Raw genomic sequence first — 57,671 nt, 5'->3', positions numbered from 1 at the left:
ACAAATTATCAAATGTACCATCTTTTGTCATCTTGTCGATCGTAGCCATCTTCTTGATAGCTTTACGGATTGTCGGGAAGTTAGTCAACATACCACCCGGCCAACGTTCGATCACGTAAGGCATACCTACAGAAGCAGCCTTATCAGCAACGACTTGTTTAGCTTGTTTCTTAGTAGCAACAAAAAGAACTTTCTTTCCCTGTTTAGCCAGGTTCTTCATTACTTCTGCTGCTTCATCTACTTTAGCAACTGTTTTATATAAATCAATGATATGAATACCATTGCGCTCCATGAAGATATAAGGAGCCATAGCGGGGTTCCACTTTCTTTTTAAGTGTCCGAAGTGAACACCAGCCTCTAATAATTGATCAAAACTTACTCTTGACATTGTTTCTTTTCTTAAATCGTTTACATTCTTTTGTTTACACAACCCACAGGTAGTCTTCCCATATTTCTGCATACAAAAAGAATCCTGCTGGTTTAGATACTAAACGTTCGCTTTCAGTTCTATAGTTTTTGAGCTTTTAAGTTTTTGAGTTATAAACCTAATAAACTTATCAACTAATAAACTTACAAACTCAAAATTAACGTTTACTGAACTGGAATCTTCTACGAGCTTTTGGACGACCCGGTTTCTTACGTTCAACAGAACGAGGATCACGAGTGATGAAGCCTTCTGAACGAAGAGTAACTTTATCTTCCGGATTAATCTTAACCAATGCACGAGCAATACCCAAACGAGCTGCTTCAGACTGGCCTTTAAAGCCACCGCCTACCAAGTTGATCTTGATATCGTATTGTTCAGCAACATTCAATTTTGCTAAAGGCTGCTTTACAACAAACTGAAGAATTGAAGAAGGAAAGTAATTTGCAAGATCGCGGTTGTTGATTGTAATCTTACCTGTTCCTTCGCTAACGTATACGCGAGCAACTGCGGCTTTACGTCTTCCTATTGCATTTACTACTTCCATCGCTATTATTTATATGAGTTAATATCAATTGACTTAGGCTGCTGAGCTTCATGCTTATGTTCTGTACCTGCATAAACATACAGATTACCCAGTAACTTTGCACCCAGACGGTTCTTAGGTAACATACCCTTTACTACTTTTCTATACAGATAACTCGGGCCTTTTGCTAATAAATCAGCCGGAGTGTATTCAATCTGACCACCAGGATAACCGGTGTATCTCAAATAAACACGATCGTTCCATTTCTTTCCTGTCAGAACGACTTTTTCTGCATTGATAATAATTACATTATCACCACAATCAACGTGAGGAGTAAAATTGGGTTTGTACTTGCCACGCAAAAGCTTTGCTACTTTTGCACAAAGACGACCTAATGACTGGCCTTCAGCGTCAACGATGACCCATTCTTTGTTTACAGTTGCTTTGTTTGCAGAAATGGTCTTAAAACTTAAAGTATCCACTGCTTAAATTGTTTAATAAATTAATAAAATCAAAAAACTAATCTTTTCCCTTTGCCTCACCGGACACATGATGATGCAAAGTTCTAAGAACTAAACTTTTAGTACAATTTGATAATAATCGGCTTGCAAAGGTACGTATATTATTTGAATTACAAAACTTTCCATTCTTCTTTTTCTGAAAAAATATAGTGGCTTTTACTCTTCTTCGGTTTCTTATTCATGATTCCAGAGGCTTTCCCGAACAATAATTCCTTCGTTATTGGGTGTGTTCTCATTAATCAGCTCATAAGCGTTTTCTTCAGGTGATTCGACATAAAAGATCTTTGTGTAAGAAAAGTCCGGATGTACCCGTTCCAGCCATTCCACCAACAAATCGGGTAAAGACGTATCGAAAGGCAATTCGTAACGGGTTTCATACCAGCAATTCACCGGACTAAATGAAATTTGTTTAATAACTCCATCCTGTATGAAAAAGTAAACATTGTAACCTCCGTCGTTGATATAGCCACGAACATCCGAACCAGGATACCGCTTCTGTATAAAATCCAACTCTCCTGGCTGTACAGCCTGATACCAATAATTATTAGGTAAATCACGATTATACGTATGAAGCCAGACGCCTTCCTCATCCATCAGGACTTCATACGTCATATTTTCAACATCTTTCCACTGATACTTAAAAAATATCCGGTACAGCGTATGTGATAACTCGGCACGCTCCCAACTGGTTATGGCTTCTATCTTAGCATCAGCATACGGAGAATGAAGGAAACTTTCCTGTACTTTCTCCGGCAGACACGTAAAATCCTTCAGATAAGAGATACACAAATTCCACCCATTGTGCATATAAAACACTTCTGCCTCCTTGCGTTGTTCATCTGAAAACTTGACGTAAAGACCGGATCCATCCCAATCACTCACAGAAATAATCGAAGCGCCTCTATAACGCTGCTCGAAATCTTGTCGCAAACTCACGTCATACTTGTCTAATGGGCCTTCCTGCTCGCAGGCATTCAAGCATAAAAGCATGATCCATAGAAATTCAAATCTTTTCATCATCTACTCTCCTTCTCTTTTTATTTGTTTATCCAACTCCACAAGATTCATCTTTCCAAAGATACACGATGCATTTATTTTTTCCTAATCTAACCTACCATTTAACAGACCAATTCAGCATCAAAAACAAAACCCACGAAAACCGTTTTCAATTCTCGTGAGTTTTGAAAACGATTCTCGTGGGTTTCTATATGAGAAGTCTTACCTTATTATATATAAGACCTTTTACTTCTTGTTTTCTTCAATCCATTTACGGGCATTGACAAAGGCTTCGATCCACGGAGTCACTTCATCGTTCCGGTGTTCCAACGGATAATAAGCGCACTGCCACGGGAACATCGCACGTTCCAAGTGAGGCATCATCGCCAAATGACGACCATCTTGTGAGCAAACGCCAGCAACAGCCCAAGGCGAACCGTTCGGATTAGCTGGATAACCGTCGTAATTATACTTAGCTACAATATGATAGTCTTTTTCTTCGTACGGGAAATCGAACTTACCTTCACCATGAGCTACCCAGATGCCTAACTTGCTACCGCTCAAAGAACCGAACATGACAGAATGGTTCTTCGGAATATCCAGGGTAATAAAGTTGGATTCAAACTTGTGCGAATCATTATGTACCATCTTATGCTTCTTTTCGTGCTCCGGATACAAGAGTTCCAGTTCGGCCATCAGCTGGCATCCGTTACAAATACCCAAACTCAAGGTATCTTTCCGGGCATAGAAACGATCGATAGCGCTCTTTGCCTTTTCGTTAAACAAGATACCGGCAGCCCAACCTTTGGCAGAACCCAATACGTCTGAGTTAGAGAAGCCACCACAGAATACAATCAGGTTGACATCATCCAGCGTCTCACGACCTGTAGCCAAGTCGGTCAAGTGAACATCCTTCACATCGAAGCCGGCCAGATACATTGAGTAAGCCATTTCACGCTCACCGTTTGTTCCCTTATCACGCAAGATAGCAGCTTTGATTCCTGTCGGTTCCCGACGATCAGCAGAAAGGCCATAAGAAGCCAACGTACCGGAGAAGTTCTTGTTGAACTTGAATTCCAGCGGCTGCATCTTATAGTTTTCAAAACGATTGCCGGCACATACATTGCCGCTCTGCTTGATATCCAGCTTATAAGAAGATTCATACCAGACATCCCGCATATAGTCGATACCGAAATGATACTGGATTCCATCCTTCGATACAAGGATATGACGTTCGTTGGTCGGTTTCGCAATTTCAGCAAAGCCTACACCGGCATCCATCATCAGTTTTTCGAAGGCCTTCTTGTCTTTTACCTGGACGATGATACCCGGATTTTCGGCAAACAGAATCTTCACAATGTCTGATTCGTTAATCTTATCCAGGTTGACTTCCAAACCACCTTCTACATTAGCAAAGCACATTTCCAACAAGGTAGTAATCATACCACCGGCAGAAATATCGTGACCAGCCAGAATCAAACCTTTCTCGATTGCCTCCTGAACAGCATTGAAGGCATCGCTGAAATATTCCGGATCCTTCACGGTCGGCACCTCATTACCCAGCTTGTTCAATACCTGCGCCAAGGCAGAACCGCCCAGTTTCAAGGTATCGAAAGAGAAATCGATATAATAAATATGTGAATTCCGTTCGTGAACCAATACCGGAGAAACGATCTTCTTCACATCGCTTACTTCAGCACCGGCAGAAATGATGACAGTTCCCGGAGCAAGTACTTTCTCATCTCCGTACTTCTGGGTCATTGACAACGAGTCTTTACCGGTCGGGATGTTAATACCCAAAGCGCAGGCAAAGTCGGATGCTGCCTGTACAGCTTTATACAAACGGGCATCCTCACCTTCATTGCGGCACGGCCACATCCAATTTGCACTCAAAGAAACACCGGTCAGCTTATCGGCCAGCGGAGCAAAGACAATATTCGTCAGAGCTTCGGCAATCGCCATCACGGATCCGGCTGCCGGATCAACCATAGCTACCTGAGGCGCATGACCTATAGATGTAGCGATACCGGCTTTTCCACGGAAATCCAAAGCGACAGCTCCCAAGTCACTCAACGGCAACTGCAATTCACCTTGGCACTGCTGACGGGCAATCTTACCAGTTACGGAACGGTCCACCTTATTGGTTAACCAGTCTTTACAAGCAACGGCTTCCAGCTGAAGTACGTTTTCCAGATAATGATGCAATTCTGATTCCTTGTAAACAACCGGTTCGTAAGTTTCTACTACGGTATGATCGCGCATGATGGTGCGGGGTGGCTTACCAAACATATATTCCAACTTGATATCAATCGGTTTCACGCCGTCAGCCTGTTCGAAGACAAACTTCATATCGTTGGTAGTTTCACCTACAACATACATCGGAGCACGTTCACGGTCAGCAATCCGTTTCACCCGTTCTACGTCTTTTTCTTCCATCAGCAAGCCCATTCGTTCCTGACTTTCATTACCGATGATTTCCTTTGCCGACAAGGTTGGATCACCAATCGGCAATTTACTCATATCGATATGCCCACCGGTTGCTTCCACCAATTCAGACAGACAGTTCAAATGACCGCCGGCTCCGTGGTCGTGGATGGAAACAATCGGATTATCATCTGATTCAGCAATCGAACGGATTACGTTAGCCGCACGCTTCTGCATCTCAGGATTGGCACGTTGTACGGCATTCAGTTCGATACCGCTCGTATACTGTCCGGTATTTACCGACGAAACAGCGCCACCGCCCATACCGATCCGGTAGTTATCACCACCGATTACAATCACCTTTTCTCCGGGTTTCGGATCACCTTTCAAGGCATCCCGCTTATTGGCAAAGCCAACACCGCCGGCCAACATGATGACTTTATCGTAAGCATACTTCTTATTATTCTCGGCATGCTCGAAAGTCAGGACAGAACCGCAGATCAGCGGCTGACCGAATTTATTACCGAAATCGGATGCACCGTTAGAAGCTTTGATCAAGATCTGTTCCGGAGTCTGATACAACCACGGACGAGGATCAAGTACTTTCTCCCATTCGCGGGCACCTTCCGTACGAGGATAAGCCGTCATATAAACAGCAGTTCCGGCAATCGGTAAAGAAGCCTTACCACCGCCCAGACGGTCGCGGATTTCACCACCCGTACCCGTTGCCGCCCCGTTGAACGGTTCTACGGTTGTCGGGAAGTTATGTGTTTCCGCTTTTAACGAGATCACAGTCTTGATGTCTTTGATCGCGAAGTAATCGGGTTTATCACCGCTCTTCGGAGCAAACTGTTCTACTACCGGACCATCGTTGAAGGCCACATTATCTTTATAAGCCGATACCAGTTTATTCGGGTTCTCGGCTGATGTCTTCTTAATCAAATTGAATAACGAACTTTCCTTTTCTTCGCCATCAATAATAAAGGTTCCGCCAAAGATTTTATGACGGCAGTGTTCTGAGTTTACTTGAGAGAAACCGAAAACTTCACTGTCGGTCAGCTTGCGCTGTAGTTTTTCACTGACTTCCTTCAGGTAAGAAATTTCTTCCTCGCTCAAAGCCAGACCTTCCTGAGCATTATAGGCTTCCAGATCGTCAATATAGATAATCGGATCCGGCTTTTTGCTAATCGTAAAGATTTCCTGGTTCAGTCCATTGTAAATACGTTGCAGCATCGGATCATGATCAGCATCGCCCGACTCTACCGGGAAATACTCTTCTATACGACTAATTCCGGCCAAACCCATGTTCTGGGTTATTTCAACTGCATTCGTACTCCATGGCGTTATCATTTCACGACGCGGACCAACGAACCAACCGTTCATGGTTTCTGCCTCAACAGGTGTTGCTCCACTGAATAGCCACACCAGCTTCTTTGTGTCTTCTGGTGAAAACGCTTGCTTGGCTTCTACGGCCAGCACCGTTTTAGTTGGAGATTGAAAGAATAGAATCATATATGATCAATTTATTAAGTAGTTGTCCTAATCTGAAAGACGGCAAATTCAATAACTGATGAGTTGGCAAGGCTTCAGATACAATCTGTAAACCCCTGTCAACTTATCTTCTCGTCAACTTGTCTTCTTGTCAATTTGTTTTCTCATCAACTTATCAACTGCAAAGATACGTTTTTTCCGGTTAATGAGCAGAGATATTATAAGGAAACACATTCAAATATCTCAACAAATACAAGAAATATTTTCCCCGATTTCTGTATTTACACATTCTCTGTTATCTTTCAGGTCAAAAGCAGTGAAAAGTAATTTATATCCTTATATCCTTGCTTTTTCAACCTAAAAATGTATCTTTATCTATTCGGGCAAACAAGAAATTGTGCTTAAAACCGCCTGTCCAATGAAGAAAGAAAGAGCTCCTATAATAAAGAATTAAGCAATGTCCCTATCTGAAAGCATCTCTACAGTACTGTTGATCAATGAGTTTTTTGTGTAAAAGTTTGTTGTAACCAAGGATTTACTGTACATTAGCCGTTAAGAATCCAAAAACACTTGTACATGAAACGACGATCGTTCATCAAATCATCCATCGGATTAGGTTTAAGTTGGAGCGGCATACAAGCCGACGAAAGAGCAGAACAACCGGAAAACCGCTCTACTGTTCCTGAAAGACATCCACTAAAACCAAATCCGGCTCCAAGTGATAAACCTCATATTTTACTGATCATGACCGACCAGCAACGGGGCGATGCTTTGGGATGTATGGGAAATCCGTATATCATCACGCCACATTTGGACCAGCTGGCCGCTGAAGGAACGCTCTTTGTCTGCGGATACACCAGTACTCCCAGCAGTACTCCGGCCCGCTCTGGTTTACTGACCGGTTTATCGCCCTGGCATCATGGTATGCTTGGCTACGGAGCTGTGGCTCCTCAGTACCGATATGAAATGCCACAGATGCTCCGCGACTTAGGATATTATACCTTTGGTATTGGGAAAATGCACTGGAATCCGCAGAACTCATTGCATGGCTTCCACCAGACACTCATCGACGAAAGCGGACGTGTCGAATCAAAAGACTTTATCAGTGATTACCGGAAATGGTTCCAACTGCAAGCTCCGGGAGAAAATCCGGACAAAACGGGCATTGGCTGGAATGATCACGGAGACCGAGTTTATCAGCTGGATGAAAGGCTTCATCCGACAACCTGGACCGGACAAACGGCCTGTGAACTGATCCGTCATTACGATACGCCTCAACCATTATTTCTGAAAGTATCGTTTGCCCGTCCGCATAGCCCGTATGATCCGCCGCAGCGATATTTGGATTTATATAAAGGGAAGGAAATGCCGAAACCAGTTCATGGAGACTGGTGCCAGCAATATGCCGAACGGAAGAATCCCGAAGATATGCCATCCGATGCTCCGTTTGCCAATTTTGGCGACGAATATGCACAAAACTCACTCCGACATTACTATGCCAACATTACCTTTATCGATGATCAGATCGGGCAAATCATCCAATGCCTAAAAGATAAAGACATGTATGACAACACCCTCATCTGCTTTACTGCCGATCATGGCGATATGATGGGTGACCATTATCATTGGAGAAAAACTTATCCTTATGAAGGTTCTACACACATTCCTTATATCGTCAAGTGGCCCACATCCATGAAAAGGCAAATACCAGATGGCAGCCGGTTGGATTATCCGGTAGAACTACGGGACTTCCTGCCTACTTTCTTGGATATAGCAGGAGGAAAGATTCCCGAAGATATGGACGGACGCTCACTAAAAACCTTGGTACAGACCGATCATCCAGCGTGGAGAAAATACATTGATCTGGAACATGCGACTTGCTATTCAGAAGAGAATTACTGGTGTGGCTTGACTGACGGAAAAATGAAATACGTCTGGAATCTTCATAATGGAAGTGAACAGCTGTTTGATTTGCAAAAAGATCCGCAAGAGCTACATAATTGTGTGGCAGACAAAGCCTATATCAACATCCGGCAGGAAATGAAAACAGCTCTGGCAGAACATCTGAAAGAGAGAGGCGACAGCTTTGTGAAAGACGGTGTTTTACAAACCAGGTCCAATATGCTCTATAGCCCGAACTTCCCAGGAAAGGAGTAGATTGATAAAAAGAAACAGATTAACAAGGCTCATATTGCTTACACCTAAAAGATAGACAGCAGATGCCTTGTTAATTTGTCAATTAAAAAAAGCCTTGTCTACTCTAAAAAAACCACCTATCTTTGCAAGTCCATATTATAAACCGATAAAATAACAGATGTTAGCATTAGCGGCGAAAGGATTTGTAATTGGTATTTTGGTTTCTGCCCCGATGGGCCCAATTGGAATGCTCTGCATCCAACGCACCTTAAGTAAAGGTCGGTGGCATGGTTTTATTACCGGGTTAGGAGCCATGGTATCAGATATAGTATATGCCATACTAACAAGTTTAGGAATGGGAGTGGTAGTCAACTTCGTAGAAGCGAACCAAGCTCCGTTACAATTAGGCGGAAGTCTTGTACTTGCAGTATTTGGTTATTATATATATCAAAGTAATCCGGTCAAGAACTTACGGAAACAGAAAGAACGCAGGCTCTCGTTTACACAAGACTTTATTACAGCGTTTCTGTTAACATTCAGTAATGTACTGATCGTATTGCTCTATATTGGTCTCTTTGCCCGGTTTGGTTTTATTCTGCCGGATCATTCGGTCGGGATGATTGTTGGAGGAGTAGGATGTATCGGGATAGGAGCCGTTTGTTGGTGGCTATTTATAACATACATTGTATCAAAACTGCGGAAATGGTTCAATGTCCGTGGCATATGGCTAATGAACCGGATTGTAGGAAGCATTATCATTGCACTTTCTATTATCGGTGTTGTTTCTGTATTGCTCACTTATTATATCAAAATTCCGCTTATATAAAAATGAACTTAAGATGAAAAGACTTAAAGTACCTTATTTAGCTGGACTTGACTCGCTTGACCTATCTTCCATCGGATTCTTTATGGAAAGCAAAGCGTACCGAGACTATATCAATGAAATCAATTGGAAAGAATACGGATACAAACCAATCGCCGTGTTTGACATTGCCCGTTCAGACAAATATATGTATATCCGATATTTTGTTAAAGGTCACTCTTTAAAAGCCAGCTTCGATATTGATAATTCAAATGTACATCGTGACAGTTGTGTGGAGTTCTTCATGAAACGTGTAAACGATAGTACGTATATGAACTTCGAGTTTAACTGTATCGGAACCTGTGATGCAGCACGAAGACTTTCCCGTACGGAAAAATCCTCTTTAACACCTCAAGAATATGAATCTATCAAACGATATACAACCCTGGAAAGACGTCCGTTTAAGGAAAAGACAGGTATCTACGAATGGGAACTACTGGTTGCCATTCCTCTGACATTGATGGGACTCGATTCAAATGCCATGCCCGAAAAGATTCTCGGTAACTTCTACAAATGTGCTGATGATACTGAATATCCTCATTTCGCCAGTTGGAATCCGATAGACTTGCCTCAGCCGGACTTCCATTGTCCACAATTCTTCGGTGAAATTTACTTCTAACAGCTTCCATATACTCCGCATTTGTCGATCCGAAATGGTGCTGGCAAATGCGGAATTTATTTTCCGTCCATTTTCTTTTTCAGGTATTCCACAACAGCACAAAGGCATTTACTTGAAAAAGGTGGTGAAACATGCCCCTTCATATACATAGAATTTTTATCTTTGCCTCAAGAACAAAAGATAAAATATCTATGAAACGATACTATTACATAATAGCCTTGATGATTTTGTCGATAGTGCCGACGTACGCCCAAGTTGATTTTGGCGTTCGTGCCGGTGGAGCCTATTCTTCCCTCATACAACGAGTACAAGACGAATACATGGCTGGTGGACGTTTTGGCTGGAGTGTAGCCGGACTAATGGATGTACATTTATATAAAGGATTGTCATTCCGGCCGGAAATAGGCTTTGTCAATCAAGGCGGCTCCTATTATTCACATTATAATAATCCGCTGGTAACAGAGACGCACAACAAATATTCATATTATTCCATTCAGGTTCCCTTGAATTTAGCCTATACGTTTCGTCTTACAGATATACGGCTTTCCGTCTTTGCCGGACCAACTTTAGATTTTTCCCTCTTCGGAAAAATGCGTACACACGGAGCTTCTCCTTCTACGAGTATTGACTTTGGTAGCAAGAAAGAGCCTAATCTGAAATCATTTGACTTAGGAGTCAATGTGGGAATGAGCGTTGAATACAGTCGCTTCTTCTTTGCTATCAACTGCGTGACCGGCACATTAGACCGTCGTGCCGTCAAGCGGGATGGCGAATCCAACATTTTCCAGAACAACGTAACGTTTTCTTTAGGATATTTCTTCAGAAAAGACTGATCCATTCAGAATTTCATATATTTCCAATATATATCCTATACAAATAAGTCCTTCCGATACAAACCGAAAGGACTTATTTATTTTATATCCCATTACTTTATTTATTTCTGGAATAACATTGGAGCAAACTCCGACAAATAGATACGCCAGTTACGCCAAATATGTCCACCTTCACTTTCCCGATAAATGTACGGATACTTATGCTGATCAAGCATTGCCCGGTAGTCCTGATTAGCTTTATACAAGAAGTCTGTCTTACCGATAGCTATCCAATATAACTTCGGAGCCTTGGCAAACTGCTTAGCTAACTTTTCTTCCATATTCTTATAAATAGGAGAATCTACTTTGTCGTTCGGGATAATGGCTGCCGAGAACAAACCTACATAATCAAACATATTCGGATATTCTTTGGAAATATGTAAAGAATGATAACCTCCCATTGACAAACCGGCAATAGCACGAGAAGATTTCTTCTTTTCTACCCGATAATTACTCTCAACAAACTTGATAATATCCGGGAAAGTAGCTTCCATCGTTCCTTCCATAGTACGAGGTAATTGCATGTTTGGTTTGACTAAACCTAAGCTGGACTCGCCCGGAGCTGCTTCCTGATCAACATTGCCATTCGGCATAACAACAATCATTGGTTTTGCTTTTCCTTCAGCAATCAGGTTATCCATGATCTGTACCGTTCTTCCCAAAGTAATCCAGGCTTCTTCATCACCGCCCATTCCATGTAACAGATAAAGTACCGGATAACGCTTTCCGCTCGTCTCATATCCAGCCGGCGTATAGATGGTAATGCGGCGATCGTAACCTAACAACGGACTGTTGTACCAACGCTGTGTAACACTGCCGTGAGGTACTTTATTAACACTGTACAAATCACCACATCCACCTTTAATGATAAAGATATTGAACAATGAAGCTACGTCTCGGCTGACATAAACATTATTCGGATCAATTACATTCTTCAAGCCATCTACAATAAACGTATAATTGTAAAGTTCTGAAGATAATGGCTCAGGAGTCGTATATTCCCAAACGCCCTTTTCTCCTTCTTTCAAATCCGCAACGCCCGGAACATCCATCTTCCCATATTGTGATTCTACTTTCTGCGGAGGAAGGAAATCACCCGTCACCTGAACTTTAACAGCTTTAGGTGCAAAAAAACGGAAAGTTACGCGATTGTCCGGATGAATCTCCGGAGAAACAATGTTTTGTCCGCCCCATAACGATTGCTGAGCGAAAGCAACCCATGAAATCAGGGCCAAAAGAATTGATAAACTTGTCTTTTTCATTGTGTATATGTTTAAGTTATGATATAATTACATAAGCCCAATAATGTGTATCACCCGTAATAGGACATAAAGATACATATCCACTTCGGATTTTCCCATTCTCAGTTACCAAAGGATACCTGGCCTGCATTTCCCGGTCTCTCATCTGTATCTCTCCAGACAAACGGGCATAGTCAACAACAAACTGCCCGGTTGCATTAACGTCCAAAAAGCGTTCAGACAACTGTACAGCTACCATTCCCATGGTTTGCCGCATGTTAATTTCCACACACGGATGAATATTCCATGAAGAATATCCTGACTGCCTGTATAGCAACATATCGACTCCGATACAGCCAGTGTAAAGATAACCGTATATCTCGGATAATGCAATTTCCAACGCATTTTTTACCTGAACAAAATCAGTCGTAGAAATATGACTTAAAATAAAAGACTCCCGAAAAGACTCCGAACCTAAGATATTGCCGGAATAAGCTCCCCGTTCTGCCGTACCAAATACAGATAAGCCACGATAACTCACTCGTCCTTTCCCATCAGAAACAAACTCCATAGCCCAATCTTGTTGTCTATCAAGGGCCGGTTCGATACTGATTTCTTCCTGTTTACGAATAGCTCCATCAATCCACAGCAGGTCTTTCTGAAGTAATTCAGAACTGCACAACCAGAGCAATCCACGTCCTGATGAAGAGAAAGGAGTCTTCAAGACAAATGGAGGCTGATGCGTCTGCATATAGGTTTTAATTTCATCCACAGTCCGACAGAAAACCGGGGTAACCGGTAAAACCATTTCTGGCAACAGTTCTTTAAGCCGCTCCAAGACCTTTCGGGCAGTCTGCCGCCCAGTTAGCTGTTTATAGACATCATTCCAGACCGGAATCCGAACATTACCTTTTTCACTTTTCTGCAACCTTTTATAATAATGTAGGCTTTGTAGCGAAAGTCCCCATGGCGCCGCATCATAATTACCCAAAGACGATTCATGCAAAAAACGTTCCGTTGATATAACAGAAGGCAACTGCGGGAAAACACGCCTCAGGACAGACAGATAAGCTTCAGCCATAGCATATTCTTCCACCCAGACTAAGTCTTTGGAATCCGCATACCATAGAGGAAGACAGGCTAAATCCCGAAACATAGTCTGTACTTGACGGGGCGGTGTATAATTAACTTTTCCCGAAAGGACAGCCGTTTCATGTCCTGGGTTGAAGTAATGGATACGAGGAATACACATATTTATAATAAACTCAAAAAGGCACAAAGCTCAAAGCGTATCTGACGCTTTCCTAACTTTGTGCCTTTATCGGATTTTATGATCAACTGATTTTATTCCAGATTTTCGTCGATAGCTTCAATTTTCTTCACGGTCAATTCCATTTCAGCTTTCAACTTCTCGATCTTGCGTTCCATTTCTTTTACCAGACCACTACCGCCCTTGGAAGAAATACTTAAGAAACCGATGTTGTTTTCATACGTCTGTAAATCATTCTTCATCCGTTCATAAGTACGCATCAGACGATCTCTTTCAGAATAGAGTTTACCTTTCCCTTTACCTGCCATTTCACTGACATTATTTCGATAAGATTTCATCCGACGATCACGTTGATCTACTTTCAGACGATCAAACTGTGCGTCGACAGCTTCATGGAAAGCTTTGTACACCTTATCTTTTTCCTTAAACGGAACATGACCAATCTCATTCCATTCAGCAATCCATTCTTTCAATGTACTGATCGCTTCTTCCGTTTCAAGAGATTCGTCCATCGTCTTAACCTTTTCGATCAACGCTTTCTTCGCTTCCAGATTAGCCTGTTCTTCGCTCTTTTGTGAAGAAACATTCTTATTCTTGTTGTCGAAGAAATAATCGCAGGCAGTAATAAAGCGTTTCCAGATTGAATCTGAATGACGACGTGTTACCTGACCGATTGTCTTCCATTCTTTCTGCAAAGCAATCAGTTTTTCAGTCGTACCTTTCCAATCCGTGCTATCTTTCAAAGCTTCGGCCTTTTCACATAAAGCACGTTTCTTCTCCAGATTCTTTTCCATTTCAGCCTTTATAGCCTTGTAGAATTCCGTCTTCTTCGTGAAGAACACATCGCAAGCTGCGCGGAAACGCTCAAATATCTTTGTATTGTGTTTCTTCGGAGTAAAACCGATCGTACGCCACTTCTGCTGTAAAGCCAAGACTTCATTATTCTTCTCATCCCAGTCTTTGAATGTTTTCAGAACTGCATAATCAATACCTTCGATCTGTTCGCAGATAGCAGTCTTCGCTTCTAAATTTTCCTGTTCCTTTGCTTTCAGGTTTTCAAAATGCTGCTGGTGACGTTTATTAATCACCGTAGAAGCAGCCTTAAAGCGACTCCAAAGCTCTTCACGCAAATCTTTGGCAACCGGACCGATTTCCCGCCACTGCTGATGCAGTTTCTGTAATTGATGAAAAGCCGAAATAATATCTTTTTCGTCCTGAAGTTTCTCAACAGCCTCACAAAGAGCTGTTTTTAACTCCAGATTCTTCTTGAAGTCATAATCGCGGAACTGATTGTTAATCTTGATCAGATCATAAAAAGCTTCAGAGTAAGTCTGATATTCTTTCCAAAGTTCATTTGCGTGTTCTTCAGGAACCAGCTTAATTTCTTTCCATTTCTGCTGGATATCCTTAAATTCATTATATAACTTGTTAAAATCATCCTGGCTTTCACAAAGCATCTTCAACTGTTCGATCAGTTGTAACTTGACCGCATAATTCTCAGCTTTTATTTTTTCTTCTTCTGCCAGATATGCAGCCTTCTTCTCTTTATATGAGCTAAGAAGTTCTTTCAGGTAATTTTCCTTTGTATCTTCGGGTGATGAAAAATCCTTTTCATCACCGCCTTGTTCGATAAACGCCTTCTTCAATTCGTCTACTTCATTTCGACGGATCTTATAATAAGCCTGTTTAAGCGATTCTACTTCACCTCTGACTGTCTCAACTGGAGCATCAACCAAGGTTTGTAGTCGATTCAGGATTTCATCTTTTGTTAATTTACCTGCAGCATTTTCTTCTGCATTATCAGATTCAACAGCGGCAGCTTCGGCTGTTACTTCCGGTACTTCTGCCGGTGTGTTCGTTTCATTTAATTTAGCAGCTTCTTCACCTGCCAAATTAGTTTCAAGCTCGTCCTTCATACTTTCCTGTATTTAAGTAGGGGTAACTACAATTCCATATCAAATACAAATTAAACTAAATAATTTTTTATATCCATAGATTTCACTAATTATTTACTTAAAAATTACTAATCGTCTTCTCAGGCATTTCATGCGGCTTCAATAAAAGGTTCGATAAATTTCGGGAATTTTGTGGATTCAGATGATAGATTCTCATGAATTTTGAGTAAGTTTGTCCGTCTATTGATAAAGACAACCAATATTAAATTAAACGTAAGATATTATGGCAACACCTCCATTCAAGTATCAACCGATGTTCCCGCTGGGACCGGATACTACAGAGTATTATTTGCTTACAAAAGATTATGTATCAGTTTCAGAATTTGAAGGTAAACCTATTCTGAAAATTGCTAAAGAAGGTTTGACCGCTATGGCCAATGCTGCTTTCCGTGATGTTTCATTCATGCTTCGCCGTTCACACAATGAACAGGTGGCAAAGATTCTGAATGACCCGGAAGCAAGCGAAAACGATAAATATGTTGCACTGACATTCCTGCGGAATGCTGAAGTAGCTGCCAAAGGAGTTTTACCTTTCTGCCAAGATACGGGTACAGCTATTATCCATGGTGAAAAAGGACAACAGGTCTGGACTGGTTATTGTGATGAAGAAGCTCTTTCTGAAGGTGTATATAAGACTTACACAGAAGAGAATCTGCGCTATTCACAGAACGCTCCGTTAAGTATGTATGAAGAAGTGAATACCAAATGTAACTTACCGGCTCAAATCGACTTGGAAGCTACTGAAGGTATGGAATACAAATTCTTATGTGTAACAAAAGGTGGTGGTTCAGCCAACAAGACTTATCTATATCAGGAAACTAAGGCCATCCTGAATCCGGAAACGCTGGTTCCGTTCTTGGTTAACAAGATGAAGACTTTGGGTACTGCTGCTTGTCCTCCGTATCACATCGCATTCGTTATTGGTGGTACTTCTGCAGAAAAGAACTTGTTGACGGTTAAATTGGCTTCTACTCGTTATTACGATGCATTGCCAACTACAGGAAATGAACATGGCCGTGCTTTCCGCGATGTAGAATTGGAAAAGAAAGTCCTGGAAGAAGCACACAAGATCGGTTTGGGTGCTCAGTTCGGTGGTAAATATTATGCACACGATGTTCGTATCATTCGTTTGCCTCGTCACGGAGCTTCTTGTCCGGTAGGTTTGGGTGTTTCTTGTTCTGCCGACCGTAACATCAAATGTAAGATCAATAAAGATGGTATCTGGATTGAGAAACTGGATTCTAATCCAGGAGAATTGATTCCGGAAGCTTTGCGTCAGGCTGGCGAAGGTAATGCAGTGAAGATCGACCTGAACCGTCCGATGAACGAGATTTTAGCTGAGTTGGACAAATATCCGGTAGCTACTCGTCTTTCTTTGAACGGTACAATCATCGTAGGTCGTGATATCGCTCACGCAAAACTGAAAGAACGTCTGGATCGTGGTGAAGAATTACCTCAATACATCAAAGATCATCCGATTTATTATGCTGGTCCGGCAAAAACTCCGACTGGTATGGCTTGTGGTTCAATGGGCCCGACAACAGCAGGACGTATGGACCCGTATGTTGACTTGTTCCAAAGCCACGGTGGTTCAATGATCATGTTGGCAAAAGGTAATCGTAGCCAGCAAGTAACCGACGCTTGCCAGAAACACGGCGGTTTCTATCTGGGATCTATCGGTGGACCGGCTGCTATCCTGGCTCAGAACAATATCAAGAGTATCGAATGTGTAGAATATCCGGAATTGGGTATGGAAGCAATCTGGAAGATTGAAGTAGAAGACTTCCCTGCATTTATCTTGGTTGATAACAAGGGAAATGACTTCTTCAAACAAATCCAGTCTCGTTGTTCGGATTGCAAGATGAAATAATTGATCTTTCCCATACTTTTTGAGGCTGCGCCGTAATGAAATTTACAGTGCAGCCTTTTTGTTTAATCTTAACATCTTTTACAAAGCTCAATATTATCTTGAAACAAAAAATTGATTACTTGCAACTCATAAACATATATAGTCCTTAGTCACATGAATCACAAAAAAACAGATGCTTACTTATTGCTTTCGCTTATGGCGTTCATCATTTGTCCCATTTTAGGGATATTCTCGCTGTACCATGCGATAAAAGCGAAAAATCGGGAAAATACAAACGATGAGTTATATGAATATGAATTAGCGAAATCCTACAAATGGGCAAAAATAACGATTGCCGCATTTCTTCTCATCGGTCTCTCCTTATTCGTGTTATGTCTTTTCCTGTATGAAACAAGGGCATAAGTAAAGATGAGCTTATTTTGAAACAATGAAAATCTCCCGCCGACGTTTAAGTGCTTTCCGAAACTTCGGAAAACCCCGCGCCGGCGGAAAAGCTCTTTCCGAAACTTCGGAAACCTCCGCGCCGACGGAAAAACGCTTTCCGAAACTTCGGGAAGCCCTGCGGCGGCGGAAAAGCACTTTCCGAAACTCCGGGAAGCCCTGCCATGCCGAGGAAATACAAAAAAAGCTGCCACAATAAACTTGCGACAGCTTTACTTCTTTCTATAAAATAAACAAGATTATCCCAAAAACGAAATCAGGACACCGGCAGCCACAGCCGAACCGATAACCCCCGAAATGTTACTTGCCATGCAATATTGAAGCACATGGTTCTTCGGATCGTATTTCAACGCAATCTCATTGGCCACACGCGCTGCCATCGGCACAGCACTTAATCCCGTAGCTCCAATCAGCGGATTGATCTTCTTCTTCGTAAACAGATTAAATATCTTGACGAAGAAAATACCTCCGGCAATAGAAAGGGCAAATGCCAGGAAACCACCAATCACGATACCAATCGTCGTCAGATTCAAGAATGCTTCGGAAGTCATGGTTGCTCCGACAGACAATCCCAAGAAGATCGTGGCAGCATTCATAATACTGTTGGATGCAGCATCAAACAAACGAGAGGTATTGGTTCCGATTTCTTTCACCAAATTACCAAACATCAGCATACCGATCAAAGGAACGGCACTCGGCACGAACAAGGCAACCACAGTAGTCACAACAATCGGGAAAACAATCTTCAGTACCCGCAGATTCTTGATTTCAGTAGTAGAAGGATACTTCTTCTCCTGCTCCTTCATGTTGATACTTAATTCTTTCTTCGTACACAACAGTTTAACCACCAAAGGAATGATCACCGGTACCAGCGCCATATACGAATAAGCAGCAATAGCAATCGGTCCTAACAAATGAGGAGCCAGCTTAATCGTCGTAAAGATAGCCGTCGGACCGTCGGCTCCACCGATAATTCCCAACGAAGCCGCTTCTTTCGGCGTGAATCCCATCAGAATAGCAACCAGCAAAACTGTGAAGATACCCAGCTGAGCTGCCGCTCCGAAGATAGAAAGCCGCAGATTGCGCAACATCGGACCAAAGTCGGTCAATGCTCCAACACCCATAAAGATAATAGGAGGTAAGAAGCCAGTCTTGATCAACATATAATAAATGAAGTTCATCAATCCCAGTTCATGCGCAATGTCATGCAAAGGCATCTCCCAAATATTCTTCATCACACCATGTACTTCTACCATCCCGTTTTCATCTGCCTGAATAACGCCCATCTCGCCTCCAGGGAAATTGGCCAGCAAGACACCGAAAGCAATCGGGACCAGCAGCAACGGTTCATATTGCTTCTTGATACCCAGATAAAGCAAGATGAATGCAATGGCATACATGATCAGGAACTGCGGTTCAGCAATGATATTGCTGAACGCAGTCATTTCATATAAGTTGTGAAATATTTCGTTCATTATTGAATGGTCATTAATACATCATCTTCTGAAACGGCATCACCCACATTCACGCAAATCGCTGTTACCGTACCATCGAATTCCGAACGAACAGCATTGTAGGTCTTCATCGCTTCAACATAACATAAGATATCTCCCTTCTTCACCGTGTCACCTACTTTTACCGGAGCATCAGAAGCACCCTTTACCAAGAAGAATTTACCTTCCAATGGAGATAAGACTTCTTTTCCACTTCCAGCAGAAGCAGGTGCAGGAGCAGGTGCCGCAGCAGGTTGTGGAGCCGGAGCTGCATGAGCAGAAACCGGTGCCGCAGCAGCTGATTCACCAAAAGCGACCGTTACGCGATAAGCCTGACCGTTAACATCTACCGTCATCACCTGAGGATCTTTTGGCAGAGCAATTTCAGTCTTCGGCGCAGCAGCCTTTTCTTTTTCAGCTTTCCGTCTGGCTACATCAACTTTAAACTCTACTTTTGCCTTTCCTGAACGGTAGGCCTCATACTGCGACGGATGCATAGCGTATTCAAACAATTCTTCTTCATCCTCGCCTACTTCCCAATGCTTCTCATTCATCAGCTTGCGATATTTGTCCAAAGCATCCGGATAATTGTCTTGCGGATTACCCTCAAAGAACTTACGTCCTTCGGTCTGTGCCTTTTCCACTAATTCAGGGGCCAGTTCACCCGGCAAACGTCCGGCTTTACCCAAAAGCATATCCCAGATATCATCTGCTATCATGCTCCAACGTTCTTTTCCTTTTTCCATCTGCATCACATTCATCAACGCCAGATTCTTCACATACTGGCTGAATGGAGTTACTAATGGAGGATATCCGACGCGTGGCCATACATACGCTACTTCATCAAAGAGCTTAAGCAAAAGCTTCTCCTGGGTCATCGGTTTCTTGCCTCTCTTCGCACGGCCTTTGTTAATAGATTCCAGATTCTTTTCCAAGTCAGACATCAAACTGCCCATCATACCACCCGGAAGTCCCGGACCAATCAACAACGAATTCATCAAACGGTTTCTCGGGCTAATATATAAACCTAAGAAATCATCCATAAACTCTTGAATCAACGAGCGTACTTTCATATACGCCTTCATATTAATTTCCGGCACAATAAATCCGGCGTCTTTCAACATAGCCTGTACAGCCAGCAGATCGGCATGCCCTGTCCCCCACGACAGCGGTTCCATACCTACATCAATATAGTCGCAACCTGCCTCGCAAACTGATAGAATAGAGGCCATATTTAATCCTGGTCCAGCATGGCTATGATATTGAACAGGTATATCCGGATATTTAGCCTTGATATTCGCAACAATCTGTCCTAACGAATGAGGGCGACCGATTCCCGCCATATCCTTAACACAAATTTCATCAGCACCCTTTTCAATCAGTTCATAAGCCAGATTTGTGTAATACTCTACGGTATGAATCGGAGAATGTGTAATGCACAGACAGCACTGGGAAATCATACCAGCCGCCTTTGCATATTGAATAGAAGGTTCTATATTCCGAATATCATTCAAACCACAGAACGTACGAGCGATATCGGTTCCCTGAGCTTTCTTAACCTTATAAAATAACCGACGAACATCGGCTGGTACCGGACTCATCCGTAAACCGTTTAATGCACGGTCAAGCATGTGTGTCTGTATTCCTGCTTCATGGAAAGGCTTTGTCCATTCCCGCACGGCCCGGTTTGGGTTCTCTCCAAAAAGAAGATTAACCTGTTCAAAACCACCACCATTAGTTTCAACACGCGCAAAACATCCCATTTCAATGATCGCAGGAGCGACTTTAGTCAGCTGGTCAACACGCGGAACATATTTTCCGGCAGACTGCCACATATCGCGGAAGACCAGACTAAATTTGATTTCTTTTTTCATGATATGCAATACTTTATAATTTTTCAATTTTAACTACTTTACCCAAACCTCGTGTTGCGGCACTAACTGCCGAAACAATCACAGCGGTTTCCTGTGCTGATAAAGTACCCATCGGTGCTGCGACAGCAGCAGACGTTTTAGTTACCTTCTTCACCGTTTCTTCTTCCGGAGCATATTTATTTACGACCATAATTAATCCTTTGCCCAGATAAATTACGATCAGAAGAATAACAAAAACCGTTGCCATACCGACAACCATCAATAAAAGTCCAATTTCTATGTTTTCCATATTTTGAAGATAATAGTAGATTTAATGAGAATATCCTTACATTGTCCGTTCAGAAAAACTCTGCCAAAATTAATAAATAGGCTGTAAAATGTAAGTTTTCAAATTTTAAAAATTTGAAAAAAGAAAAGAATATATACTTTATTGCATTATTTAGTTTCAATTTATAATAAATACTCTCCTATAAATTAAGTTTTATCATATTCTAACAAATAAAAAATTGAAGCTCAGGCAAATTATTCTCCAAAAGACTGGAACACCCATACATATACAAAAAGCTCATGCAACAAACCACAAACAGAACTCGAGAGAATCATTATCAGAACTAACGAGAATCAAAATCGATTCCTACTTATTTTGTTTCCAAATAAGGCAGGTTTTATGCCAAGCACATGGTTTCCCAAAGAACCGCCCAAGCTAATATTTAAAACACAAGACAAAATCGGTGAAAATATAGTTCAATTGAAATATAATATTTGTTTGTTAGGTTGTTTTCTTTATTTTTGCAACGAATATAATAAGAACAAAGAATATGGGCTTTTTTAAATCATTATTTTCTTCACAGCCAAAAGACGCGTCAGCCGAAGAGGGACGAAAAAATGAAGAGAAGAATTTTGATATTTTGAAATATGATGGAGTTCGTGCACAGAAAATCCATAAACTACCCTATGCCATCCGCTGTTTTGAAGAAGCATTAAACATCCAAGAAGATTTTGAAACACGGTCATTTCTGACAGCAGCCTATATAGCATCAGGTAAACTGGAAGAAGCATTAGGCGTTTTAGACAAGATGCGTGAACTAAAGCCCGATGATGTTGATACACTATTAACGCGTATTCAAATTCTTTTTATGCTGGATAAAGATCCGGAAGTAATTACCGATTGCCAGACAATCATTTCTCTTCAACCAGAAAATGCGACAGCATTCTACTTAATGGCTAAAGCGAAACATGTAACCAACGATTTATTAGGTGCTATTGCCGACCTGACACGTGCTGTTACTTTGCGTGATGACTTTGCCAGTGCCTATCAACTTCGAGCAGAAATCCTACTAAAGATGCAACAAGGAACAGAAGCCCTGGAAGATATTCAAAAAGTAATTGAACTTAATCCGGAAGAAGATACTGCCTACTTGCTGCGAGGCCGCATTTATGCCATGATCGGGAATATCGAACAAGCTGATGCGGATTTTCACCAGGTACTAAATCTAAATCCGTTTAATGAAGATGCAACTTTACTGATCGGTCAGTTGTTAATTGCTCAAAACAAGCTGGATGAAGCTATCGCCTTTTTTGATGAAGCCATCGAAAATGCACCTGACCAAGGAAAATTCTATTCAGAACGGGGACGGGCAAAAAATATGAAAGGAGATAAAGCAGGAGCCTTTGAAGACCTGAAGAAATCAATCGAGCTTAATCCTGAAGGAGAAGAAGCGAAACTGGTAGAAGGCTCACATTCCAATTTTGACAACTTATATAAAGGGGGATTGTATTAACGGTAGCTACCAACGGTAAGCTGGTATCAAAGACTGTATTTTGATTATCCGGATGGTGAATAAACAATAAAATACAGCTATCTGTTTGTTTATTCAAAAAAAGAGCCTATCTTTGCAGCCCGAATAAGTATGCGAATAATAATAAATAAAATAATATAGAGAAATGAAAAGAACATTCCAACCGTCCAACAGAAAAAGAAAGAACAAGCACGGTTTCCGTCAAAGAATGACTACCGCCAATGGTCGTCGTGTATTAGCAGCTCGTCGTGCAAAAGGTAGAGCTAAATTAACTGTATCAGACGAATACAACGGATAATCTATTCTGTTTGTAAGCTATAAGGAAAGTAAAGGTTTTTTTAATCAAAAGCCTTTACTTTCTTTGTTTTTATACCTACCTTTGAACTTTGTATCAGAAGGAAAAGCTAAATATGAATAGTCGTTTAATAAAGATATTAAAAAATCCCATTGTGATCAGCCTGTTACTGGCCATATTGATCCTTTGGGGATTGATTTACGGGACCTTAGTGTGGCTAGACATCTACACGCGCCATAATGAGGCGGTTGTTATTCCTGATGTAAAAGGGATGACCATGGAAGAAGCCGCTCCTTTTCTGGCTGAAAAAGGAATACGTTATAACATTATAGATTCTGTTTTCTCTAAAGATGTTGATCCGGGAGCTATTGTTGAAATCGTACCGACGCCGGGCTCGAAAGTAAAGGAAGGCAGAATCGTATTTGTCACCATTAATGCCAAGACCTCCCAAATGGCACGTATACCAGAAGTACAAGATCTTTCTTTCCGCCAGGCTTATGCCCTACTGACATCCATTGGTTTTAAATCAATAGAAGTAAAATATGTAGCAGGAGACTATAAGGACCTGGCTATTGGCGTAGAATGGAATGAGAAAATATTGGAAGAAGGTCAGCATGTTCCCTTAAATGCACATCTGACGTTAGTCGTAAGTGGTGGATTTGAAGAAACAGACTCTCTGGCATTAGACAGCCTGAATATGGCTCCTGTCGAATCGTTGGATAGCGAAGAAGAAAATTGGTTTTAATCATGGCAGACTTTATTGACGAAATAGATGAAGAGCAGGTTGATGACATGTTGCTTGACGATGATGAATCGGCAGCCATCATAACATCTCCGGAGGTTTCGCCCGGTTTGTATGAACACTTTAAGGTTACGGCCGATAAAGGCCAGTCACTTCTCCGTGTTGATAAGTTTTTAGTAGCCCGTTTGGAAGGAACAACTCGTAACCGTATCCAACTGGCAGCCGACGCTGGTTGCATTTGGGTAAACGGCCAACCTGTAAAAAGTAATTACCGGGTAAAACCGTTTGACGTTGTACAGATCGTTATGGATCGTCCTCGTCGCGAAACGGAAATTATCCCTCAAGATATACCGCTTAATATTGTATATGAAGATAGTGACTTGCTGGTTGTAAACAAACCGGCAGGTATGGTTGTACATCCGGGTCACGGCAATTATTCGGGAACTCTCTTGAATGCTATTGCCTACTATCTACGAGACGAACAACATTTTGATCCTTCCGATCCCCGCTTAGGTTTAGTTCATCGAATCGACAAAGATACATCCGGACTACTTGTCATTGCCAAGACTCCAGAAGCCAAAAGTAACTTAGGGTTACAATTTTATCACCATACAACAAAACGTTGTTACCGGGCTGTTGTGTGGGGACAATTTCAGGAAGATGAAGGCACAATAGTAGGGAATATCGGGCGAAGTCCAAAAGACAGACTGCAAATGACGGTTTTTCCAGACGGAGACCAGGGGAAGCATGCCGTTACCCATTATCGGGTGTTAGAACGATTAGGATATGTAACACTGGTAGAATGTCGGTTAGAAACCGGGCGTACACATCAGATTCGTGTCCACATGAAATACATAGGTCATACACTCTTCAATGACGAACGCTATGGAGGGCACGAGATATTAAAAGGAACAACATTTTCTAAATATAAACAATTTGTGCAGAATTGTTTCACCATTTGTCCCCGTCAGGCTTTACATGCCAAGACGTTAGGTTTTGTACATCCAACAACGGGCAAAGAACTCTTTTTTGATTCAGAAATTCCGGCCGACATGCAGGAGCTGATAGATAAATGGCGCATATATGCAACAACTAAAGAATTGGAATTATGAAAAAGAATATTGCGATTGTAGCAGGAGGAGACTCTTCTGAGTTTGTGGTTTCTTTGAAAAGTGCTGAAGGAATCTATTCTTTTATTGATAAAGACAAATATAATTTATATATTGCCATCGTAAAGAAAGACGAATGGTCAGTCCGTTTATCGAATGGCGAACATACACCTATCGATAAGAACGATTTCAGTTTTTCTGAAAACGGCAAAAAGATACGCTTTGATTTTGCTTATATTACCATTCATGGGACTCCTGGTGAAGATGGACGTTTGCAAGGTTATTTTGATTTGATTGGTTTACCCTATTCTTCTTGTGGAATGCTGGTAAGCGCATTGACATTTAACAAGTATGTATGTAACCATTACCTGAATGATTTCGGAGTAAGGATAGCAAAATCGATTCGCCTGATGCATGGCGAAAGCATCACTCCAGAGGAAGTAGTTGCTCGCTTAGGGCTTCCGGTCTTTGTTAAGCCTAACGATGGTGGCAGTAGCTTTGGAGTAACCAAAGTAAAAGAGGCAGCTGCATTACCAGCCGCTATTGATAAAGCTTTTGCTGAAGGGAAAGAAGTTGTTATTGAAAGTTTCATTGCCGGGACTGAAGTGACCTGTGGATGCTATAAGGTAAAAGGGAAAGAGGTTATTTTCCCTATAACGGAAGTGGTAACATCCAATGAATTCTTTGACTTCGACGCCAAATACAACGGGCAGGTACAAGAAATAACGCCAGCACGTATTTCGGCTGAATGGACACAGAAAGTACAGCAGGAAACTTCCCGTATATATGATTTGCTGGGTGCGAAAGGATTAATACGTGTAGATTATATTATACCTGCAGATGGAGAACCTTATCTGCTTGAAATCAACACAACGCCCGGTATGACAGCTACGAGCTTCATTCCACAGCAAGTAAAAGCAGCCGGACTGAATATTACCGACGTGATGAATGACATAATTGAAAACGAGATAAACTAAAGGGATATGGATACAGGAACAGTTTCTCCGAATTTTGAGGATATCCGTCCTCTAAACCAGGATGAAGTACAAGCGGCAATAGAAGATCTGCTGGCTTCAGAAGAATTCAGGCACGCGCTTCAGTATGTCAAACCGAACCTGGATTGGGATCAGTTGTGTGCTGCTATGCGGGCATGTAAGACAAAGGAAGAATTCAAATCGACATTGGCTTATGATGCCGTCATGACGGTAGCAAAAAAGACGACCTTTTCATTGACCATTTCAGGTCGCAGCCGTTTACCCGAAGGGAAACCTGCTTGCACATTCATCTCCAATCACCGCGATATCGTATTGGATGCGTCTTTCTTAAACGTCATGCTTTATGATGTGGGATATGGTATGACACAAGTTGCTATTGGTGACAACCTGCTGATTCGTCCTTGGATCAAAACATTTGTCCGCCTTAACAACAGCTTTATCGTCAAACGGGGAGTTTCAGTCCGCCAGATGTTGGAAGTAAGCGGTACACTTTCGGCATACATTAATCATACTATCAAAGACACAAAAGAATCCATTTGGATTGCACAACGCGAAGGGCGTGCAAAAGATTCAAATGACCGCACTCAGCCGAGTGTCCTTAAGATGCTTTGTATGGCTGGTGAAAAAGATGTTATTGGAAACCTCAAATCATTAAACATTGTTCCTGTAGCTATTTCTTATGAATTTGATCCCTGTGATTACCTGAAAGCACAAGAATTCCAGCTGAAACGAGATAATCCGGAATATCACAAGACGCAACGTGATGACTTATTAAGCATGGAAACCGGAATTTTAGGACAGAAAGGCCGTGTACATTTCACGATCAGTAAACTGATCAACGATCAGCTTGATCAATTAGATCCGGCTATGGACCGAAATGAACTATTTGCTGCTGTCGCATCTATTATCGACAAAGAAATATACCGTCATTACCGTTTCTATCCGAACAATTACATTGCTTACGATTTACTTAACGGTACGCGCCGTTTCTCTGATCATTATGGATTAAAAGACAAGAAAGCTTTTGAAGAATATCTGCAGAAGCAGCTCGACAAGATTGTCATTCCTAACAAAGACGAGAATTTTCTCCGAAAGAAAATCCTTGAAATGTATGCTAATCCATTGAAGAATTTCCTGGGCTTAAATGCCTGATCACTCATAGTAAAACAATAGAAAAGAGAAGATTTCGTCTGTATGGATAAAATCTTCTCTTTTTTTATGACTTTATTCTTGAAATCATTCAACGCGTAATCTCCTTAGAAGGGATAACCGATTGCCAAATGTAAACCAAGACCATCTTTAAACTTGGGTATATTATAATATCCTTTCTTTCCTGTATCATAAGGAACATGCAGTCCAATGCCACAATCAACACGGACAACAATAAAATCAAGGTCATAACGAAAACCAAATCCTGTTCCCAAGGCCAAGTCTTTCAAGAAACTGCCCCATTTTAATTGTGCGCCCGGACGGTTCGGATCTTCATGAATTAACCAGATATTGCCGGCATCTAAAAATGTAGCTCCATGTAAATCTCCAAAGATGGGGAAACGGTATTCTAAGTTTGCTTCAAATTTAAGATCTCCAGTCTGATCAATATATCCATATTTATTATTAGTATCCGGAATAAAACGTCCCGGGCCAATGCTACGAATCGTAAAAGCACGTATACTATTGGCTCCACCAATATAAAACTGCTCACTATATGGTGTAGAATGATTCTCAGCATTTCCATAACCATAAATAGCTCCGACCAACAGACGCCCGACTAAATGATGATTCTTCTTCAACAGATAATCATAACGGACTTCCGTAGTTGCTTTCACAAACTGGGAAAAGACATTCCCTAAGAAATTCTTATTCTGCTCCTTAAAACTTTTTCCAGCCAAGGCATAAAAACCGCTTAAGATATTACCAGACTGAGTAACAGACGACTGCCACCAGAGATGATGTTTCTTCTCTTCCAATGGAGAATCATCGTATGTATACGTATAACTCATTGCTGGAATAAACTGATCTTTCAAACTCAGATAAAGAGCTTTATTTGCATCCGTAATCGAATCAAACGTAGCCGTTGTATGTTGTAGCTTGTTATATGTAAGCTTAAAAGGGGTTACCGAATGATGACTCGTTGCTGAGCTCTGAAAGTCAAGCGTTGCACTTCCTCCAAATGAAAGCATCTTGAAGAACTTAGCCCGGTTCATCTGATCAGCATAAATACGAAATGTTGTACTCGACGGATACTTTAAGTTACGTTTCAAATAACCGGGAAAGACCAATTGCGGCAAAGTTAATGTACTGCTTAATCCCATTTCATAACTGTTCATCAATGATGAAGCCCCATCCACACGGTTACCAGTTTGCCATTCATACGATCCTTTTAACTGAACGCCCCAGGATTCGCCTCCTCCAAATACATTCCGCTTTGTCATACTGAAGATAGCACCCGGACCCGTCTGATCATTACTCTTGGTAGTTACATTAAACTCCAGTTCTCCATCCAAAGGAAGATCATAGGCGGTATTGATACGAAGGTCGAGCGTTTTACAACGACGGCTGGTATCTTGTGGCGCATATTGCATTTCAGCATACTTAAAGATGCCTAACCTGGAAAGTGCAGTCTGCGTTTCCATCTGCTTACTGTTCGAATAACGCTCTCCTGGTTTAAACATCAATTTCCGATAAAGAACAGCCGGACGGACTCTGAGCTTTCCTTCATACAAAATAGTCAGGTCATTATATTGCAACGTATCTGTTGGTGGCTCATTATTATATCCATTCAAAGCAACCGTTATGTTTCCTATAGTCCATGGACGCAAAGCTTCCCTTGGCATAGTAGCCGAAGAAACGACCTTCAAGGAAACCTTACCGGGCGTTCTCACCGTGTCTGCCTGATAAGTAATGTATTCAGGCCGGAAATAATAATAACCATTATCACGCAGCAAAGTACTAATACGCTGGCGCTCGGCTTCCAATACCGTCACATTGAAATTATCCCCTTTCTTCAGTAATGTCCGGGTAGCATTCGCCAAGACTATTGTATCTGTCCGATGCCGGCGTTGTGCATACTGAATACTATCATACGTATAAGGAGCTTTCATACTAACCTGATATTCTATCTTTGCCTGTTTCGGATCTTTCGGATTTGGTACCAGCGTATAAGATGTTTTCCCATTGAAATAGCCATATTCTTTAAGCAGATTATCTGCCACCCTAATCCTGACATCCGGATTGACGTTGGTAATATATACCGGTTTTGCAGCTAACTTACGGAAAAGCCATTGCCCGATTTTCCCCTTCTTATTGACCAAAGCATTATACATCCACAAGCCAAAAGGGAAAGGAATCCGCACGGAAGAACTTCCCAACAGCGCATTATTTGGCGGATAACTCAAGGCAGCCTCTATTTCCTCGAGTGTGACATCTCCTTCGGGCGTTGAATCCCGATCCAATATTTCAATCTTTTGGATACCGGTATAAAGAACCTCATCCTCCGGCAGATGCTTCGTTACCGAGCAGGATGCCAGCGACAGAAACATCAGAAAGACATATAGAATCCATATCTTACTTTTCATTCTCATTGATTTCCTTTTTATCGTTATCCTCATCCTGAGGTTTCGTCTTATTCCTTTTGAATATAAACAACTCACGCATATACTGCATCTTCTTATGCAGTACAATACCGGCACCGGTTTCCGTTAATTCTCCCTCAAGCAGACTTTCGTAATCTTTATTATGGAAAAGCTTGATATAACGAGTTCCACTCGGATCAAGCCGATATTCAATGGATACATTATCGATAAACGGCTGTGCCTGTCCCTGATTAATATCTTCACCGGTAGAAATTCGACCACCCAAGACAATACGAATCCGGTCGTTATAGAAACGTTTGGCAAAGCGGAAAGAATAATCAGTCCGTTTGGTTCCATCGCCGTTGGTATCATAACTTTCCATACCAAAGTTAATATCTAATGACTTGGCAGCACTTCCGACAATATTATTGATTTCGCTCTGCAAGAAGCTATTCAATGCTGCACCCATGTTCAGATTTGCTTTCCCTGTAGTTGAACTACCCGCCAAATACATACCTGTTACCAACATACTAACAGCCTGTTTAGCCTTCTCTTCTTCACCCATCCGTGCTAACTGTTCCTGTATGGCAGCATCTTCAGGAGCATCCAGGATAAACTTTAATCCTAAATTCTCTAATCGTTGTGTCAATTGGATTCCTACATCAAAGTTTACCATCCGAGAACTACCATCATCTAAAGCTGCTGAAGTCCGAATCCTCTCCGTTGCTGTTATATTCATACTAGGATCCATCGGATCACCACTCCATTGAATATAACTTCCGTTCTGTACATTAAACTCTTTCAGCGGAATGACAGGTAGCGAGTACTTGATCGTTCCACTACTTAATGTGTAACGCCCATTCAGGATCATATCACCCATCGGTGTATACTGGAAAGAAAGATCGCCTCCTCCTTCCAGATTCACATGACTGGATTGATCGGGAGTCAAATCAGCATTAATCTGTACTGCCTGATCAATATGGATTGTCATCAACATATCCATTCCACCCAAAGGCAATGCCGAAACCCGCGGTCTCTTTCCTAAAATAGTATCTTCTTCAAACGAAGTGAACGTTACCAAACCCGATAACCGGTCTTGTACCGTCAATGGAGAATCTTTCAATACATACGTCACATTTGTTCCACCCAACAAATGCAAATCACCTCGCATGATCAAAGAGTTCAGCGGTCCTTTTATCGTTGAATTCAAGTTGACATACATTTTACCGTACACCAGACTTTCTTTATTCCGCTTTGTATTGAGCAACTGCATATTTTGGGCAGTCATTGTCATATCGGCAATCATATTCGAAGGATCGGAGAAATTAACAGTTCCATCTATGACAAACGGATTCTGTCCGGTCGCCAGAATCTGATACTTATTAAAATGGATACGATTATCACCCACAACGATCTGACGCGGATCAAACTTCAATGTCGTATTGGCTGCCGTCACAAACATAGTTGCCGAATCCAGTTGCAGGAAACCTTGCATATCAGGGGCTTGACTCGTTCCGGAAATATTCATTTTCCCCTGCAGTTTCCCATTCATAGAAGCCATGTCATCCGGAATAAAAGGATTCAGCATCACCAATGGCAAATCCATTATCTGCATAGAACCATCTATACTGTCGTTAACACCACTCTGATAATAAACGAATGAATTCATAAACTCTTCAGCATCCCGGAAAGCGTGAATATCTACCTGATGTTCATTTTCAGATACAGGCAAATATACAGCACTCAACATCAGATCTCCAACCCGCTTCCTCTCATAATGGAGCGAATCAATGCTTATTCCCCCCGTCATCGTATAAGAACTATCAGAAGGCATGTACTGAAAATCAGCATTCAGTATTCCTTCCAATTCTGGCATATAAGCCGAAAAGCCCTTCGATATCTCATGCAAATCAACTTGTCCCAAGGCCGCATGAATCTCATTCAACCCACTGTCTACCGGATGTGTGTCAATTTGCAAGAAAGCGTTCTGCTTTCCTTTCAGCAAGAAGTTAGCCGAAATATCTTTTTCATTACGGATTAAAATATAATTGTCTTCGTTTAAAGTAAATGGATTGAAGGCCAAAATAGGTTCATTGGGGAAGAAATGCAACTGGATACCGCCTTCTTCTTCCTTTTGGATACTGCCGCCCCACAGAATGCCGGTTTTACCTTTTTCATCATCGAACTTCAATAAAGCATCAGCATATCCGGTCAAAAGTTTCCCACTCAAAGTTGCAGAAAAAGGAAGTTGCTTCTTAAACTTATTCTTAACCACACCAGCTTCATAAAAGATACCTACCGTATCCTGCCATAAACGCATCCTGATTGTATCAAGAAGGAAGGTATCCCTTAATAACTTATATACACCGCCATCCACTTGTATTCCCTTTTCCGGAGAAGTATTCACATTCAACTCCAGTTGCTGGAAGTTCAGGGAATACATATTCATGAAGTTATAGATCGGATTATCTTTCTGCGCCGTTACCTTCAACTGTAATTCAGGCAACATAGGTCGTAACAGAGCCAAGCGGACAATGGAATCCTGAGCCATCTGCCTGTCAACTTCTTTCGAAATTAAATTGAAATTTTCACTCAGGCCGTTCAATCCTTTATTTCCCTGCAAGCGGATGGCCAAATCGCCGGCATGGAAAGAAACAAACGTTGAATCCGTTTCTGTACGAGCTTTCAGGATAAGAGTTTTCGGCTTTGCCTTCGTCTTTTCCGTTTCGATTTCCCAGTTTCCCAATGTCAGATCAGCCTGGTGATGATCTTTCAAATCAGACTCGGCCTCAGCGAAAAGCTGAAAAGAGGTAGAGAAAGGTTTATCCATCAGATGGAAACCATACAAATCCAGATGCTGCATATCAGCGATCAACATAGCATTAACCAGATTCTTCTTCAACGTAGCATTCAGCGTTACATCCATTTTGGCCAGCGGATATTCACTGTTTAATTCCACGATAGCAAAATTGTCCTTCAAAGAGCCTTTCAGGGTAATATCCGAAATAGAAGAACTTCCGTAACGGAGATCGCCTATCTTACCATTCAGATTTACCCATGTCAGTGAATCAAATACTTCTGTCCCTTCTCCCTCCGCCTGAATAAATGCCGTCATCCAATAAAGTGAATCTTTAGGCATGAAGTGAATAGGTTCCAGACTGTCGATTTCAAATGCAGCCTTATAGTGATTGGTTCGGGTATCCAACAGAGATTTCAGCTGGATTTTCCCCTGTCCTTCGCGGAAAACCAAGTCACCTGTATATTGCTGGTCTTTCCACATTACGTCTCCCGTCAACATCATCCGCTTCGGGATCCGGAAGTTGGCACGACTTTCCGGAGGCAGAAAATCCAACAAGAAATCAAGATTATGTGTAAAGACTTTCAACCCCACTTCGCCCGAACGCTTCTTTTCACTCTGCAAGGCCTTTCCTTTTCCCTGAAGCCGCATAGAAAAGGCTCCGGGAAGCTGGGCATCCAGTTTCTTCAGTTCCAATGCCGCCAAGTTTCCTGATGCTTCTGCCTGAATACGCAAGCTGGTATCCGGATAAGCCTTCACCACTTCTTCAGGTAATTCTCCAGCCAATGTAATAATATCCTTCTTTCCCAGATGAGCCCAGAATGAAACATCCATCTGATCTTTTGGGGTCTTATCAAATGCGGCATACGGGATCGTTCCTTTTAATTCAGCCGCCGAATGCAAGGTTTCCAATGTCAACCCAGGAATTTCCAAGGAAGCATTATTTCCTTTGATCTCTCCTTCGAAACGCTTAATTTCTAATCCGGACCGTTCTTTAGCTACCAGTTTATTGATATCTGCCCGTACGGCCTGCCCGGCATATAAGAGTGAGCTTAAATCAATCTCAATATCGGACAATCCAATATGAGATGGATCCAGTCCTTTTAAGGGAGCAGCATCGCCTGTATCATAATTGATTGCTGAACTGACAAAGGTAAACTTATCGGCCAGGTAACTGGCATTCTTCAAGTCGACCTCTCCGTCTCTTAAACTGGCTTGGGTAATAAAGCCCGACATTCGCAAAGAGTCACCCGGCATCTGTAATGCCAAGGCTACACGTGTCAGATCAATTTTCTGCAACCGTAATAACCAGTTAACCGGTTCGGACGTCGTCGTATCAGGAGGCGTACTTGGTTCTGTGATAAAGACGGTCACAGTTGCATCCGACAATGCCAAATTGTTCAGTGTCGCCTTTTCAGTAGCAAGACTTATACGGTCGGCTCTCGCCAGAAAGTCTCCGATGAATCCTTTCACTTCGATACCGTCTATCAACTTCCCCGTATTGACGCGGAGATTCTTTAATCCGACTGACTCAACTAATAACTCCTTACTTAACAAAGGGATTGGACGAATACTTATATTCAAATCTTCCAACATGAAAAGCGTATCGGCTGGAACAGTGTCTTGAATTACTTCTATCCCGTGGATATTCAGCTTGATCGGAAACGAAAGTCGGATGCGTTCTATGCCAATATGCATTCCGGTGCTTTTGCTGGCGTAATAAGTGGCCTGTTTCACAGCAAAGTTCTGAAAAGCCGGAATGTATAATAATATCGAAAGTATGACGGCCAATATAATTGGTATCAAACAGAAGATACAGATTCTTTTTATCCAAACATTCATTGATTATGGATTACTTTTTAGTTATCGCGTCAGTATGTCTATAAGCCGTTGAGTTTTTGTCGTGCGTTAACTTAAAAACTAAAGTTCTTATAAACTCATTTACTTTATGCAAATATATAAATAAACAAGTCGAGGGACGAATAAGTTTTCTTTATTTTGCAACCGCAATCAGAAAAAGAAAAAGAATATGGAAATACAAAATAAAGCTTATTACTGGTTCTTATTCTTCCAGGACAAATTATTACTGAAAAAGGAAGGTTCGACGTATGAAATTCCTTGTCAGGAAGGACCTCCTTTTGGTATAGACAATTCCTTTGAAGTTGTTCTGGATTCATCTTTACCGGCAAGGGCAGCATCACTGCCTCAAGAAATAACAGAAGATGAACAATGGATCATGATTGGCTTACGCGCCAGCTGGAATTATTTGTCACGCGACTGGTATAAACGGGCCGGAAAAGCACATCAGTTAGTTCACTGGGACCGCAACAGCCGCTTTTGTCCGGCTTGTGGAAAACCTTTGGCCTGGCATACGGTCATCTCTAAATACTGCGATTCCTGCCACCAGGAGTTTTATCCGGTTATCTCACCGGCTATCATTGTACTGATCAGACGCGGAGAAGAAGTCCTGCTGGTACATGCCCGAAATTTCCGGGGAAGCTTTCACGGACTGGTGGCCGGTTTCCTGGAAGTAGGTGAAACGCTGGAGCAATGTGTCAGACGGGAAGTAATGGAAGAAACCGGGCTCACCATCAAGAACATCACTTATTTTGGCAGCCAGCCCTGGCCTTATCCGAGCGGTATTATGATTGGTTTCTTTGCCGATTATGAAAGCGGAACCGTTAAGTTGCAGGATGATGAATTAAGTGCCGGCTCTTTCTTCCGTAAAGAACACTTGCCCGAACTTCCGGCCAAATTAAGTATCGCCCGCCGCATGATTGACTGGTGGCTTGCCGGCGAACCGGCGGAAAAGCCGGCATTCTAATGCAACCCGGATACCGGACCGATTAAGGCCTTTTTCTTGGGTTTCACAGCCTGGCTGTCGGACTTCAAGATCAGTTCAGGATGTTCTTCCCTGAACTTCTTTTGTTTCTGATAAATCTGCAAGGCCGGGATATCGTTATAAATCTTATACGTATTCCGGCTCGCATTCTTCTTAAACTGCCGGTACTTCGGACTTAACAGATAAGAAAGGAAATCATTGAAATCATGTCCGCTGGGTTTGACTGCCGTCTGTTTGACTTGTCCGGGTATCGTATATACCAACGGATTGACTTTCAAATCAGGTTCTTTTACTTCTATCGGCTCACGCATGGCAGCCTGTGGCGGCATGTCTTTCCAGTTCTTCTTCTCTTCCACCAGCACGCTTTTATCCAGTTTGATATATTCAGAAAAATCTTTGGTAAAAGGGACTTTCGACGGTGAGCTCTTCATCTTTCCTACCGGATTCAGATTAATGAACGTCCCATTCTGAATAGAACGCTGAAATTCCGGATTCAGCTTCAACGTATCCTTACCCGACAAGATATTTGCCAGGCGAATAGAATCTTCCTTACTCCAAGTCTGCGCATTAACGGTATGCATATATTGTATACATACCACTACACCAATCAACCAACACCTCCTCATAATCGACTATCAACAATGCACAAATGTAGAGATATAACCTTTCCGCCTCAGTCTTTTTCTATTAAATAGTTTTACCGGATTGTGAAATTAACAAAACAGATCGCCACAAAAGAGACAATAAGAATTGAATTTACCCCAAAGAGGATAAACAATCTTTGAAAGAATCTATTGGAAGTAAAATACTAAAACCTTATCTTTGTATCCATTCATAAACCTTGTAAACAACAATAACTATGAAAGCGAAGTATCCATTTAAAGAGACTCCTATCTTATACGGCAAATCTGCTGAACGCTTTGACCGTCTAATGAAGGAAGTTGATAACATGAGCAAAGAAGAACGTCGGAAAAATTGGGAAGAAGTATGCAAAAAGCATGAAGAGTTCGTCAGAAAGTATGACTGTCATTTATAATATTGCATATGAAAATAATCCCATTAACCTCCGACTATGAAATGAAGTCATTCAATTGCGGAGATGCCGAATTGGATGGCTTTTTGTTACATGATGCGAAAGCATTTGATGAAAAGCGATTGGCTAAAACTTTTTTGTTGGACGACAACGATGTATTGGTTGGCTATTTTAGTTTGTTTAACGACAAAATTGCCAAACAAGATGTTTCAAAAGCTGTTTGGCGTAAAATCAAAAAGCTTTTTCCCCACTCTAAACATTTTGGCAGTTATCCAGCCGTGAAAATTGGCCGGTTCGCAATATCCATTCATTATCAAAGTCAAGGCATAGGAAATGATCTCATGTCGGAATTGAAATACCGATTAAGGCAAGAATGTGGATATTCTACTTTCCGATTCTTGACAGTCGATGCCTATCTCGAAGCTATCCCGTTTTATGAACGTAATGGTTTCAAACGATTAGATCCGGAAGAAATGACGGGGAATACCCGTGCTATGTTTTTCGATATGTTGCAACTCGACTTTTAAAGAATTACAATTTCCTTGTCTATGAATATTCCCTTACCTTTGCCTTATCATAGATAGCTGAAAGATGGAACAGAAAAATATGGAAAGAGTCTTGCAGGTAACGGCCGATGGCAGTCATACTTTGTTTATTCCGGAGATGAACGAACATTATCACTCCGTCAACGGAGCCTGGCAGGAATCACAATATATCTTTATCGGAGCGGGACTTCATGCGGTGGATAAGCCGGTTATTCATTTGCTGGAGATTGGCTTCGGAACCGGATTAAATGCCTTGCTGACATGGAAGGAACTGGAAGAAGTCCTGACCGACAAGCAGGTGGTTTATCACAGTATTGAATTGTATCCGCTGTCGGAAACCCTGGTTTCTTCCCTTAATTATGGAGAACTTGTCTGGCCCGAACAGAAAGACCGCTTCCATGAACTTCATCAGGCGCCTTGGAACCAGGAAGTAGCACTGTCCGACCGATTCATCTTACATAAAATAGAAGGCGACAGCAACCGCTGTGCCTTCCCTACCAACATCGACCTGATTTATATGGATGCTTTTGCGCCGGAAAAGCAACCGGAAATGTGGAGCCAGCCTTTTTACGAAAAGCTTTATGCCCATGCTGCCGACGGAGCCGTATTGGTTACCTACTGCGCCAAAGGCGACGTCCGCCGCGGCATGCAGGCTGCCGGCTTCCAGATGGAGCGTTTGCCGGGTCCTCCGGGGAAACGCCATATCTTACGTGGGCGGAAATAAAATGGATATCATTTTGTCAGTTTTGTCAAAATGTCAAAAGTGGTCGTCTATTTCTGCGTTCTACGAATGCATGTACGGAAATGATTTCGTACAGACGATTCTCGGCGAGTTAAAGATTGACGTTTTGGCATATTAAAAACCTTATTCACTTTAAGGATGAATTTCAAGAAAGAGATTTATGCCTGCCTTTGGGGGACGTGTTTATTTTTTCGTCTATTCTAATAGAGATTTGTCAACGAAAAACAGTACGGATTTGAGCTTATTTTTTTGAAGAATAGAGGATGAAAAAGGCATGCTAAAGGCATTTTCCGAAATTTATGCCGGGAAAAAACAAAAACACGCCGGCTTTTTCGGAAAAGATAGTAGGAATCGTTTCCGTTTCTGCCTACCTTTTTCTTCAAAAACAACGACTTTCAAGCCCATTTTTCCGCTAATTATCGCCTTTTCTTCGTATTTTTAGGCAGGAAATGGCTTCTCTAACGGGAAAAAACTGTCCCTGTTCTTAAAAAGCCTCGTTACGGGAAATCCGTTTTTCCTGACAATAAGTTTCAAATCAAGCTTATAAACAACCTAAATAACAGATAGCTATTATGTGGAAAAAAGTAATGATGTGGACCTTTGCTCTGTGCATCAGTTGGAATGCAAACGGGCAAAAATCCGGGCAAGCCGGGTTGGAAGTCTCTCAAACAGCCAATCAGACGTATGCCGTTGCCTTTACACTGAGCGGAGAAACCGTGCTGCAATCTCCCGCCGAAGGTTTATGGTCGGTTGCAACAGATTGGCAAAACGACTGGATGAGTGCCTGGGTTCACGGCTCGCCTACGCAAAAAGAAAACGTAAACGGTTGGACAATCCTAACCGGGAAACTGCCGATCGGACAGGGAGAAATGCTTGTCCGGGATGCTTACCGACTGGAAGAAAACGGACTGATTCACGGGATTCGCCGGTATCAGTGGGCGGGAAAAGACACCCTTCACAAGGCTTCCTTATCCGTTCGTTTCCAATGGCGGGATGGAGGATTAAAACCTTTCATGCCGGGCATCTTATACTATGGTAATCCGGCCGGAGCCAAAGTAAACGACAAGATTATACCGGTTTATACCAGTCAGCCGGGAGAATTTGCCATTTTTGAGGACCATCGCTATCCGATGCCGTTTTGTATGCTCGAACAAGCCGAGAAACTTAAAGCAGCCGCTCTGCACACCGTGCCCAGTCCGGTACGAGGCGCCCGTCTGGCCGACCAATGGTGGTCAATGGGAGTTGAGACGTATGCCGACCGAACCGAGTTTGTACTTTACTCCGGTCCTATCGGATATAACCGGCAACATAGCGTAGCTAAAGCCCTTCAGCGCCAACCTATGAAATACACAGATACGTATCTGGACATGGAACCCGGGCGTATCGTAGAGAAAGAATTTTACATCCAGGTATATCCTATCGGGCAAGAAGGAAGCGGATTTGAACAACCGCTTTACACGGCGCTGGAAATGTATCAGCCTTTCGATGCCGACGTCTTTACTCCTTTCGACGAGATTATCCGGGCCAAGTATCATTTCGCCCAGACCCGTTGGCTGGATGAAGGCGATGTAAAAGGATTCGGTATGTACGAAAAGAGTTATCGGAAAGATATCGTCATGGGCTGGTGCGGACAAGCCGGCTCGTTGGGATATGCACTTCAATGCCTGGAAAAAGAATTAAATGATCCAAAGATTAGCGACTATGTACAACAGTCGCTCGATTTTCTTTCTACCTTCCCGGTAAAGGAAGATGGTATGTTTCCGGTAGGTTATTTCCTTGACAAGAAAGAATACCACGGCGGTGACCCAGTATCGTGCGGACAAGCCATGTATAATATAGCCGAAGCCATCGGAACAGCCCGCAAAAGCGGGAAATATAATACCAGCAAATGGGAGACATTCCTGAAAAAGGCTTGCGACGGACAAGCGAGCCGTATCCTGAAAACCGACTGGCGTCCTTATTCAACGGCAGAAGGATTCCTGATTGCTCCGCTAATCCTGTCTTATCAATTATTCGGAAATGAAACATATAAAGAGGCTGCCGTTAAAGCCGCTTCTGTTTTTGCAGAACGGCATCTCACCATGCGCGAACCCTACTGGGGAGGAACACTCGACGCTACTTGTGAAGACAAAGAAGGAGCCTGGGCGGCTTTCCAGGGATTTGCTTCCCTTTATGAAATATTACAGGAGGAAAAGTATTTAGCTTGGGCGAAACATGCCATGGATGTATGCCTGAGTTATACCGTCGTTTGGGATATTCCGTTACCACCGGGACGAATGGCCGATCATCATTTCCGTACCACCGGTTGGACAGTTGTGTCTCCTCAGAACCAACACATCGACGTTTTCGGAGTAATGTTCACGCCCGATATTTACAAGATGGGCGTCTGGTTGCAGAATGAATCCTTGAAGAAACTGGCAAAAGTCATGTATCGTAGTTGCTTCCAACTGACAAATCCTTACGGAAGTCAGGGAGAACAGTTACAACAGACCAACTTTGCCCAGCATGGAGATATGTCGGATGTCCGTAAACTGCGTGGAGGCTATTCGGAAAGCTGGACCGTATTCTGGATCACAGCCCATTTCCTGAATGCCGGAGCCCGTTTCACGGAGATGCACGTCTGCCCGTAAACTCTATCAACTAAAACGGGGCTGATACCTATCCGACGGCATTATGTCCGACGGCGTATCAGCCCCGCTTTAGTACTTATACCTACCGAAACTTATAATAAAGCCTCGATCTTCTGAACGAATTTGTCTTTGCTGGTTGCACCAACAATCTTATCGACCATCTGACCATTCTTGAAGAACAAAATAGTCGGGATGTTCCGAATGCCGAACTGGCCAACTACATCGTCATTATTATCAACATCCATCTTACCGATAGTTACACGTCCTTCGTATTCCTGTGCCAGCTCATCGATAATAGGAGACACCATGCGGCAAGGTCCACACCATTCTGCCCAGAAATCAAGTACCATAGGCTTACCTGCATTCAGGTATTCCTCAAAATTGCTGTCTGTAATCTGTAAAGCCATATTATAAAATGATTTAAATTCAGTTTCTTTTGTCAAAGCGAGGGCAAAAATACGAATTTTTATTTGCCCGCACCAACTTTAGCCGTTAATTTTAAAGTCGATGGTTTCACTCTCGGTCAGGTAATCAATCAGCTCTTTGGTAATCTTCAACTTCACCTTCTGAGAGAACAGATTCAGCGCAATATTATTGCTTCCGTCTACCACCCGAAAATATAACAAACTATTTCCCGGATTGTTCTTGATCAGGGTTGACAACTCATTAATCATCGGTTCATCCAAATCATGGATAGGAACCGTAATACGAATATTCTCAATCAACTTATCTTTCTCGTTCGGTAATAACTTAATCGACGAGATCCGGAAATCAAAGATCTTGTCGTTATACTTACGGGCTTCCATCTTTCCACTGATCAACAAATACATGCCCGGTTTTCCATACTTACTGTATTCGATATAATCCTGACCAAACAAGGCAATTTCCCCACTTCCGGTAAAATCTTCCACCTTCAGAATACCGAATGGATTACCGGTCTTGGTAGTTCCTTCACGGAAACCGGTAACAATACCGCCGGCCAATATTTCTCGGCCAACCAGACTTTCCTTATCGTTCAGCTCGGCCATGCCTGTATTGCAGACATATTGCAGGATGATACGATATTCATCCAGCGGATGAGCCGACAGATAAATGCCGACAAGCTCCTTTTCCTTGTTCAGGCGTTCCAGATCACTCCATCGCTCGGCCTTCGGGATTTCGGGTTTGGCGATGGCGACAAAGTTATCATCTCCAAACAAGGAGTTAGCCGCCGTTGCCTTGTCCGTCTGGTATTTATTACCATAGCGGACCAGGATATCGAGGAACGTCTCGCCTTTCCCATTATCTACAAAGAACGATTCCCGCTGTACATGGAAGTTATCGAAAGCGCCGGCCAAAGCTAACGATTCGATATTCTTCTTGTTGCAGGATGAGAGATTAACACGTTCTACGAAATCGAACAAGTCTTTATACGGACCATTTTTCTTCCGTTCTTCTATAATATTCTGAACAGCCGATTCACCAACACCTTTGATTGCGCCCATACCAAAACGGATGTTCTTTTGCTTATCTACGCTAAACTTCAGAATAGATTCATTGACATCCGGGCCTAATACTTGTATTCCCATCGCCTTACATTCGTCCATAAACTTAGTAATATCGGCAATGTTCGATAAGCTTCGGCTCAATACGGCAGCCATATATTCCGACGGATAGTTGGCTTTCAGATAAGCTGTCTGATAAGCCACCCACGAATAACACGTAGCGTGACTCTTATTGAAAGCATAGGAAGCAAACTTTTCCCAATCGGCCCAAATCTTGTTCAATGTCGCCTCTTCATACCCATTGGCTTTTCCACCCGACAAGAATTTGGTCTTCAAGGCATTCATCTTCTCAATCAGTTTCTTTCCCATTGCCTTTCGGAGGGCATCACTTTCACCACGGGTAAAGTTAGCAAGCAGACGGGAGAGCAACATGACCTGCTCCTGATAGACCGTAATACCATACGTATCCTTCAAATAACGCTCCATGACCGGAATATCGTACTTGATTTCTTCCTTTCCCTGCTTACGGGCGATAAAAGAAGGGATATAATCCATAGGTCCCGGACGATACAAAGCATTCATGGCAATCAAGTCTTCAAACTTAGAGGGTTGCAGTTCCTTCAGGTATTTCTGCATACCAGCCGATTCAAACTGGAATGTTCCGGTCGTTCGTCCTTCGCAATACAGTTTATAAGTAGCCGGATCTTCCAGACTGATGTGGTCGATATCCAAGTCATGCCCCGTCGTTAACCGGACATTCTCGATGGCATCTTTGATGATAGAAAGTGTCTTCAGTCCCAAGAAGTCCATCTTGATCAGACCAGTTTCCTCAATCACCGAACCTTCATACTGCGTTACCAGCATTTCTTCGCCCGTATCTTTGTCTTTCGCCGTACTGACCGGTACAACATCCGATATATCATACCGCCCGATGATCACACCACAAGCATGAACGCCGGTATTACGAACATTACCTTCCAGCATCTGGGCATATTTTAAGGTATCCCGAACCAACGGATCCGGACCATTGGCAGCTTCTTTCAACTCCGGTACATATTCAATGGCATCCTTGAGCTTGAATTTCTTCATATCCGGGATTTTATCGGGCACCAGTTTAGCCAACCGGTTGGATTCGGCCAACGGAACTTTCTCAACTCTCGCCACATCCTTGATAGCCGACTTCGTAGCCATCGTACCATACGTAATAATATGTGCCACACGTTCCGCACCATATTTCTCCGTTACCCAGCGAAGTACTTCGCCACGTCCGTCATCATCGAAGTCGGTATCAATATCAGGCAAAGAGATACGGTCCGGATTCAGGAAACGCTCGAACAGCAAATCGTATTTAATCGGGTCGATCTTGGTAATTCCCAAACAATAAGCTACAGCAGAACCCGCAGCAGAACCACGGCCCGGTCCTACCGAAACGCCCAATTCTTCCCGGGCAGCCCGGATGAAATCCTGTACAATCAAGAAGTAACCCGGGAAACCCATCGTCTTCATGATATGCAACTCGAAGTTCAAACGTTCCTTGACTTCGTCCGACAATGGATCACCATAGCGAGGCTTTGCTCCTTCATACGTCAGCTTGGCCAGATAATCTGCTTCCAGCTTGATACGGTATAACTTGTCGTATCCGCCCAATTTCTTGATCTTTGCTTCCGCGTCTTCCTGGCTCAAGACAACATTTCCGTTTTCATCCCTTGTGAACTCGTCGAACAGATCTTTCTCTGTCAGTTTCTTACGATACTCTTCCTCCGTACCGAATTCTTCAGGAATGTTGAAGGTCGGCATAATCGGTCCGCTGTCAATACTATAGAATTCAACCTTATCCGCTATTTCCAGCGTATTACGTAAAGCATCCGGAATATCGCTGAAGATCTGATTCATCTCGGCAGTTGTCTTCATCCATTCCTGCTTTGTATAACGCATACGGTTCGGATCATCCAGGTCCTTTCCCGTACTCAAGCAGATCAGACGATCGTGCGCATCAGCATCTTCTTCGTTCACAAAATGCACATCATTCGTAGCTATGACCTTTATTCCATGTTTATGGGCAAGTTCAACCAAGACTTTATTGACTTCCACCTGATGTTTATATACCGTCTGGTCGGCATCTGCCCGATGCGTCTCATGACGTTGCATCTCCAAATAATAATCGTCTCCAAACATCTGCTTGAACCACAGCACGGCATCTTCGGCAGCATGGATATTTCCGTGCATGATCTTCTGCGGAATCTCTCCACCCAGACAAGCAGAACAGACAATCAACCCTTCTCGATGCTGTTCCAACAATTCCTTGTCAATACGCGGACGTCCGTAGAAACCCTCCGTCCATGATTGGGAAACAATCTTGATCAGATTCTTATATCCCGTCATATTCTTGGCAAGAACAATCAAGTGCCATCCGCTTCGGTCTTCCTTTTCCGTCTTCTGGAGACGATGATTCCGGGCGCAATAACATTCACATCCGATAATCGGCTTGAACAGATCACCCTTTGCCTTTTCCAACAAGCCCGGGATTTCTGCCAACCGGGCGTTTTCCTCATCGGTCCGTTCCTCTTTGGCACTCAGCGTCTTCAGTTCCTTTTGTAAGTCTTTGATTGTACCTTGTACCTTACCATTCTTCTTATTTACCTTGTTGAAGAATTCTTTTATGCCGAACATATTACCATGATCGGTAACGGCAATAGCACGCATGCCATCATCATACGCCTTATTAATCAGCGCATCAATCGAGGCTTGTCCGTCGAGCAACGAATATTGGGTATGAACATGTAAATGAATAAAGGGTTCCATGCTGTGATTTGTGTTTTGATAAGACACCGTAAAATTACGGTTTATTTAGTCGCCCACAAGTATGCATCTGATTAAACTTTCCAAAATTCTCTTTAACTTCCAAGTGAACCTTCTACATCTACAATCAAAATAAACGAGAATCGAAAACAATTCTCACGAGTTTCATTTCCGATTCATATTCCTTTTTTATCCTAAAATAACCGGTTGTATTCAAGCCGGCTTTGTATCTTTGCAGCATGAAACAGACATTAATTGAAAATAAGGGATTGCCCACTTCCCTACTCTGGGCATTGGCAATCATCGCTGGTATTACTGTGGCCAACCTTTACTATAACCAGCCGTTGCTATATAACATCAGTCAAGATTTACAGGTATCAGAGTTCAGGACCAACTTGATAGCCATGGTGACGCAAATTGGATACGCGATGGGCCTGTTGTTTATTATTCCTTTAGGAGACCTTTATCCACGCAGGAAAATCATTATCGTCAATTTTAGCATCCTGATTATTTCCCTGCTGAGTATTGCTCTTTCTCCCAATCTGGAATTGATCTTGCTGGCTTCGTTCTTTACCGGGCTTTGTTCCATTATGCCGCAGATATTCATCCCGATTGCTGCCCAATTCTCGACACCCGATACGAAAGGGAAGAATGTAGGTATCATTGTATCTGGCTTATTGACGGGTATTTTAGGATCACGCGTGGTAAGCGGTATTGTGGGAGAAATCATGGGATGGCGTTTCATGTTCTTTGCAGCCGCCGTGCTGATGATCATTTCCTGTCTGTTTCTGCTCCGTATCATGCCAGATATACAGAGTAATTTCCAGGGAAAATACAAAGACCTGATGAAATCTCTTCTCCAACTGATTAAAGATTATCCCGTACTTCGTGTATCAGCCCTGCGTGCCGGACTAGCGTTCGGTTCTTTCCTGGCTCTTTGGAGTTGCTTAGCCTTCCGAATGGAACAGGCGCCTTTTTATGCAGGCAGTCACGTTACCGGATTGTTAGGATTATGCGGAGTAGCCGGAGCCATGACAGCTTCGTTCGTCGGACGTTATGTCAGGAAAGTCGGCGTCAAGCGGTTTAACTACATTGGCTGTGGTCTTATTCTTCTTGCCTGGACGAGCCTGTGTTTCTTAGGAAACACGTATGCCGGCATCATCAGCGGAATTCTGTTGTTTGATATCGGGATGCAATGTATCCAGCTCAGTAACCAGACAACAATTTTCTCGTTGAATCCGAAAGCATCGAACCGCATCAATACAATCTTTATGACTACCTATTTCGCCGGTGGTTCGTTAGGAACATTCCTTGCCGGAAGCTTTTGGTCGTTATATGGTTGGAATGGAGTTGTCGGGGCTGGTGTGCTGCTTATCGGATGTTCGCTGGTAATAAATCTCTTCTTCAAGAAAGAGATCGCTTGATACGCTTACCCTCAAAAGTTCATCTGGAGTAATTCTGGTATTTCCCTATATACAAAAAAACCGTATCATCTACGGTGATGACACGGATACCAATAATTCTTTCCAGAAAACGTATTACCGATTATTCTTTATCAGATTCATGAATTCTTCACGCGTTTTTGCCTGCTGGAAGAATCCTGTAAAATCGGAAGTGGTCGTTAACGAATTCTGTTTTTCCACACCACGCATTTGCATACACATGTGCTGGGCTTCAATGACAACCATTACCCCCAATGGATCTAATGTTTGCTGAATGCAATCTTTAATCTGCATTGTCAAACGTTCCTGTATTTGCAAACGGCGGGCAAAAATATCAACTACCCGTGGAATTTTACTCAAGCCTGTGATATATTTCTTAGGGATATAAGCAACATGCGCTTTACCAAAAAACGGAAGCATATGATGTTCGCACAACGAAAAGAAATCAATATCCTTTACAATTACCATCTGCTTGTAATCTTCTTCCTCAAACATGGCCGAACGAAGTACTGCCGCCGGATCTTCATGATACCCTTTTGTCAAGTATTGCATAGCCTTTGCTACGCGCATCGGTGTTTTGATAAGACCTTCCCGGTTCACATCTTCACCCAACAAACCGAGTATTTCCTGATAATGGGTTGCCAAAGCATCCCGATTCTGCAACATCTGCTCTTCGCTTAATTTCTCCATCTTCAATTCAAAGGAATTTTAACTTCTTCTTTTACAATATACATTTCTTTCGCATAATCCGGAAAAGCGGCCATCAGCCTACGCATCATCTGATAGGCTTCTTCATGAGACCTAAAATCGCCTACACGCAATTTCCAGAATGGAGCATTATAGGTCACATAGGTTGGCACATCCGGGAAAAGTTCCTTAATCTCCTTTTCCTTCCGGAAAGCCTCATCTTTCGACTTACGCTGGTTATTACCTGAAAATACCTGAGCTCTATAACCTTGAATTTTCAAGTAGGCTGTTTCGCCTTCCTGCTCTACGTTTGTTCCATACATATGAGCTCCGACCAATGCCCGGATAGCATCCGACTGATGTACGGTTACTACTCCTTTGCCAGGCTCTTGCTTCGCCATCTCATCGAAGATAGTTACAACATGAACTCCAGTATCGGCCGTCTGTCCCCAACTAGACACAGAAAGCAAGCTACACAAACAAAATAGAATCAGGATTTGTCTCATAAGGTAATAAATGAAATTATTCACGTATAGCGAACTTAATTATAATAGTCAAAGTAGCTATCTTGATTATTCATAATAGCTACCTTGACTTATTTACTTCTGGTAAACGATGATTCAATTATTTATCAAAAGCTTCAATGATCGGCATGAATTTCTCTACAGACAGAGATGCACCACCAATCAGACCACCATCAACATCCGGTTTAGCAAACAGTTCTTTTGCATTACCGCCATTACAGCTACCACCATACAGAATTGTGCAATTATCTGCAATTTCATTACCATATTTAGCAGCCAAAGTAGCACGAATATGTGCATGAATTTCTTCAGCCTGATCAGCTGTAGCTGTTTTACCTGTACCGATAGCCCAAACCGGTTCGTAAGCTAAGATAATCTTGCTGAAATCTTCAGCAGACAGATTAAACAAAGAACCTTCAATCTGAGCATCTACTACTTCGAAATGCTTACCAGCTTCTCTTTCAGCCAAAACTTCACCAATACAGAAGATCGGAGTCAGACCATTAGCTAAAGCCAATTCTACTTTTGTCTTCAAGATTTCCGGAGTTTCATGATAGTAAGCACGACGTTCAGAGTGACCCAAGATGACATACTTAGCGCCAGTTGAAGCTACCATAGCAGCAGAAACTTCTCCTGTGAAAGCACCTTTTTCCTTATCTGCACAGTTTTCTGCTGCAACACCGATCTTATTCGTATCAATAGCAGCAACAACACTTGCCAAATGAGTAAACGGAGTACCGATAATTACATCGCAATTTGTTGTTTTATTCTTCAATGCTTCGTTCAAACCTTTAGCCAATTCCAGGCCTTCAGCAAGAGTGGTGTTCATTTTCCAGTTTCCTGCAACAATGTTCTTTCTCATATTTTCTCTATTTTAAATTGTGATACAAAAATTCTTCTTATAAGTTTTCACTAACTGGCTGTTTCTTCCGGTTACGCCGATAGTCATACAGCCAAACCAGCAACAAAGGTACGACAAAAGTCAATAGGTTGGTTACTAACCGAGCCTCTTTCTCGTCTTTCATCGGTTTTAACAAGGCTGATTCAACAAACTTATCCAAGTCTTCTTCCTTAGGAAAGTCATTATAATGCCATTTCCCCATGATAGTACCTCCTTTTAAAACGATCAGACCCGGATTAGAGCGAATCATCGTCTTCAACGTAACATCATCTACAAACAGGAATGGATACTCAGCTCCCGTATAATCAATCCATTTTGTTACAGCTGACTCATCAGAACCTGTAAGACAATAAAACCGCATTCCTTTTTCAGTAGCATAATCATACAGATTATTGATTTCATCGATGCGCTCTTCATTGGCTTGTTCCAACCTGGGAGATACCAAAAGGAATACGCCCGTTGTATCAGCCAACAGCTGTTCTGTACGGTCTTCTCCATCAAATGTTGTCACGATAAAATCACTGATCGGTGGAACATAACCAGCCTTGATCAATTTTGACTCCGTATCCACGAAAGTCCAGGTTGAATCATCAGCAGGCACATTGTCTAACGTAAATCTTTTTTGAACGCCGTCTTTTTCATAAATAAAACTATATTCATACTCATCTTGCGGAGCGCCTTCAGGAATTGACATCGCTACCGGAATATTGACACCTATTTTATACGGGCGAAAGTCTATAATCGGCAAATGCCAATAATTTCGAAGAGAAAATCCGACGCAATAAACATAGGCAAAAGTAGCAACAAACCAATAAACCTTAAAAGTATAACCGGCCAGTGTCCGTTGATTGTAGACAAAGGCTATTACCGCAGCTGCCAACAAAACAATATTTTTATAGAAAGTCTCCCAATTCGTTAGAATCAGAGCTTCACCAAAACAACCGCAATCTGCAACAGGATTATACAACGCCAGATATAGTGTTAGTGGCGTCATGAAAAGCATCATCAGTAATGTTAAGAAAGACGCATACCGACGATAAACCCCTAAAAACATACATATGCCCAATGTAAATTCTACAGCAGCCAGATTTATGGCAAAAGGCACAGCAAACGATTGCAGAGAATCCCAACCGAACGAGGACAAATATTCTCCCACCTTAATGGCAAAACCCATAGGATCTACAGCCTTCGTCAATCCTGAAAAGATAAACACGAGGCCCAACAATAACCGGCAAGTTTCTGCCAGCATCTTTATCCATATATCTTTCTGCCTCATATGCGATGACCTTTGTCTACTTATTATTCCCCATATTCGAGTTTAATTAAGCCAAACAAGGCATAATTAACCATATCCATATAGTTCGCATCTATTCCTTCGGAAACCAATGTTTCTCCGTGATGGCTTTCAATCTGCTTAGTCCGATAAATCTTCATCAGAATCAGATCTGTGTAAGAACTGATTCGCATACTGCGCCACGCCTCATCATAATCATGGTTCTTGGCATACATCAGTTCTTTCGTCTGAGTCATATATTTATCATACAAGGACAAGGCTTCTTCATTGGTAATATCAGTCGTATCAGCATAACCCAACGCCAACTGGATAAGCCCGATAATACCATAATTGACAATGGCAATAAACTCCGGACGGATACCTTCATCAATCATCCGCGTCCCTTTAGTTTCCAAACTGCGAATGCGATTGGCCTTGATAAATATCTGATCTGTAACTGACATCGGGCGCATGATCCGCCACGAAGGGCCATAATCTTTTAGCTTCTTAGCATATAGCTCCCGACAAATAGAGATAACTTTCTCAAATTGTTCTTTCGTATCTGGCATATTCTCTGGAATTAGCAATGCAAAGATAGCTTTTTAAATGGAATATTGAAAATAAAAAGCTGCCCGTAATTCACATCACAAGCAGCTCAAACACAGAAAAAAAATTTATGTGATCTAATAATTAGAATCTATTTAAGAACACCGTAACGTACGTCCTAAACGAAGGATAGTAGTACGAGTAATACCATTCAGCTCACACAATTTGGATACAGTTGTTCCGTATTTTTGAGCAATTGCTCCTAACGTATCACCTGATTGTATCTTATGATATATTGGCTGATTTCCTGCAGCATCATTCTGCTCGGCAGCTACCGCTGCCAAAGGTTCATTCTGAGCTTCCACCGTAACTGACGGCTTCGCAGTTTTCTTTTTCTTAACTACATAACTAGCTCCGGCATTGCAACGAATTGATTGTCCGACACGAAGAACTGTCGTCGGTTTAATTCCATTCAAACGGCATAATTCGCTGACTGACGTTCCATAAATGCGGGCAATCTTACCTAACGTATCACCCGATTTTACCCGGTGATAAACCAACTGATCACCTGAAGAAGTATAAATATTGCTTTTCCGCCCGTTGATCTTTACATTCCGGAAAACAAACGTATCATGAACGGGAACTCCGTTTTCAAAGTCTACAATTTCAGCAGGATTAATAGCCTGACCCAGGAAGCGTGTTTCAAAATGAAGGTGAGAACCGGTAGAACGTCCGGTGTTTCCGCCTAATCCAATCGGATCTCCGGCATGTACAATATCGTTAACGTGTACTAATTGTTTAGATAAATGGCCATAAATGGTCTCAAGTCCGTTTGGGTGTCTAATAACGAGATAGTAGCCATAACCACGGCGTTCATAATTACGAATTCTGACTTTTCCGTCGAAGGCAGCTCGGATTGTATCTCCTTTTTGTACTTTCAAATCAATTCCGCGGTGCATCCGACGACGGCGAGGACCATATTTCGAAGTAACACGAGCAATTGTATCAATCGGATAAACAAACGAGCTACAATTAATAGCACAAGAATCCGGGAAATTCGGCTTTTCAGCTTCGCCCCGGAACGGATCAACCCATTTGGTATTCCAGTTTGATCCGTAAAGATCTTCCGCAGGGAACATTAATGATTCTCGAGCCACTTCAGCATTGAAAGATGCTTCGGCCAACTTCTCCATCGCGATGTCTTTCTTAAAGCCTACACGCTCTGCCATCAATTCAGAAACGTGTTGTTCCATCACCATATTCGCCTGACCAACGACAATGTCTTTTGCTGCCTTTTTCTCCGGCTCTTCCGCTTTCATCACTGGAAGCATCATAAAGCCCAAACAAACGGATAATATTGATTTTACTGTCATTTTCTTAGAAGAATTCAAAACTTATAGACCATTTTTTGAAGTGTTAAACACTGTCAATCAGCATTCAACAACTCAAAGTTCGCGATTTTGAATTATACCTCAAAGGAAATTAAGGAAAAATTTCTTCAAACTTCCATAAGATTCATAAATCTACCCGATAATTAAAAGGAAAACAAACACTTACGCCTAATATGTTCTACAACACATTAGCTAATCAGACGCCAACTAATACTGCGGGAGAAGAGAATTCTTAGTCTTTCGTTCAATATCTGATAGGGTTCGCTCAATAAATCCGGATCTTCGTTCAAAATCTCCATAGCACAATCACGAGCATATTGAAGGATTTGTCCATCCGAAGCCAGATTGGCGATTCTCAATTCCAGCCCTTCGCCACTTTGCCTCGTTCCTTCCAGATCACCCTGTCCACGTAAACGCAAATCTGCCTCAGCAATTTCAAAACCATTATTGCTGTTGACCATAATTTCAAGCCGCTTACGGGTTTCATTGCTTAATTTATAAGAAGAAACCAATATACAATACGACTGTTCAGCGCCACGGCCTACACGTCCACGCAACTGATGTAACTGCGACAGCCCAAAGCGTTCAGCACTTTCGATTACCATTACAGAAGCATTCGGTACATTCACACCCACTTCGATTACAGTAGTTGCTAGCAAGATCTGTGCTTTCCCCGAAATGAACTTCTGCATTTCTTCTTCCTTTTCGGCGGCTTTCATTTTTCCATGCACCATACACACCGTATATTCCTGAAAAACCTCCTTAAAGACTTCAAAACCTTCTTCCAAGCTTTTATAATCCAGCTTTTCATTCCCTTCAATCAAGGGATAAACCACATAAACCTGGCGACCTTTCTGAATTTCCCTACGCAAAAACTCAAAGAGCTCAGCCTTTTTGTTATCATAACGGTGTAAGGTTCGTATAGGTTTTCGCCCCGGTGGCAGTTCGTCGATAACAGAGACATCCAAATCACCATACAAAGTCATGGCTAAAGTTCGTGGAATTGGCGTTGCCGTCATAACCAACACATGAGGAACAGCTTTCGTATTCTTCATCCAAAGCCGTGAACGCTGCTCTACACCAAAGCGATGTTGTTCGTCAATAATTGCCAGTCCCAGCGATGAGAATACAACTGTGTCTTCTATCAAGGCATGCGTCCCGATGACAATCTGGATTTCACCACTGGCAATGGCGGGTAAAATCCGTTCACGCTCTTTCTTCTTTGTCGAACCAGTCAATAGAGCCACTTTTACATCCATATCTTTCAAGAAGGCTTTGATCGTCGCATAATGCTGGGTTGCCAAGATTTCTGTAGGAGCCATCATACATGCCTGACAGTGATTGTCGAGAGCCAGCAGCATCGACAACAAGCCCACCAGCGTTTTTCCACTACCCACATCTCCCTGCAACAAACGATTCATCTGCCGGCCACTTCCCATATCGGCACGAATTTCCCGCACCACCCGTTTCTGGGCATTCGTCAATTCAAAAGGAAGATATTCCTTATAAAATGTATTGAAATAATCACCTACAGACGAAAAGAGAATACCCTGAAGTGCTTTCTTTCGCATTTGAGATGTTTTAAGCATGTGAAGCTGGATATAAAACAGCTCTTCAAACTTCAAGCGTAACTGAGCCGCTCTCAATAAAGAAACAGTAGCCGGGAAATGAATATTCCTCATCGCATCCGATAAAGGAACCAGCCCGGTCTTCTTTAATAATTTCTGAGGTAAAGTTTCTGCCAATTGCCAGTTCAATCCCGATAACAAAGTGTACTGCAAATTTTGAATCGCACGCGAGTTAAGGAATGATTTCTTCATCTTTTCCGTCGTATTATAAAACGGAGTAAGTCCCGAAGCAACCTGTCCGGCTTGTTCTACCGGATCCACATCCGGATGCACTAGATTAAATGAATGACCAAACTCAGACGGTTTTCCAAAGATTATGTATTCCGTATCGACTTTGACCTTTTCAAGTACGTAATTGATTCCTTTAAACCAAACCAGATCTAATACACCCGATCCGTCCGTAAATTTCCCAACAAGACGTCTTGTTTTCCCTTCTCCTAACTGTTCATAACGCGTAATCTTCCCTTTCAGCTGGATATAAGGCATATTGGGAGTAATCTCATCTACCCGGTAAAACCGACTTCGGTCAACATATTTATAAGGGAAATAATGCAGCAAATCATCGTATGAGACAATGTTGGCTTCTTTCTGAAGTATCTCTGCTTTCTTAGGGCCGACACCAGGCAAATAAGTTATCGCACGTTTATCCAGATCCAGTATCATAGGTTATTTTTTGGTTTATCGACAAAGATAAGAACTGTTTGCGAAAATAAAAAAGCCATCCCGGAAAAACCAGGATGGCCTATATTATAAATTCAACTGTATGTCGAATTAAGCTTCCGTATTCTCAGCCAAACCGTGTTTCTTAATCTTACGTTTCTGTAATTCATAAGCAATCGGAGTCGCCACGAACAAGGTAGAATATGTACCGATCACGATACCTAACAAGATAGCGAAGGTAAAGCTTCGGATTGTACTACCACCCAGAATGAAGATACAGATTACAACAACCAATGTCGTCAATGATGTATTGAACGTACGACACAATGTTGAGTTCAAGGCATCGTTGATTACCTGGTAACGGTCACGCTTTGGATAGATACTGATCGTCTCACGGATACGGTCGAATACAACCACGGTATCGTTGATAGAATAACCGATGATCGTCAGGATAGCCGCAATAAACGTCTGGTCAACTTCCATTGAGAACGGCAACAGCTTCCACAACAAGGTGTAGAATGAAATAATACACAAGGTTGTTGTAGCAACAGAAGCGAAGGCTCCAACAGAGAATGATACATCACGGAAACGCAACAGGATATAGGCAGCCATACAGATCATTGAGAAGATAACCGCCAAGATCGCACTGTTCTTAATATCATCTGCCATGGACGGACCTACTTTCTGTGAACTCTGGATATAATCAGAAACGAACTGATCGACTGTTGTACCGTCTTTCAATAACGGCTTCAGGCCTTCATATAATTTCGATTCAATCTCACGGTCAATATTCGGATCCTGAACATCGATCTTGTAGTTAGTTGAGATACGTACCTGATCTGGAGTACCAATTGTAATTACACTGACAGCTCCATCCAATTGAGCATCCAACATAGAGCGGATGTCATCGGTCTTCACATTCTGATCAAAACGAACAATATAGTTGCGACCACCTGTGAAGTCGATACCCTTGTTCAAACCTACTGTCATCATTGAAATGACACCCAATATAACAATAGCCAACGGGATCAAATATCCAACCTTGCGAGCTCCCAAGAAGTTTACTTTCGGATTCTTCAACAAATCTTTCGTCATGTTGGTAACGAAAGTTACGTTGTTCAGTTTATCTTTTGCCAACAAGGCTTCATAAACAATACGTGTCAAGAACACGGCTGTTAAGAAAGAAGCACACAAACCGATAATCATTGTCGTAGCGAATCCACGGATAGGACCTGTACCGAAGTAGAACAAAACGATACCCGTAATGATAGAAGTCAAGTTAGAGTCGAAGATAGCAGAGAAGGCATTGCTGTAACCATCAGAGATTGCCTTGGCCAATGTCTTTCCTGCACGAAGCTCTTCTTTCGTACGTTCATAAATCAACACGTTCGCATCGACAGCCATACCTAAAGTCAACACCATACCGGCAATACCCGGCAATGTCAATACAGCTTGGAAGGATGCTAAAATACCCATCGTAAAGAAGATGTTAACTACCAATGCGCCATCGGCAATTAAACCTGGGATGACACCGTAGAAAGCACACATATAAAGCATCAACAATACCAAAGCCAATACGAATGAAATCACACCGGCATTGATAGCTTCCTGACCCAGTGACGGACCAACCACATCTTCCTGAACAATATGTACAGAAGCCGCCATCTTACCAGACTTCAACACGTTTGCCAAGTCTTTAGCTTCTTCCGGAGTAAAGTTACCTGTAATACGAGATTGACCTCCGGGAATTTCGCCTTCGACATTCGGAGCAGAATAGACGACTCCATCCAATACAATGGCAATAGAACGACCTGTATTCTCTTTAGTCAAACGAGCCCAGGCTTTTGCGCCTTCAGCGTTCATTTTCATACTAACTTCTTGACCAGAAACACCCGGCTGCTGTACGAAGTCGGAACTTGCATCCGTAATTACATCACCACCCAAAGCTGGAGTTCCGTCACGATTCGTTACCTTCAAGGCATATAATTCAAAGAACATGCCTTTTTCATCCATAGCCTTAACACCCCATTTCAGTGCTAAGTTACGGGGCAGCGCATCTTTCACCTGCTTCATGCTCAGATACTCATTGATCTTCGCCATATCTTTTGCCTGTGCATAACCAACTACTGCACTCGGAGCCAGCTGACCATTATACTGATTCAGCTGAAGCAAGGCAAACAACGGATGCTGTTTTGCAAATTCTTCAGCAGACTGGTCTTTTTCTACTTCCGGAGAATCCTGAATCTTGGCCAACAGAGAATCGGTTTCGCTTGTAACAGAATCAGCCTTTACAGCAGGAGCTTCTTCGGCAGAAGCAACGGCAGTTGAATCAGCTGCATCGCTGGCAGCCAGAACAGAAGCCAATACATTATCAGCGGCAACCAACTGCTGATAGATTTCAGGCAATTTATAAGTTTCCCAAAACTCCAGATTTGCACTACCCTGTAACAATTTACGTACACGTTCAGGTTCCTTTACACCCGGAAGCTCAACCAAGATACGGCCAGCTGTTTCCAGACGCTGGATGTTCGGAGATACAACACCGAAACGGTCTATACGAGTACGCAATACGTTAAATGAGTTATCAATGGCACTCTGCAACTCATCACGTAAAACGGCAATTACCTGATCATCCGAACTCTGCGGCGTAATTTTATCTTTCAACTCGAACGTACTGAAGATGGTAGCCAAACGAGCATTGCTGTCTAATGCCTTGTATTCGTCGGCAAACAGACTGATGAAATCTTTCTGGCTGGAAGCTTGCTTGGCATAAGCCAGATCCAATGCTTTGTTGAAGTTTTCATCCGGATTGTTGTTTGACAATGAACGAATCACATCAGGCACACTTAACTCCAGAATGACGTTCATACCGCCCTTCAAGTCAAGACCTAAGCTAATTTCCATCTCTCGGCATTCCTTAAGCGTATAGCCTAACCATACCTTCTCAGTAGATAATGAGTCTAAATAAAGACTTTCTTTTACAGGGTCACCTCCTGCATACTCAGCCGCCTTTTTATTATATCTATTTGTCACAAACGAGAAGGACAAATAGAACAAACAAACAAGCGTCAGCAGCACAGCAAAGACCTTTACAAATCCTTTGTTTTGCATTTTGTACTTATTATTTTTGTTATTACATTATTATATCCAATTTTTCACAGGGTGCAAATATAGAGTTTTTTTTCCTGATTAAGAGGAATTATAATAATTATTTACTTTTTTGATAGCTAATAAATGAGGCAAATATCTATCTTTGGGGGAAAATAGCTTTATTCTTATGAAACATTTATTTTTATTATTTGCATTTTTACCCTTTCTCCTGACGGCTCAAGAGGATTTAAAATACTTGGAAGGTGCTGTTCCGGTAGAAAATGGAAGAGTTGTCTTCTCGCAGGATATAAAAGTTCCTTCTCTTTCCCAAAATGAAGTGTTTGAAACAGCTTTGAACTGGGCTCAACAGCGATTTAACAACGACGAATGTCGGGTTGTATATCAGAATCGGGATAAAGGCGAACTTGCGGCAGCCGGAAAAGAATATATTGTCTTTTCTAGTACGGTTCTTTCGTTAGACCGGTCAAAGATGAGTTATCAGGTACTGGTGTATTGTAAAGATCAGCTTTGTACCATCAAGCTAACCAACATCCGGTATGAATACAATGTTGCCTACCAGCGTGAACCTGAGAAATACGTTGCAGAAGAATGGATTACCGACGAAAATGCGATATACAAAGGCAAGCTGAACCGCATCAGTGGAAAATTCCGCCGAAAGACCATCGATTTTGCCGATGAATTATTTGCCAATGCACAAAATGCTTTCGGGCAACAGGCCTTACAGGCTCAGGCTGTAAATCCAACGCCTGCCGCCAAGGCAGAAACAGCCCCTGCTAAAGAAGACAAACCGGCTGTTCAACCGGTAGCTCCTTTAGGTACACCAGCTGGATTTACCCAAATGGCTGCCAGCAATATACCGAACACATTGAAACAGCTCCTGCCGGAAAGTGATATGCGTATCAAGATGGCCGACAATAACCTCAACGAAAGTCAGGCAGAATGGAAAGGAATCAGCACGCTCTTCGGTAAGGAAATTGCGTCATTCTCTGCTGATGCCAATTCAGCTTTCTGCAAAGGAGTGAAAGAGGGTGAAATCTATACGATCCAGTTCTCCAAGAAACCATTTGCACAGGATGCTGTATGGATGATTTTGGAATGTAAGATGCAGG

General features: G+C 42.3%; 41 protein-coding genes and 1 pseudogene (2 of these 42 only partly in view). 18 read left to right on the top strand and 24 right to left on the bottom strand.

The annotated features are described in order from the left end of the window. From rpsB to purL, 5 genes are all read right to left on the bottom strand, one after another. Positions 1-388, bottom strand: the beginning of a protein-coding gene (rpsB, locus tag NEE14_RS13795; RefSeq protein WP_251967231.1) for a 30S ribosomal protein S2. 452 nt of this gene lie to the left of the window's left edge; the window shows 388 of its 840 coding nt (coding positions 1-388); it begins with the start codon at positions 386-388; its stop codon lies beyond the left edge, outside the window. A gap of 196 nt (positions 389-584) precedes the next feature. Continuing rightward, the gene (gene rpsI, locus NEE14_RS13790) at positions 585-971 is read right to left on the bottom strand and encodes a 30S ribosomal protein S9 (RefSeq protein WP_251967230.1); all 387 of its coding nucleotides are present in this window, start codon (positions 969-971) and stop codon (positions 585-587) included. A 5-nt stretch (positions 972-976) separates the two neighbouring features. Beyond that, positions 977-1,432, bottom strand: coding sequence for a 50S ribosomal protein L13 (rplM, locus tag NEE14_RS13785; RefSeq protein ID WP_251967229.1), 456 nt, complete (start codon positions 1,430-1,432; stop codon positions 977-979). Positions 1,433-1,645: 213 nt separating this feature from the next. Next, entirely contained in the window at positions 1,646-2,491 is an 846-nt protein-coding gene (locus NEE14_RS13780; RefSeq protein WP_251967228.1) for a hypothetical protein, read from the bottom strand. A 222-nt stretch (positions 2,492-2,713) separates the two neighbouring features. Further along, on the bottom strand, positions 2,714-6,403 hold the full coding sequence (purL, locus tag NEE14_RS13775) for a phosphoribosylformylglycinamidine synthase (RefSeq protein WP_251967227.1): 3,690 nt from the start codon (positions 6,401-6,403) through the stop codon (positions 2,714-2,716). Positions 6,404-6,958: 555 nt separating this feature from the next. On the opposite strand from purL, the gene NEE14_RS13770 reads away from it, so the two are divergent. The 4 genes from NEE14_RS13770 (at position 6,959) to NEE14_RS13755 (ending at position 10,832) form a co-directional block, all read left to right on the top strand. Further along, positions 6,959-8,539, top strand: a complete 1,581-nt coding sequence (locus NEE14_RS13770; protein ID WP_251967226.1) for an arylsulfatase — start codon at positions 6,959-6,961, stop codon at positions 8,537-8,539. A gap of 157 nt (positions 8,540-8,696) precedes the next feature. Next, positions 8,697-9,344 (top strand): LysE family translocator, encoded by a 648-nt coding sequence (locus tag NEE14_RS13765; RefSeq protein ID WP_251967225.1) that lies wholly within the window; start codon positions 8,697-8,699, stop codon positions 9,342-9,344. A gap of 13 nt (positions 9,345-9,357) precedes the next feature. After that, a complete protein-coding gene (locus NEE14_RS13760; RefSeq protein WP_251967224.1) occupies positions 9,358-9,999 on the top strand; it encodes a carbohydrate-binding family 9-like protein in 642 nt (213 codons plus the stop codon). A gap of 191 nt (positions 10,000-10,190) precedes the next feature. Continuing rightward, entirely contained in the window at positions 10,191-10,832 is a 642-nt protein-coding gene (locus NEE14_RS13755) for a porin family protein (RefSeq protein ID WP_251967223.1), read from the top strand. Positions 10,833-10,933: 101 nt separating this feature from the next. Here NEE14_RS13755 and NEE14_RS13750 read toward each other — a convergent pair whose 3' ends face one another. From NEE14_RS13750 to NEE14_RS13740, 3 genes are all read right to left on the bottom strand, one after another. Beyond that, positions 10,934-12,133: an esterase gene (locus NEE14_RS13750; RefSeq protein ID WP_251967222.1), complete on the bottom strand. Its 1,200-nt coding sequence runs from the start codon at positions 12,131-12,133 to the stop codon at positions 10,934-10,936. A gap of 16 nt (positions 12,134-12,149) precedes the next feature. Then, a complete protein-coding gene (locus NEE14_RS13745) occupies positions 12,150-13,364 on the bottom strand; it encodes a hypothetical protein (protein ID WP_251967221.1) in 1,215 nt (404 codons plus the stop codon). A 92-nt stretch (positions 13,365-13,456) separates the two neighbouring features. Beyond that, entirely contained in the window at positions 13,457-15,298 is a 1,842-nt protein-coding gene (locus NEE14_RS13740; protein WP_251967220.1) for a DUF349 domain-containing protein, read from the bottom strand. A 262-nt stretch (positions 15,299-15,560) separates the two neighbouring features. Between NEE14_RS13740 and NEE14_RS13735 the strand changes: the two genes are divergently transcribed. Then, positions 15,561-17,207: a fumarate hydratase gene (locus NEE14_RS13735; protein WP_022456745.1), complete on the top strand. Its 1,647-nt coding sequence runs from the start codon at positions 15,561-15,563 to the stop codon at positions 17,205-17,207. 680 nt (positions 17,208-17,887) lie between these two features. Here the strand turns inward: NEE14_RS13735 and NEE14_RS13730 are convergent. Genes NEE14_RS13730 through NEE14_RS13720 form a run of 3 tightly spaced genes read right to left on the bottom strand, consistent with a single transcriptional unit; the run spans position 17,888 to position 21,304 of the window. After that, positions 17,888-19,123 (bottom strand): sodium ion-translocating decarboxylase subunit beta, encoded by a 1,236-nt coding sequence (locus NEE14_RS13730; RefSeq protein WP_022456744.1) that lies wholly within the window; start codon positions 19,121-19,123, stop codon positions 17,888-17,890. Beyond that, a complete protein-coding gene (locus NEE14_RS13725; RefSeq protein WP_251967219.1) occupies positions 19,123-21,015 on the bottom strand; it encodes a biotin/lipoyl-containing protein in 1,893 nt (630 codons plus the stop codon). The genes NEE14_RS13730 and NEE14_RS13725 overlap by 1 nt, the downstream gene beginning before the upstream one ends. Before the next feature lie 13 nt (positions 21,016-21,028). Continuing rightward, the gene (locus NEE14_RS13720) at positions 21,029-21,304 is read right to left on the bottom strand and encodes an OadG family protein (RefSeq protein WP_251967218.1); all 276 of its coding nucleotides are present in this window, start codon (positions 21,302-21,304) and stop codon (positions 21,029-21,031) included. 529 nt (positions 21,305-21,833) lie between these two features. Here NEE14_RS13720 and NEE14_RS13715 point away from each other — a divergent pair. The 6 genes from NEE14_RS13715 to NEE14_RS13690 all read left to right on the top strand — a co-directional run bounded on the left by NEE14_RS13715 (position 21,834) and on the right by NEE14_RS13690 (position 27,107). Continuing rightward, positions 21,834-22,796 carry a tetratricopeptide repeat protein gene (locus NEE14_RS13715; RefSeq protein WP_251967217.1) on the top strand — a complete coding sequence of 321 codons (963 nt, stop codon included), beginning with the start codon at positions 21,834-21,836 and terminating at the stop codon, positions 22,794-22,796. Positions 22,797-22,959: 163 nt separating this feature from the next. Next, positions 22,960-23,112 carry a 50S ribosomal protein L34 gene (rpmH, locus tag NEE14_RS13710; protein WP_251967216.1) on the top strand — a complete coding sequence of 51 codons (153 nt, stop codon included), beginning with the start codon at positions 22,960-22,962 and terminating at the stop codon, positions 23,110-23,112. A 112-nt stretch (positions 23,113-23,224) separates the two neighbouring features. Then, the gene (locus NEE14_RS13705) at positions 23,225-23,854 is read left to right on the top strand and encodes a PASTA domain-containing protein (protein ID WP_262922362.1); all 630 of its coding nucleotides are present in this window, start codon (positions 23,225-23,227) and stop codon (positions 23,852-23,854) included. A 2-nt stretch (positions 23,855-23,856) separates the two neighbouring features. Continuing rightward, positions 23,857-24,963, top strand: a complete 1,107-nt coding sequence (locus tag NEE14_RS13700; protein ID WP_251967214.1) for an RluA family pseudouridine synthase — start codon at positions 23,857-23,859, stop codon at positions 24,961-24,963. After that, the gene (locus tag NEE14_RS13695) at positions 24,960-25,937 is read left to right on the top strand and encodes a D-alanine--D-alanine ligase (protein WP_251967213.1); all 978 of its coding nucleotides are present in this window, start codon (positions 24,960-24,962) and stop codon (positions 25,935-25,937) included. Before NEE14_RS13700 ends, NEE14_RS13695 begins: the two co-directional genes overlap by 4 nt. A gap of 6 nt (positions 25,938-25,943) precedes the next feature. Continuing rightward, entirely contained in the window at positions 25,944-27,107 is a 1,164-nt protein-coding gene (locus NEE14_RS13690) for a 1-acyl-sn-glycerol-3-phosphate acyltransferase (protein ID WP_251967212.1), read from the top strand. A gap of 104 nt (positions 27,108-27,211) precedes the next feature. On the opposite strand, the gene NEE14_RS13685 is transcribed toward NEE14_RS13690, so the two are convergent. Both NEE14_RS13685 and NEE14_RS13680 read right to left on the bottom strand, forming a co-directional pair. Continuing rightward, positions 27,212-29,530, bottom strand: coding sequence for a BamA/TamA family outer membrane protein (locus tag NEE14_RS13685; RefSeq protein WP_251967211.1), 2,319 nt, complete (start codon positions 29,528-29,530; stop codon positions 27,212-27,214). Further along, positions 29,520-34,166 carry a translocation/assembly module TamB domain-containing protein gene (locus NEE14_RS13680; protein ID WP_251967210.1) on the bottom strand — a complete coding sequence of 1,549 codons (4,647 nt, stop codon included), beginning with the start codon at positions 34,164-34,166 and terminating at the stop codon, positions 29,520-29,522. Before NEE14_RS13680 ends, NEE14_RS13685 begins: the two co-directional genes overlap by 11 nt. A 181-nt stretch (positions 34,167-34,347) precedes the next feature. On the opposite strand from NEE14_RS13680, the pseudogene nudC reads away from it, so the two are divergent. Then, a pseudogene (nudC, locus tag NEE14_RS13675) lies at positions 34,348-35,148 on the top strand (NAD(+) diphosphatase); the annotation flags it as partial. Here the strand turns inward: nudC and NEE14_RS13670 are convergent. Then, a complete protein-coding gene (locus NEE14_RS13670; RefSeq protein WP_251967208.1) occupies positions 35,145-35,747 on the bottom strand; it encodes a DUF4858 domain-containing protein in 603 nt (200 codons plus the stop codon). The pseudogene nudC and the gene NEE14_RS13670 overlap by 4 nt on opposite strands. Positions 35,748-36,025: 278 nt before the next feature. Here NEE14_RS13670 and NEE14_RS13665 point away from each other — a divergent pair, with 278 nt between their 5' ends. From NEE14_RS13665 to NEE14_RS13650, 4 genes are all read left to right on the top strand, one after another. Further along, positions 36,026-36,202 (top strand): hypothetical protein, encoded by a 177-nt coding sequence (locus NEE14_RS13665; protein WP_251967207.1) that lies wholly within the window; start codon positions 36,026-36,028, stop codon positions 36,200-36,202. Between the two features lie 8 nt (positions 36,203-36,210). Further along, the gene (locus NEE14_RS13660) at positions 36,211-36,726 is read left to right on the top strand and encodes a GNAT family N-acetyltransferase (protein ID WP_251967206.1); all 516 of its coding nucleotides are present in this window, start codon (positions 36,211-36,213) and stop codon (positions 36,724-36,726) included. Positions 36,727-36,805: 79 nt separating this feature from the next. Beyond that, on the top strand, positions 36,806-37,468 hold the full coding sequence (gene mnmD, locus NEE14_RS13655; RefSeq protein WP_251967277.1) for a tRNA (5-methylaminomethyl-2-thiouridine)(34)-methyltransferase MnmD: 663 nt from the start codon (positions 36,806-36,808) through the stop codon (positions 37,466-37,468). 590 nt (positions 37,469-38,058) lie between these two features. Next, positions 38,059-40,116 (top strand): hypothetical protein, encoded by a 2,058-nt coding sequence (locus NEE14_RS13650; protein WP_251967205.1) that lies wholly within the window; start codon positions 38,059-38,061, stop codon positions 40,114-40,116. Positions 40,117-40,208: 92 nt separating this feature from the next. On the opposite strand, the gene trxA is transcribed toward NEE14_RS13650, so the two are convergent. After that, positions 40,209-40,523, bottom strand: a complete 315-nt coding sequence (gene trxA / locus NEE14_RS13645) for a thioredoxin (RefSeq protein WP_251967204.1) — start codon at positions 40,521-40,523, stop codon at positions 40,209-40,211. Between the two features lie 78 nt (positions 40,524-40,601). Beyond that, a complete protein-coding gene (dnaE, locus tag NEE14_RS13640; protein ID WP_251967203.1) occupies positions 40,602-44,402 on the bottom strand; it encodes a DNA polymerase III subunit alpha in 3,801 nt (1,266 codons plus the stop codon). A gap of 236 nt (positions 44,403-44,638) precedes the next feature. Here dnaE and NEE14_RS13635 point away from each other — a divergent pair, with 236 nt between their 5' ends. Then, on the top strand, positions 44,639-45,823 hold the full coding sequence (locus NEE14_RS13635; RefSeq protein WP_251967202.1) for an MFS transporter: 1,185 nt from the start codon (positions 44,639-44,641) through the stop codon (positions 45,821-45,823). A gap of 114 nt (positions 45,824-45,937) precedes the next feature. Here the strand turns inward: NEE14_RS13635 and folE are convergent, their stop codons facing one another. From folE to secDF, 8 genes are all read right to left on the bottom strand, one after another. After that, complete coding sequence (gene folE, locus NEE14_RS13630; protein WP_422394713.1) at positions 45,938-46,507, bottom strand: GTP cyclohydrolase I FolE; 570 nt, start codon at positions 46,505-46,507, stop codon at positions 45,938-45,940. A 26-nt stretch (positions 46,508-46,533) separates the two neighbouring features. Further along, the gene (locus NEE14_RS13625) at positions 46,534-47,034 is read right to left on the bottom strand and encodes an SPOR domain-containing protein (protein ID WP_251967200.1); all 501 of its coding nucleotides are present in this window, start codon (positions 47,032-47,034) and stop codon (positions 46,534-46,536) included. Positions 47,035-47,152: 118 nt separating this feature from the next. After that, positions 47,153-47,914, bottom strand: coding sequence for a triose-phosphate isomerase (gene tpiA / locus NEE14_RS13620; RefSeq protein ID WP_251967199.1), 762 nt, complete (start codon positions 47,912-47,914; stop codon positions 47,153-47,155). 37 nt (positions 47,915-47,951) lie between these two features. Beyond that, positions 47,952-49,229 (bottom strand): BT_3928 family protein, encoded by a 1,278-nt coding sequence (locus NEE14_RS13615; protein WP_251967198.1) that lies wholly within the window; start codon positions 49,227-49,229, stop codon positions 47,952-47,954. Positions 49,230-49,252: 23 nt separating this feature from the next. Further along, positions 49,253-49,795, bottom strand: coding sequence for a DUF1599 domain-containing protein (locus tag NEE14_RS13610; protein ID WP_251967197.1), 543 nt, complete (start codon positions 49,793-49,795; stop codon positions 49,253-49,255). A 132-nt stretch (positions 49,796-49,927) separates the two neighbouring features. Continuing rightward, complete coding sequence (locus NEE14_RS13605; RefSeq protein ID WP_317259008.1) at positions 49,928-51,145, bottom strand: M23 family metallopeptidase; 1,218 nt, start codon at positions 51,143-51,145, stop codon at positions 49,928-49,930. 206 nt (positions 51,146-51,351) lie between these two features. Beyond that, complete coding sequence (gene recG / locus NEE14_RS13600; protein ID WP_251967276.1) at positions 51,352-53,451, bottom strand: ATP-dependent DNA helicase RecG; 2,100 nt, start codon at positions 53,449-53,451, stop codon at positions 51,352-51,354. A 111-nt stretch (positions 53,452-53,562) separates the two neighbouring features. Continuing rightward, a complete protein-coding gene (secDF, locus tag NEE14_RS13595) occupies positions 53,563-56,562 on the bottom strand; it encodes a protein translocase subunit SecDF (protein WP_251967195.1) in 3,000 nt (999 codons plus the stop codon). Between the two features lie 166 nt (positions 56,563-56,728). Here secDF and NEE14_RS13590 point away from each other — a divergent pair, with 166 nt between their 5' ends. Then, positions 56,729-57,671, top strand: partial view of a DUF4468 domain-containing protein gene (locus NEE14_RS13590; RefSeq protein ID WP_251967194.1) — the 5' portion only. 65 nt of this gene lie beyond the right edge of the window; only the first 943 of its 1,008 coding nucleotides appear in the window; its start codon is at positions 56,729-56,731; the stop codon falls past the right edge of the window.

This window comes from Parabacteroides sp. AD58, from assembly GCF_023744375.2.
Classification (GTDB): domain Bacteria; phylum Bacteroidota; class Bacteroidia; order Bacteroidales; family Tannerellaceae; genus Parabacteroides; species Parabacteroides absconsus.
The sequence above is the reverse complement of the archived record's forward strand: the minus strand, read 5'-3'. Positions and strand labels throughout refer to the sequence as shown.

Coding starts and splice junctions, on each gene's coding strand:
- secDF (WP_251967195.1), bottom strand. CDS start 56,562: ATGCAAAACAAAGGATTTGTAAAGGTCTTTGCTGTGCTGCTGACGCTT.
- NEE14_RS13660 (WP_251967206.1), top strand. CDS start 36,211: ATGAAAATAATCCCATTAACCTCCGACTATGAAATGAAGTCATTCAAT.
- purL (WP_251967227.1), bottom strand. CDS start 6,403: ATGATTCTATTCTTTCAATCTCCAACTAAAACGGTGCTGGCCGTAGAA.
- NEE14_RS13720 (WP_251967218.1), bottom strand. CDS start 21,304: ATGGAAAACATAGAAATTGGACTTTTATTGATGGTTGTCGGTATGGCA.
- rpsI (WP_251967230.1), bottom strand. CDS start 971: ATGGAAGTAGTAAATGCAATAGGAAGACGTAAAGCCGCAGTTGCTCGC.
- trxA (WP_251967204.1), bottom strand. CDS start 40,523: ATGGCTTTACAGATTACAGACAGCAATTTTGAGGAATACCTGAATGCA.
- NEE14_RS13610 (WP_251967197.1), bottom strand. CDS start 49,795: ATGCCAGATACGAAAGAACAATTTGAGAAAGTTATCTCTATTTGTCGG.
- NEE14_RS13695 (WP_251967213.1), top strand. CDS start 24,960: ATGAAAAAGAATATTGCGATTGTAGCAGGAGGAGACTCTTCTGAGTTT.
- NEE14_RS13725 (WP_251967219.1), bottom strand. CDS start 21,015: ATGAAAAAAGAAATCAAATTTAGTCTGGTCTTCCGCGATATGTGGCAG.
- dnaE (WP_251967203.1), bottom strand. CDS start 44,402: ATGGAACCCTTTATTCATTTACATGTTCATACCCAATATTCGTTGCTC.
- NEE14_RS13770 (WP_251967226.1), top strand. CDS start 6,959: ATGAAACGACGATCGTTCATCAAATCATCCATCGGATTAGGTTTAAGT.
- NEE14_RS13665 (WP_251967207.1), top strand. CDS start 36,026: ATGAAAGCGAAGTATCCATTTAAAGAGACTCCTATCTTATACGGCAAA.
- NEE14_RS13670 (WP_251967208.1), bottom strand. CDS start 35,747: ATGCATACCGTTAATGCGCAGACTTGGAGTAAGGAAGATTCTATTCGC.
- NEE14_RS13685 (WP_251967211.1), bottom strand. CDS start 29,530: ATGAAAAGTAAGATATGGATTCTATATGTCTTTCTGATGTTTCTGTCG.
- NEE14_RS13650 (WP_251967205.1), top strand. CDS start 38,059: ATGTGGAAAAAAGTAATGATGTGGACCTTTGCTCTGTGCATCAGTTGG.
- NEE14_RS13740 (WP_251967220.1), bottom strand. CDS start 15,298: ATGAAGGACGAGCTTGAAACTAATTTGGCAGGTGAAGAAGCTGCTAAA.
- NEE14_RS13760 (WP_251967224.1), top strand. CDS start 9,358: ATGAAAAGACTTAAAGTACCTTATTTAGCTGGACTTGACTCGCTTGAC.
- NEE14_RS13680 (WP_251967210.1), bottom strand. CDS start 34,166: ATGAATGTTTGGATAAAAAGAATCTGTATCTTCTGTTTGATACCAATT.
- NEE14_RS13615 (WP_251967198.1), bottom strand. CDS start 49,229: ATGAGGCAGAAAGATATATGGATAAAGATGCTGGCAGAAACTTGCCGG.
- NEE14_RS13690 (WP_251967212.1), top strand. CDS start 25,944: ATGGATACAGGAACAGTTTCTCCGAATTTTGAGGATATCCGTCCTCTA.
- NEE14_RS13715 (WP_251967217.1), top strand. CDS start 21,834: ATGGGCTTTTTTAAATCATTATTTTCTTCACAGCCAAAAGACGCGTCA.
- NEE14_RS13735 (WP_022456745.1), top strand. CDS start 15,561: ATGGCAACACCTCCATTCAAGTATCAACCGATGTTCCCGCTGGGACCG.
- rpmH (WP_251967216.1), top strand. CDS start 22,960: ATGAAAAGAACATTCCAACCGTCCAACAGAAAAAGAAAGAACAAGCAC.
- NEE14_RS13605 (WP_317259008.1), bottom strand. CDS start 51,145: ATGACAGTAAAATCAATATTATCCGTTTGTTTGGGCTTTATGATGCTT.
- mnmD (WP_251967277.1), top strand. CDS start 36,806: ATGGAAAGAGTCTTGCAGGTAACGGCCGATGGCAGTCATACTTTGTTT.
- NEE14_RS13765 (WP_251967225.1), top strand. CDS start 8,697: ATGTTAGCATTAGCGGCGAAAGGATTTGTAATTGGTATTTTGGTTTCT.
- NEE14_RS13625 (WP_251967200.1), bottom strand. CDS start 47,034: ATGAGACAAATCCTGATTCTATTTTGTTTGTGTAGCTTGCTTTCTGTG.
- NEE14_RS13780 (WP_251967228.1), bottom strand. CDS start 2,491: ATGATGAAAAGATTTGAATTTCTATGGATCATGCTTTTATGCTTGAAT.
- NEE14_RS13745 (WP_251967221.1), bottom strand. CDS start 13,364: ATGTGTATTCCTCGTATCCATTACTTCAACCCAGGACATGAAACGGCT.
- NEE14_RS13705 (WP_262922362.1), top strand. CDS start 23,225: ATGAATAGTCGTTTAATAAAGATATTAAAAAATCCCATTGTGATCAGC.
- NEE14_RS13635 (WP_251967202.1), top strand. CDS start 44,639: ATGAAACAGACATTAATTGAAAATAAGGGATTGCCCACTTCCCTACTC.
- NEE14_RS13755 (WP_251967223.1), top strand. CDS start 10,191: ATGAAACGATACTATTACATAATAGCCTTGATGATTTTGTCGATAGTG.
- NEE14_RS13700 (WP_251967214.1), top strand. CDS start 23,857: ATGGCAGACTTTATTGACGAAATAGATGAAGAGCAGGTTGATGACATG.
- NEE14_RS13750 (WP_251967222.1), bottom strand. CDS start 12,133: ATGAAAAAGACAAGTTTATCAATTCTTTTGGCCCTGATTTCATGGGTT.
- NEE14_RS13730 (WP_022456744.1), bottom strand. CDS start 19,123: ATGAACGAAATATTTCACAACTTATATGAAATGACTGCGTTCAGCAAT.
- folE (WP_422394713.1), bottom strand. CDS start 46,507: ATGTTGCAGAATCGGGATGCTTTGGCAACCCATTATCAGGAAATACTC.
- tpiA (WP_251967199.1), bottom strand. CDS start 47,914: ATGAGAAAGAACATTGTTGCAGGAAACTGGAAAATGAACACCACTCTT.